This window comes from Polaromonas sp. CF318, from assembly GCF_000282655.1.
Lineage (GTDB): Bacteria > Pseudomonadota > Gammaproteobacteria > Burkholderiales > Burkholderiaceae_C > Polaromonas.
Genome location: NZ_AKIV01000008.1, coordinates 1 through 54,440, shown reverse-complemented (window position 1 = coordinate 54,440; position 54,440 = coordinate 1). Strand labels below are relative to the sequence as shown.

Below are 54,440 nucleotides of genomic sequence, written 5' to 3'. Positions count from 1 at the left end.
GCGCGCGAGTTCGCCGCGGTCGTAACCAGCCTCGGGCGTGAGCCGGTCCAGCGCGCTGCCGGGCACGCCGTCCACCAGGTCCTGCACATTGACGCGCAGGCCGGTGTGGGCCCAGTGCACGCGCGGAATCACGATGTAGGGCAGGGCCGCCATGTTGGCGGCGATGCGTTCAGCATGGCGGCATTCGGCGGCCAGGTCGAGTTCACGGCGCAGCGACTTCGCGAGCTCGCGCACCAGTTGCTTGAGGCGGTAGGGCTTGAGGGCGGGCAACTCGGCCTCGGCCAGCGCGGCCAGCCGTTCCATCAGGCGCAGGTCGGCTTCTATGACCTCGGTGATGCCCGGGCGGCGGATCTTGACGACGACCTGTGTGCCGTCATGGAGCTGCGCGCCGTGCACCTGGGCGATGGAGGCGGCGGCCAGCGGCGTGGTGTCGAAGCGGGCAAAGACGGTTTCGGGCTCGCCGCCCAGGTCTTCGCGCAGCTGGGGCAGCAGCAGCGCCAGGGGCACGGGCGGCACCTGGCTGTGCAGCTTTTCGAATTCGGTGATCCATTCGGGGCCGAAGAGGTCGGCGCGGCCGGCGAGCACCTGCCCGAGCTTGACGAAGGTGGGGCCCAGCTCTTCCATGGCCAGGCGCACCTGTTCGGGCGGGCCGATGCGGGCAAGGTCGGCCACATTGTTCCAGTGCAGCGCGTGGCCCGCGCGCTCCAGCTTGTCGGCCAGGCCCAGCCGCCGCACGCTGTCGCCAAAGCCGTGGCGGATCAGCACACCGGTGATTTCCGCCAGGCGCGCCATGTCGCGCGCGGCACCCAGGGTTTCGATGAACATCCGCGGATGATAGTCCCGGGTTTTCCGGCCCGGCTTGGGATTTGTCAAACGGGATGCGAATGACGGCCGGCCCTAGGCCGCCACCAGCCTCAGGGCGGTGATCTCCGACGGCGCCCCAAAGCGCTTGGGCGGCCCCCAATAACCCGTCCCCCGGCTCGTATAAACCCACAGGTTCTGCAGCTTGTGCAAACCCGCCGTAAATGGCTGCTGCAAGCGCACAAACAGGTTCCACGGGTAGAACTGCCCGCCATGCGTATGGCCCGAGAGCTGTAAATCAAAACCCGCCTTGGCCGCCGCAGCCGCGCTGCGCGGCTGGTGGGCCAGCAGCACGCGCACGGCATTCAGCGGTGCGCCTTGCAAGGCCGCTTCGGGGTCGCTGCGGTGGGCCGGGTCGAAGTGGCCGGCGCTGTAGTCCGTCACCCCGGCCAGCACCAGCGGCTTGCCGCTGCCTTCGCCAGGCCGGCGGATCACCACATGCTGGTTCAGCAACACCGTCAGGCCCAGGCGGCGCAGCTCGTCCACCCAGGCGTGCGCGCCCGAGTAGTACTCGTGGTTGCCGGTCACAAAGTAGGTGCCGTGGCGCGACTTCAGGTCGGCCAGCGGCGCGGTGTGGGCCGAGAGTTCGCTGACCTTGCCGTCCACCAGGTCGCCGGTGATCGCCACCACGTCGGCGTCCAGCGCATTGACCTTGTCGACGATGCGACGCAAATAGGCGTGCTTGATGGTCGGCCCGACGTGGATGTCGCTGATCTGCGCCAGGGTAAAGCCCTGCAGCGCGGGCGGCAGGCCCTTGATGGGCACGTCCACCTTCACCACGGCCGCGGTGCGCCGCGCATTCAGGAAACCCAGCACGGTGACCAGCACGCCCAGCAGCGGCACGGCTTCGGCCGAGGCGATGCGCAGCCAGGCCAGCGGCAACTGGCCGGGCGCCAGCAGGTCGGCCCCCCACAGCAGCAGCAAACCCGCATCGCGCGCCAGCGTCAACACAAACAGGGACGAGAACAAACCCATGAACAGCAGCCCCACCCAGGTCAGCACATCCGCCAGGGGCTGCCTGGCCACGCGCCCGGCCATCAGGCCCAGCGGCATTAGCAGCGCGGACAGTACCAGGCCGATGATGAGCAGCCACTGGACCAGGGGAAGGGCCTGCAGCCCGGGAACAAGGCGTGCGCCAATGTAAACATGGAGCAGCGCGGTTACAAGCGCCAGCGGCAGGAAGTTCATGAACAGGGTTCCGGTAATGAGCACAGCATATGGGTGTGAGCCGCATGCATTCAATGCCGGCGCGGCTTTTTGCGACGGACGGCCGGGGCGCACCAAGGCCGTGCACACGGCCGACAAGCGTTTCATGCGCTCACAAGTGCGACAAAGCGTGCGGCTGAATCCAGCACTTCGCGCGCTACCCTCGGCCATCTTTTCTTTTGCCGCTCCGCCAGCCGGCTTCCTCTGCCCATGCGCCTATGACCGTCGCCCTCCAGGCCACCACTCCCGCCACCTTTGAAATCAAAAGCGCCAACCTGCCCCTGGTGGCCTTGCTGCTCAAGTCCACCGACCTCGTCGCCCTGGCACGTGAACTCGAAGCGCGCTTCGGCGACATTCCCGACTTCTTCGACCAGGATGCGCTGATGGTCGACCTCTCGCCCTTGCCCGAAGCGGCCGGCGACATCGACTTTCCCGCCCTCATCAGCCTGCTGGGCAGCTACCAGCTGGTGCCCCTCACGGCCAAGGGCGGCAGCCCCGCGCAAATGGCCGCGGCGCTGCAGGCCGGCCTGTTGCCCGTGCCCGATGCGCACCTGGTGGCGCCCCGGCCCACGGTCACAACGCCGCCCGCGCCCGCACCTGTTGCCCCCGTTGCCCCGGTGCCCGCCCCATCACTGGGCGCCCTGGTCGTCGACAAGCCGCTGCGCTCCGGCCAGCAGGTCTATGCGCGCGGCCGCGACCTGGTGGTGCTGGCCATGGTCAACGCCGGCGCCGAAGTCATTGCCGACGGCCACATCCATGTCTATGCGCCACTGCGCGGCAAGGCCATGGCCGGCGCCCGCGGCAACACCGAGGCGCGCATCTTCTCGCTGGCGCTCGAGGCCGAACTGCTGTCGATTGCCGGCGTCTACCGCACCAGCGAACACCCGCTGCCGCCCGGCATGGCCGGCAAGCCAACCCAGGTGCGGCTGGTGCCTGGCGATGAAGGCGACAAGCTGGTCATGAACGTAATGGCTGCTTAGCCAAGCGCGTCAGTCCCTCTCCTTATTTCTCTCTTCTCCCGTTTCCAAGGAAATTCAAGCATGGCAAAAATCATTGTGGTCACCTCCGGCAAGGGCGGCGTGGGCAAAACCACCACCAGCGCCAGCTTTGCCACCGGCCTGGCGCTGCGCGGCCATAAAACCGCCGTCATCGACTTCGACGTCGGCCTGCGCAACCTGGACCTCATCATGGGCTGCGAACGCCGCGTGGTCTACGACCTCATCAACGTCATCCAGGGCGAAGCCACGCTGAACCAGGCCTTGATCAAAGACAAGCAATGCCACAACCTGTTCGTGCTGGCCGCCTCGCAAACCCGCGACAAGGACGCGCTGACCAAAAGCGGCGTCGAGAAGGTGCTCAAAGACCTGGGCGAGATGGACTTTGAATACATCGTCTGCGACTCCCCCGCCGGCATCGAGACCGGCGCCCTGATGGCCATGCATTTTGCCGACGAGGCCCTGGTGGTCACCAACCCCGAGGTGTCCTCAGTGCGCGACTCCGACCGCATCCTGGGCATGCTCTCCAGCAAGACCCAGCGCGCGATCGCCGGCGGCGACCCCATCAAGGAACACCTCTTGATCACCCGCTACAACCCCGGCCGCGTCGACCAGGGCCAGATGCTTTCACTGGAAGACATCCAGGATATTTTGCGCATCAAGCTCATAGGCGTGATCCCCGAGTCCGAGTCCGTGCTACAGGCCTCCAACCAGGGCGTGCCGGCCGTGCACATGAACGGAAGCGATGTTTCCGAAGCCTACAAGGACGTGGTCGACCGCTTCCTCGGCGACAAGGACAAGCCCATGCGTTTTATCGACGCGCAAAAGCCGGGGCTGTTCAAGCGCTGGTTCGGGGGGAAGTAAACGATGGCGTCCTTCCTGTCCTTCCTGCTCGGCGAAAAGAAAAAAACCGCGAGTGTCGCCAAGGAAAGGCTGCAGATCATCCTGGCGCATGAGCGCACCGGCCGCAGCCCCAAGCCCGACTACCTGCCGGCACTGCAACGCGACCTGATCGCGGTGATCGCCAAATACATTCCCATCAATCCGGACCACATCAAGCTGCATCTGGAGCGGCAAGACAACCTTGATGTGCTGGAGGTGAAGATCGAGTTGCCGGATAAGAAGTGAGGCCGGATTTTTTTATCCGCAGATTTACGCAGATTTCGCAGATGAATACCAATGAAAAGCATCCAGAACCAGCTGGATGGCCTGTGTATGGAGACAAGTGAATCAGGTACAGACGCGTCGTGCTCAAGCGGCACCTGTCTGAAATCTGCGTAAATCTGCGTAAATCTGCGGATAAATTCAAACCCAACTACAGCTTGAGCTGCGCCGGCAAATACTTCGCCATCAAGTCCTCGTAATAAGGCTTGAGCTCCGCCAGCACCGGCGGCCGCTCATTCTTCGAATAAAGGTCGTAGGGGTTGAACTTCTGCACCCACGCCAGGTGCGCCCTATCCTGGGCATCGGTCAAATGCCCATACTCCCCTTCCCGGTGCCACGCATAAAACGAGTGGTAGCGAATCATGTACAGCGCCGGCAGCGGCAGGTAGGGCTTCATCAGCTGGTACAGATATTCGTCATGGCCCCATGACATGTGCACCGCGTCCAGCCCGCAGCCGGGGGTGTAGATGCCGTTCTCGCTGTTGTAGCGCGCATCGGCGCTGTCGGGGTTCAGCGCGAAGTACTCCGGGTACACAATGCGTTCCGAAAAACGGCAGCCCACCGGGAAGGTGTCGCCCACCACCGCCCATTGCGGCTCGCCGAACAGGCACAGTACCTTGCCCAGGTCGTGGATAAAACCCGTCAGCACAAACCAGTCGGGGTGGCCGTCGGCGCGTATCGCTTCGGCCGTCTGCAGCAGGTGGCTGATCTGCGGCAGCTCGATGTCCGGGTCGGACTCGTCGACCAGGGTGTTCAAAAATTCCAGCGCCGCCCAGGGCGTCATCTCGCGCTGCGAAAAACCCAGCCACTGGGCTTTTTTGGCCCGCACAAAGTCCAGCGTCTGGTGCTGGTGGTTGTTGCGGTAAAAGTTGCGCACCCTGTCCATGCCGGGCTGGGCGTAGTCGCGGTAGGCGGCGCGTTCGGGCTCGCCGGCCAGCAGGGCGGCTTGTACGGAAGGGCTGGCGGCGCTTGAGTGGGGCATGGCGGGGTTCATCATCACGCCATTGTAGGAAGCGCCCTCACTGCGTGCAAACCCGGCTGGCGGGCCGCGCCGCAGCGGCTATATTGGGCACCCCCGTGCACTGAAAGCCCCATTCATGCCACGCAAAGCCCCCTTACACGCGCCCTTACGGGCCCTCGCCGCCGGCCTGTTGCTGGGCCTGTGCACCCTCCTGGCCGGCCGGCCGGCTTTGGCGCAAGGCGCGGCAGCGCCGCGTGTGGTCGACATCCCCACCCGCCCCGGCGTCACCCAGCGCTTTGTCTATATCGCCCCCTCATCGGGCGCGCCCAAGGCCTCCGTCATCCTGATGGCCGGCGGCCATGGCGGCCTGCAGATCAACGAGGCGGGCGGCTTCGGCGGGGGCGGCGGTAACTTCCTGGTGCGCACGCGCCAGCAGTTCGCCGATGCGGGCCTGGCCGTCGCCGTCATCGACGCGCCTTCCGACAAACAGTCGCCGCCCTACCTCTCCGGCAACCGGCAAACGCCGGAACACCGCGCCGACGTGCTGGCCCTTATCGCATGGCTGAAACAGCAATCCCCCGTGCCCGTATGGCTGGTCGGCACCAGCCGCGGCACCCAGTCGGCCGCCTACGTCGCCACCGAGGCCACACCGGCCCAGGGCGGCCCCGACGGCCTGGTGCTGACCTCCACCATCCTGACCGATCCCAAGGGCCGCGCCGTGCCCAAAATGCCGCTGGAAAAACTCGCCATCCCCGTGCTCGTGGTGCATCACGAACAAGACGGCTGCAAGGTCTGCGCTTTCAGCGACATGCCGATGTTGATGGAGAAGCTCGCCAAAACGCCCAAAGCCGAACTCATCAGCGTGAGCGGCGGCCAGAGCCGCGGCGACCCCTGCGAGGCCATGGCCTACCACGGCTTTAACGGGCTGGAGGCCGACGTGGTCGGCAAGATCACCCGCTGGGTGATCGCGGCAAAGCCTTAGGGGACCAAGGCAGCCTAGCTCTGCGCAGGCTTGCCCGGCGCTGCATCATCGGGGCTGCTGCCCACGGCCGCATGGTTGAGCGACAGGCTCACACCCGCGCGCTTCTCCGCTTTTTGCACCGTGTCCATCACATCCGGGTCCGGCGCCACACCCCAGGCCATGGCGGTGGTCAACACCACCAGCGAGGGGATGGCGCGCAAATAACGCGGGCGGAACAAAAAGTCGGCGATTTTCTTCATGGCTTGCCTCGGCAATAACTACAACAAGCCCTCGATGCTGCGCCGCGCAGCTTAGGCCTGTGCGTCCGCCAGGTTGCGCTATGTATCAAATTGCGCCAATCCCCATCCGGCGCGGCCCGGCGGCCGCCATCTTTACTTGCCGGCCTGGGGGCGGGCTAGGCCCTGCCGCGGCGCGACTGCAGCTGGTTGCTGCCGCCCACATGCGACTCCCGGTCGCTGCGGCTGTTGGCCGTGCGCTGGCCTTCGTTGCGCTGCGTGGGCTTTTGCTCGCCCACCTGGTTGAAGTCGTTCTCAACCTTGCCGCCGTGGCCCGAGGCTTTGGGATTCGTGGTGTTGTCTTGCACGCCGGCATCGCCGGCGGGGGTGGGCTGCTTGCTCGCGTTCTTGCCGGATCTTTTGGGCATGGAGGTCTCCTGGTCAGGTGGTTTGAAACAAGGTGAAGGTGTTGGCCCGGCACTTGTGCAAGCAGCCGGCCACCTCACCCGCGTAATCACCATTCTGGAAACCCCCAAACGCCGCGCGTGTCAGACAGCGCCCTGTACCCCCGCACGACAAGGCGACTCAGCCGGCTGAACCCCCGGCCGCCTCGTCCCAAAACATGGCCTCAATCTTGTGGCCATCCAGGTCGCGCACAAAGGCCCCGTAATACTGCGGCCCATACAGGTCACGCGGGCCAGGCGCGCCATCACCCTGGCCGCCCATCTCCAGCGCCTTGGCATAAAACGCATCGACCTGGGCCCTGGACACCGCCAGAAAACCAAAGTGCGAGCCATTGCCCACAACAGCCCTGCCCCCGTCATGCGGCACGCCCACCCAGAACTCCGGAAACGCCCGCCCAAAGGCCACAGCCCCCGGGTGCTCCATCATCACCTTGATCTCCAGCGTGGCCAGCACGGCCGTGTAGAAGGCCTTGGCGCGCTCGTAATCGTTGGTGCCCACGGAGACGTGGGACATGATGCTGGGGGGGAGATTGGGGGTGTCTGCCATTGCTTGTTCCTTGTTGATTGGAGGAAAAGCTTAGCGAGCCGGGTCACCACTGGCAACGAAAGCCCCGTATGAAAGAAAGATTATTGAAACGTCTAACCCTAACCTCTAATCAAAAACTGGGGTTGCGTCATTTGGCGTGGATTAACTAATATGCGAGCTTCCTCGTACGGAACCCCATTGGCATGTTGCACGCAAGTCGACCTGGGTGAGTACAGTGCTCTAAAACAAAGGTAAACGATATGCAAGCATTCGCCGTGGGCAAAGAGTACGCTCGTCAGCGATTGCTTGATTTTGTTGGTAGCCGCCAGGCCCAGTCAGGGGTGCTTTGGGGTCCAAAAGAACCAGGATGCATCATTTGCACATCGGGTGGACGGCATGGCAAGAAAGCCGGCTATTCCGATGAGTCTTTGCCCGACGGTAGCTGGTGGTACTTTGGCCAGGGCATGAATGGTGACCAGCAGCTGACGAATTCAGCCAACTCCAAGTTGGCCTCGCGACAGTTGTCTGTCTTGCTGTTTACCACTCGTGAGCCGACCGCCAAGGAAGTTGCGGCACAGGGGGGATACGGAAAGCTGTTTGGATATCGTGGCCTTTTCAACGTGGCGAATCACGAACCTTATATCCCTGCAACTGGAATAAGGGCCGGTAACCACCTCGTTCGTTTTCGTCTGGTGCCTGCCGAGGAAGGCGAAGAAGCAAGAGATGACGAGAACACCCTTCCACATGGGCTGGGCCCAAACGGACTGCAGGAGTGGTTAAGGGTGGCGACAAGCCAACCCGTACCTGTCGGGTTGGCCCTTGTTCAGTACTACCAGCGTTGTGCGCAGATCAGGCGCTATGCCAAGCTGCGTGCGCACGGAATCTGCGAAGGTTGCGGAACACAGGCCCCATTTACTGCTCAAGACGGGTCCCCGTTTTTAGAGGTCCATCACTTAGTTCGACTTGCTGACGACGGGCCCGATACGCCAGAAAATGTTGCGGCCCTGTGCCCAAACTGCCACCGTCGCGTACACCACGGTTCAGACCGCCTCGAGTTCAATGCTGGAATAGTCAGGTCAATCTTGGCAAAAGAGGATGGCCTACGCTGAAGCTTGCTCAAGCCCTGCGTATTTAGACATCAACGCCGACACCCCCGGCTTCGCACAACGCTGCAGCGCCAACAACACCCCATGATCAGGCCGCGCCACCCGATGCCGGCTACGCAAATCATCCTGGATCTGCCCCAGCAAGGAAGCCGCCATCTCCGCATCGGCCATGGCCCTGTGGGCGCGGCCAGCTTTGGGCAGGCGGTGGTAGTCAATCAGCACGCCTAACTTGTGGCTGGGGGCCTGGGGGTACAGCCTTCTGGCGACCAGCATGGTGCAGGCAAAGGGCTGGCTGACTGTCTTCTCCCCTGCTGCCAGGCTGAGTTCAGCTTCCCAGAAGCGGCGGTCAAAGGAGGCATTGTGGGCCACCATGGGGGCCTTGCCGACAAAGCGGCTCGCTTCGCGCATGACGGCCTCAGCCGCGGGCGCGGCGGCGACCATGGCGTTGCTGATGCCGGTGAGGCTCTCGATAAAGGACGGGATGTAGCGGCCCGCGTTCATGAGGCTCTGGAAGCGGTCGACGATGTTGCCGCTTTCCTGATCGACCAGCACGATGGCGATTTCGGTGGCGCGGTCGCCCATGGCCGGTGACAGGCCCGTGGTTTCAAAGTCGATGACGGCGATGCAACTCATGGTTGGCTGCTGATGCAAAGAAAAACACCATGACGTTCAGCACCTGCGAGAGGCTTGACGTTCATGGTGCGTGTTGCTTGCGGCCCGGTTTTCCCTGGGTGTTTGCCCGGGTCTGATTGCCGCTGCCGCTGCTGCTGCGGTTGGGCTATTTGTAAAACGACTCCACCTTGCCCTTGAGCTTGATCATCAGCGGGTTGCCCTTGCGGTCGACCTTGTTGCCGACGGGAACCTTGATCCAGCCTTCGCTGATGCAGTACTCGGCGACGTCAAAGCGCTCCTTGTCGTTAAAGCGTATGCCGACGTCGTGCTCAAAAATGGCCCTGACGAAATGCGGGCTGCGCTCGTCGGTAGAGAGGTGGTCGGGCAGCGCCGGGCGTTCACGGGTGGTCGCTGCTGCCGTGGTGGTTTCTTCAGTCATGGGTTTCAAAAGAGGCTGGTTGATCGTCGGCTTAAACGTCGATGTTGGCGGCGCGCAGCGCGTTCTGTTCAATGAACTCGCGGCGTGGCTCGACCTCGTCGCCCATCAGCATGGTGAAGACGCGGTCGGCTTCGATGGCGTCGTCGATCTGTACGCGCAGCAGGCGGCGCACGGTCGGGTCCATGGTGGTTTCCCAGAGCTGGGCGGGGTTCATCTCGCCCAGCCCTTTGTAGCGCTGGCGGGCGGTGGCGTTTTCAGCCTGACCTATCAACCAAGCCATGGCCTGGCGGAAGTCGCTGATTTTTTCTTCCTTCTGGCGCTCGCCTTCGCCGCGCATGACTTTGGCGCCTTCGCTGCTGATCAGGCCGCGGAAGGTGGCGGCCGCCTCGGCCAGGGTGGCGTAATCGGCGCCGTGCACAAAGTCCTGGGTGATGACGCTGCTCTTGACGTTGCCGTGGTGGCGGCGGCTGATGCGCAAAATGGGTTTGTCGTTGCGGGTGTCGAACTCGCCGGCCACTTCGGCGGGGGTGCCGGTGGTGTTGAGTTCGCGCAGCTTGGCCTGCAGGGCGATGGCTGAGACCTCAGCATCGGCCACCGTGTCGAGGTTGAGGCTCACGCCGTCGGCGATCGCGCGCAGGGCCTCGGCATCCATAAAGCCGCGCAGGCGGGCAATGACGGACTCGGCCAGCTGGTGCTTGCGCGCGAGCTCGGCCAGGGTGTCGCCGGTGAGGATGGATTTTTCGTCGGGGCCGACCTGGACGCTGGCATCTTTGAGCGCAATGCGCAGCAGGAAGCCGTCCAGGGCTGCCGTGTCCTTGAGGTACTGCTCTTCCTTGCCGGCCTTGACTTTGTAGAGCGGCGGCTGGGCGATGTAGATGTGGCCACGCTCGACGAGCTCGGGCATCTGGCGGTAAAAGAAGGTCAGCAGCAGGGTGCGGATGTGGGCGCCGTCAACGTCGGCGTCGGTCATGATGATGATGCGGTGGTAGCGCAGCTTGGCGACATTGAAGTCGTCGGTGCCGGCCGTGCCGCCGACGCCGCCGGCCTTGCCGATGCCGGTGCCCAGGGCGGTGATCAGCGTCAGGATTTCATTGCTGGTCAGCAGCTTTTCATAGCGGGCTTTCTCGACGTTGAGGATCTTGCCGCGCAGGGGCAGGATAGCCTGGAACTTGCGGTCACGGCCCTGTTTGGCGGAGCCGCCGGCGGAGTCACCCTCGACCAGGTAGATCTCGCACATGGCGGGGTCTTTTTCCTGGCAGTCGGCGAGCTTGCCGGGCAGGCCCATGCCGTCGAGCACGCCTTTGCGGCGGGTCATGTCGCGGGCCTTGCGGGCGGCTTCACGGGCGCGGGCGGCTTCGATGATCTTGCCAACGATGATCTTGGCATCGTTGGGGCGTTCCTGCAGGTAGTCGTGCAGCAAACGGCTGACGATGTCTTCGACCGGGCCGCGCACTTCGCTGGAAACGAGTTTGTCCTTGGTCTGGCTGCTGAACTTGGGCTCGGGCACCTTGACGCTGAGCACGCAGCACAGGCCTTCGCGCATGTCGTCGCCGGTGACTTCGACTTTCGCTTTTTTGGCGAGCTCGCTGTCGTCGATGTATTTGTTGATGACGCGGGTCATGGCGGCGCGCAGGCCTGTCAGGTGGGTGCCGCCGTCACGCTGGGGAATGTTGTTGGTGAAACACAGCACCTGTTCGCTGTAGCCGCTGTTCCACTGCATCGCGACTTCGACGCCGATGTTGGTGCCCTGGTCGCTCTGGCGGTCGCCCATGGCGGCAAACACATTGGGGTGCAGGACGGTCTTGCCCTTGTTGATGAACTCGACAAAACCCTTGACGCCGCCGGCGCCGGCGAAGTCGTCTTCCTTGCCGGTGCGCTCATCTTTCAGGCGAATGCGCACGCCGTTGTTCAGGAAGCTCAGCTCGCGCAGGCGCTTGCTGAGGATTTCGTAGTGGAAATCGTTGTTCTCTTTGAAGATCTCGGTGTCGGGCAGGAAGTGGACTTCGGTGCCGCGCTTGTCGGTATCGTCCATGACCTTCATGGGCGATACGTCGACGCCGTCGATGGTTTCCACAATGCGGTTCTGCACAAAGCCGCGCGAGAACTCCATGACATGGACCTTGCCGTCGCGGCGGATGGTCAGGCGCAGCATCTTGCTGAGCGCGTTGACGCAGCTCACGCCCACGCCGTGCAGGCCGCCGGAGACCTTGTAGCTGTTCTGGTTGAACTTGCCGCCGGCGTGCAGCTCGGTCAGGGCGATTTCGGCGGCCGAGCGTTTGGGCTCGTGCTTGTCGTCCATCTTGATGCCGGTGGGGATGCCGCGGCCGTTGTCGGTGACGCTGACGGAGTTGTCGGTGTGGATGGTGACGACGATGTCGTCGCAGTGGCCGGCCAGGGCTTCGTCGATGGAGTTGTCGACCACCTCGAAGACCAGGTGGTGCAGGCCAGTGCCGTCGGAGGTGTCGCCGATGTACATGCCGGGGCGTTTGCGCACGGCTTCCAGGCCTTCGAGGATCTGGATGGAGCCTTCACCATAGGCTTCGGACGCGCCGGCCTGGTTGGTGTCTATCTTGGGCTGGAAATTGGAGCTTTCCTCGGTGGCCGCGCCTTCGGACACATGCACCTGTTCGGCTTCGTTCACTTTGTTTTCTTCAGTCATATCCGGCTTCTTTTCCGATCTTTTTCTCGATCACTTCTCGAATAATCTTCGAATAACTTTCGAATCGTTTTCGAATTGCTTCGATTTCTTCAATCTCTTGAATGACCAAACCCGCGTGGGGCCGCGGGTCTGATGGGTGTTGGCGTCTGTTGGGCGCGCTAGATGCGCATGGGCATGACCACGTACTTGAAGGCCGAATCGTCGGGGATGGTCAGCAGCGCGGAGCTGTTGGAATCGGCCAGTTCGATCTTGACCATGTCCTGGTCCATATTGGCCAGCGCGTCGATCAGGTAGGTCACGTTGAAACCGATTTCGATGGCGTCGCCGCCATAGTCGATGTCGAGCTCGTCGACGGCTTCTTCCTGCTCGGCATTGTTGGAGGCCACGCGCAGGGTGCCGGGCTCGATGTTCAGGCGCACGCCCTTGAACTTCTCGCTGGTCAGGATGGCGGTGCGCTGCAGGCTGGCCAGCAGGGGCAGGCGGCCCAGGGTGATGATGTTTTTGTGGTTCTTGGGGATCACGCGGTTGTAGTCGGGGAACTTGCCCTCGACCAGCTTGGTGACGAACTCCATGCCTTCAAAGCTGAACTTGGCCTGGTTGCCTGCGAACTGCATCTCGATGGCGCCTTCTTTGTCGCTGAGCAGGCGCTGCATTTCGAGCACGGTCTTGCGCGGAAGGATGACTTCCTGCTTGGGCACTTCGACGTCGAGCATGGCCGAGGAGAAGGCCAGGCGGTGGCCGTCGGTGGCGACCAGGCTCAGCTGCTTGCCTTCGGCGACGAAGAGGATGCCGTTGAGGTAGTAGCGGATGTCGTGCACGGCCATGGCGAAGGAGACCTGGTTGAGCAGCTCCTTGAGCACTTTTTGCGGCACCGAGAACCCGGGGCCGAAGTTGGCGGCTTCCTGGACCAGGGGGAAGTCTTCGGCGGGCAGGGTTTGCAGCGTGAAGCGGCTTTTGCCACCCTTGAGGATCAGCTTGTTCTGCGAGGACTCGAGCGAGACGGTCTGGTCGCTGGGCATGGAACGCAGGATGTCGATGAGCTTGCGGGCACCCACGGTGGTGGTGAAGTTGCCGGTGTCGCCGTCGAGCTCGGCCGTGGTGCGGATCTGGATTTCAAGATCGCTGGTGGTCAGCTGCACCTGTGCGCCGGTTTTGCGGATCAGCACGTTGGCCAGAATCGGCAAGGTGTGCCTGCGCTCCACGATGCCGGCGACCGATTGCAGTACCGACAAAACTTTATCCTGGGTTGCTTTCAGAACGATCATGACTTCCTCTGTATATATCTTTAATTCTTTAATTCAAATTAGTAGTAGTAGATAAGGGGGACGCCCATCTGTGGATAGCGCCATTTTCCCCTTTTTGATCAACCACTTGGCGTTTGTTTAACCATGTGTCCAGATGCCGTGGAAGCCTGCTGCCGGATATGAACAACTTTCGATTGTCATCTGCTTCTGTGGATAAACCATGGGTTGTTCAAAAGTTGTCCCCAAACTTGTTGCGAAGGCCTTTCAGCCGGGGATTGGGCCTAAAAAACTGAGCGCTAAAGGATTCATTTCCCATATATATAGAGTGCTCTCAGCCTTTCAGGGTCTGTTCCAGCACATGCAGCTGCTGGTTGAGTTCGGTCATTTGCTGGCGCTCCGCGGACATCTTGCGCACGGCGTGCAGCACGGTGGTGTGGTCGCGCCCACCGAAGAGCTCGCCGATCTCGGGCAGGCTCTTCTGGGTCAGTTCCTTGGCCAGGTACATGGCGATCTGCCGCGGCCGGGCGATGCTGGCGGGCCGCTTCTTGGAATACATGTCGGCGACCTTGATCTTGTAATAGTCGGCGACGGTCTTCTGGATGTTCTCCACGCTGATCTGCCGGTTCTGGATGGACAGCAGGTCGCGCAAGGCCTCCCGGGCCAGCTGGATGGAGATTTCCTTGAGGTTGAAGCGCGAATAGGCCAGGATCTTGCGCAGCGCGCCTTCGAGCTCGCGCACGTTGGAGCGCACGTTCTTGGCGACGAAGAAGGCGACTTCCTCGGGCATGGAGGCGCCTTCGGCCTCGGCCTTGCGGATCAGGATGGCCACGCGCATTTCGAGCTCGGGCGGCTCGATGGCGACCGTGAGGCCGGAATCAAAGCGTGAGACCAGGCGTTCGTGGATGTCCGTCAAACCCTTGGGGTAAGTGTCGCTGGTCATCACGATGTGCGACTTTTTGGTCAGCAAGGCCTCGAAAGCGTTGAAAAACTCTTCCTGGGTGCGGTCCTTGTTGGCGAAGAACTGGACGTCGTCGATCAGCAGCAAATCCAGGGAGTGGTAGCGCTCCTTGAATTCATCAAAAGTCTTGCGCTGGTAAGCTTTAACCACATCTGAAACAAATTGTTCAGCGTGGATGTAGAGAACTTTGGCGGCGGGGTTGTCCACCAGCAGTTTGTTGCCGATGGCGTGCATCAAATGGGTCTTGCCCAGACCGACGCCGCCGTAGATAAAAAGCGGGTTGTAAAGCTGGCCCAGGCTGCTGGAGACATGCAGGGCGGCGGCCCGGCCCATGCGGTTGGCCGTGCCTTCAATCAGGGTGTCGAAGGTCAGTGCGCTGTTGAGCCGGTTTTTGAAAGGCGCACCGGCGGCTTCTTCGGGAACGCCCAGGCCGGCGGGCTCGGGGATATTCGAGCCCTCAAAGCTGCGAACCAGGGAATTCGATTTGACGGGAGCTTCACGAGGAGCAAGCGCTAACTCAAGCGCTATGGCCTGGCCGGAAATCTTCTCGAGCAGGGCCGAAATACGGCCGGCATACTGGGCGCGCACCCAGTCCAGCTTGAAGCGGTTGCCCACCAGAACGGTGACTTTGGAGAGGTCGGCCGCGACGTCAACCACCAGCGGACGGATCCAGGTGTTGAACTGCTGCTCGGGCAATTCCTGCGCCAAATGGTCGACGCAGCTTTGCCACAAGCCCTGGCTCAGGTTTTGGACGGATGCCTCACTCATGCTGGTTTTTGCCGGGTTGCCGGCCTGGCAGAAGGGGCCGGGCGGCGTGTCGCTGCTTGTGGATATTGTTAATTTTGAGCACCGGCAATTGTAGTCCGGGCGGGGAGTTATCCACAAAATAAATGCTCAGTGTTTCAACCTATTTTCGGGGCCGTTTCGGCGGGTATTGGCGGCCCCGCGGCGGCGCCTGGGAGGCAGCCGGGCGCTTCTCAGCCTTTACCGCCGATGAGTGGGCTAACTTGTTGCCAGCGTTGGGAAATCTGCGATAATCATGGGTTTCCCTGATTCGCAGCGGGTTTTATGCCTGTTTGCAGACTTGCAGAGTTGGTTGTGTTGTACGGCCACCAAGATCATTCGAATCGCCCAGGGGAAGAAGCTTTGTAGCTGACCGGCTAGCAAGCTAATAGGACCAGGACTCATCATGAAACGCACATACCAACCTTCCAAAGTCAAACGCGCCCGCACGCACGGCTTCCTGACGCGCATGAAAACGCGCGGCGGCCGCGCCGTGATCGCCGCGCGCCGCGCCAAGGGCCGCAAACGCCTGGCTGTCTAAGCCTCTCGTTTTTTGCTGGCCATCCGCAGTTTTCCGAACTGAGGCCTGGCGCTCGTGCAGCGGCTTCAAACCCGTTCCCAGTTCCAGGCAGTCCTTGCCGGCGCCATCGTTGCAAAAACAACGCACTTCGCATTGCACCGCAATGCGCTGGACGCCAGGCCGGTGCAAACCGAGTCCGGCGGCCCTGTTGACGCCCTTGCGGCGAGGTCGCTGTTCCCCATCCAGGACACCTGGCTTGGGGCCATGGTTCCCAAACGCTGGGCCAAACGGGCTGTCACGCGCAACGCCATCAAACGCCAGATCTACACCGTGAGCGCTGATTTTTCGCATCAGTACCCCCAGGCCGCTTATGTGGTCCGCTTGCGGCGTGATTTTTCGCGCACCGAATTTGTCAGCGCGAGCTCAGAGCCGCTCAAGCAGGCCGTGCGCGCCGAAGTCCAGGCCCTGATGCAGGCCGGAGCCAAAGCGCCATGAGCCCTGTGCCGGCCGCCATCGTCCGCTTGCCGCAAACGCTGTTGATAGGCCTGGTCAAAGGCTATCGCCTGCTGCTCAGCCCCTGGTTGGGCTCGGCCTGCCGCTTCGAGCCGACCTGTTCCGCATACTCTCTGGAGGCGCTGCAGCAGCACGGCGCCGCCGCCGGCAGCTACCTGACGCTGCGCCGCCTGGCCCGCTGCCACCCCTGGTGTGAGGGCGGGCACGATCCTGTACCGCCTGCCACGGCCGCCGCCGCGGGGCGGCCCTTCTCCCTCTTTTCCCGCCTGGCCACGCCTGTGGCCCCTACCCCTTCTAAAAAGACGCCGTCATGAACGACATCCGCCGCACCATCTTGTGGGTGATATTTGGTTTCTCCATGGTCCTCCTGTGGGACCAGTGGCAGGTTTTTAACGGCCACAAGGCGACCTTCTTCCCCTCCAGCACGCAGTCCGCCAAGGCGCCCGCCGCCGGAGCTTCCGCGCCGGCTGCCGGCGCCGCGGCTTCATCGGTGCCCGCGCCCCAGGCCGCGAATGCCGCCCCCGCCGCTCCGGGTACCGCGCCCACAGGCGCGCCGACGATCACGCCCGCAGCCGCAAAAGAGCGTGTGGTGGTGAATACCGACGTGCTCACGCTGACCTTTGACAGCGAAGGCGGCACCCTGGTGCACTCGGCTTTCGCCAAATACAAGGACGAAGCGCGCAAGGACAACGGCTTCGTGCTGCTCGATGAAAGCGCCAACCGCGTTTATGTGGCGCAGACCGGCCTGATCGGCAGCGGCAGCTTCCCCACGCACAAGACGCTGATGAAGGTCGTTCCCGGCGAGCGTTCGCTCAAGGACGGCCTCAATGAACTCGAAGTCAAGTTCGAGTCGGCCGACGTCGGTGGCGTCAAGCTGGTCAAGACCTATACCCTGAAGCGCGGCGCTTACGACATCGCGGTGCGCCATGACATCGTCAACACCGGCACGGCCGCCATTTCACCGCAGCTGTACATGCAGCTGGTGCGCGACGGCAACAAGCCGCCCGGAGAGTCTTCCTTCTATTCCACCTTCACCGGCCCGGCAATCTACACCGAAGCCAAGAAGTACCAGAAGGTCGAATTCAAGGACATTGAAAACAACAAGGTCGACGTCGAGAAGCAGGCGACCAACGGCTACGCCGCCATGGTGCAGCACTACTTTGCCTCGGCCTGGATCCTGGGCGACGGCATCAAGCGTGACCTGTTCTTCCGCAAGGTGGACACCAACCTCTACGCCGTCGGCATGATCACCTCGCTGGACAGCATCGCGCCCGGCGCGACCAAATCCATCGACTCGAAATTCTTCGTCGGCCCGCAGGAAGAAAAAACCCTGGAAGCCATCGCCCCCGGCCTGGAGCTGGTCAAGGACTACGGCTGGCTCACCATCCTGGCCAAGCCGCTGTACTGGCTGCTCGACAAGCTGCACGGCTTCATCCACAACTGGGGCTGGTCCATCGTGGCGCTGGTGCTGCTGCTGAAGGTCGCGTTCTATTGGCTCAATGCCAAGGCCTACGCCAGCATGGCCAAGATGAAGGCCATCAATCCCAAGATCATGGAGATGCGTGAGCGCCTGAAGGACAAGCCGCAGGAAATGCAGCAGGCGATGATGAAGATCTACCGCGAGGAAAAGGTCAATCCCATGGGCGGCTGCTTCCCCATCATGATCCAGATCCCGGTGTTCATCGCGCTGTACTGGGTGCTGCTGTCCAGCGTCGAAATGCGCAACGCGCCCTGGATAGGCTGGATCCACGATCTCTCGGCGCCGGACCCCTTCTTCATCCTGCCCATCGTGATGACGCTGACGACCATGCTGCAGACGGCGCTCAACCCCGCGCCGCCGGACCCGATGCAGGCCAAGCTGATGTGGTTCATGCCGCTGATCTTCAGCGTGATGTTCTTCTTCTTCCCGGCCGGCCTGGTGTTGTACTGGATCACCAACAACATCCTGTCCATCGCCCAGCAGTGGGTGATCAACACCCGCATGGGCGTGCCGCCGCAATTCAACCTGCCTAAATTCAACTAAGGCGGGGCGAAAAACAAAAATTGGGCCGCTTCGCGGCCCTTTTTCTTTGGAAGCTCACGAAGGCCTTGCCGCCGCGACCCAGCCAGGCCCGCCCATTGATTGCCGCTTAATATCTAGCACCATGCTGGCCCGACACCACGACCCCATAGTTGCCATCGCCACCGCGCCCGGCCGCGGTGCCGTGGGCATCGTGCGCGTTTCGGGCAAGCAGATTGCGCCGGTGATTGAAGCACTGTGCGGCCGTCCGCTGCAGCCGCGCCAGGCGACCTACCTGCCCTTTCGCGATGCGCAGGGCGCTGCCATAGACCAGGGACTGGCCCTGCATTTCCCCGCGCCCCATTCCTATACCGGCGAAGACGTGCTGGAGCTGCAGGCCCATGGCGGGCCCGTGGTGCTGCAGCTGCTGCTGGCCCGCTGCCTCGAGGCCGGCGCCGCGCTGGACCCCATCACCGGCCAGGCCGCACTGCCCCGGCTGCGTGTGGCGCAGCCCGGCGAATTCACCGAGCGCGCCTTCCTCAACGACAAGATAGACCTGGCGCAGGCCGAAGCCATCGCCGACCTGATTGACGCCAGCACCGAAACCGCGGCGCGCTCGGCCGCGCGCTCGATGTCGGGTGAGTTCTCCCTCGCGGTCAACACGCTGCTCGAGCAGCTGATCCACCTGCGCATGCTGGTGGAAGCCACGTTGGACTTCCCGGAAGAAGACATCGACTTCCTGCAAAAGGCCGATGCGCAAGGCCAGCTGGCGCGGCTGCAAACGACGCTGGCCGCCGTGATGCAGCGCGCCGTGCAGGGCGCGCTGCTGCGCGAAGGCATCAAGGTGGTGATCGCGGGCCAGCCCAATGCCGGCAAGAGCTCATTGCTCAACGCGCTGGCCGGCGCCGAACTCGCCATCGTCACGCCGATTGCCGGCACCACGCGCGACAAGGTGTCGCAGCTGATCCAGATCGAGGGCGTGCCCCTGCATGTGGTGGACACCGCCGGCCTGCGCGATGCGCTCGACGAGGTGGAAAAAATCGGCGTGGAACGCGCATGGGCCGAAATCGCCAGCGCCGACGCCGTGCTCTTCCTGCATGACCTGACCCGCCACACTGCTGACTACCTGGCCGCCGACGCGCACATCGCGCAGGTGCTGGGCCGCGAGCTGCCGCGCAACACGCCCGTCATCGATGTCTGGAACAAGTGCGATGCGGCCAGTGCGCAGGTGCTGGGCTCCATCAAGGGCGGCGTGCTGATCTCCGCCAAAACCGGTGCCGGTTTGCAGGACTTGCGCAGCCAGCTGCTGCAGGTCGCGGGCTGGCAGGCCGTGCCCGAAGGGGTGTTCATGGCGCGTGAACGCCATGTGCGCGCGCTGCGCCAGGTTGAAGAGCAGCTTGTGAAAGCCGGCATGCAACTTCAAGCGGCGCAGCCGGCGCTGGACCTGCTGGCCGAAGACTTGCGGCAGGCCCAGCTGCACCTGGGCGAGATCACCGGCGTGTTCACGCCGGACGACCTGTTGGGCGAAATTTTCTCGAGATTCTGTATTGGAAAGTAGTAAACAGGCGGCCGGCGAACGATGGGCGGGCGCTGTGCGCGGACCAGCGGTCGCAAACCCGCTCAAAGGGTTAAAAATGGCCTGTTCTCGAGGGGAAATTACAAATCGGACCACCCCTGTATCAGGTGTAAGTGGGCGTTAAGAGCCCTTGCTGCTGTTGTAGTGCGAAGGTATCTTCCGTTGCACTATGAACGCTCCACTCCCCGCCGCCATCCGTTTTGACATCCAGGGCCTGGCCCAGGCCATCCTGCATTGCCACGCCAGCGATGCCTTGCGCTGTCAATTCAACCAGCCGCATTGGGACATCCTGGCCAGCTACCTGCAGCCGTTTGCGCTGAACAGCGGCCAGGTGCTGATGGAGCAAGGCGCGCTGGACCGCACGCTGTACTTTGTGGAAAGCGGCACGCTCAGCGTTCACTACGAAGATGAAAAAGCACGTGTGCGCATGGCCCTGGTCGGCGCCGGCACCGTGCTCGGCGAAGGCGCATTCTTCTCGCACATGCCGCGCAGCGCCACGGTGCATGCCTCCACCCCATGCAAGCTCTGGTGCCTCACTCCCATGCGTTTCCTTGAACTGGCCAATCGCCACAGCCCCATCGCACTGGAGCTGACCATGGCCATGGGTTCTGTGATGGCCAAGCGCCTGTACAACCGGCCCAAACGCGTCGCGGTGACCTGAGGCGACATGTGGGTGCGCCACGGCGCGCACAGCAGTCATCAGACAAGGCTTCTTGTGAACTAAAGGTTTGCATGTACTGGCGACAAACCGGCAATGCTCGTGATTTTTTACCGTGCGGTGATGCGGGCGATTCGATAAAGTGATCGTTAAAGCTGCCGCCAAACAACAGCGGTCGTGGTTTGTGGGGATTGCTTACAGACTTCACACGCTGCATTGACGGAAAATTGCCTCATCCATTACAAGAACGCCGAACATGTCTTTTCTAAACTGGTTTTCCAGCAAGCCACAGGTCAAACCTTCCGCCTCTGTGGAAGAGCACAAGCGCGCCGCCGCAGCGCGTGACAAATCACCTCTCTCCGTCCCGGGCCGGTTGCCTGTTGAAGCCGCAACGCCCGGTGACGGCGCCAAGCTCAAGCGTCACGCGCGCCGCGAGCAGCTGTATGTCGCGATCCGCGAGTCCATGACGCGCTCCGGGGTGCTGTCCGCCAGCTACAAATTCAAGGTGCTTTCACTGGACCAGCGCGGCAATGAGTTCCTCGTCATGATGGACCTCGCCAAGGCCTTCGGCCGGCCCACGGAGCAGCTCGGAGAAATCGAGACGCTGATCATCCAGAATGCCAAGGCACGCTTCGAAATCACGGTGCCCGCGGTCTATTGGCGCATCGACGAAACGGCGGTGGTGGTCAAGCCAAAGCCCAGCACCCAGGACGCGCCACAAAGCGTGGCAGCTCCCGCTGCTGCCGTTGTTCCCGCGGCTCCCGAGGCGGCGGCCAAGCCCGCCAAGCCGGCTCACCGCTACGAACCCATACAGGCCGACGAAGTGGCCGCGTTCAAGCAGGCCTTGCTGGCTGCGTCCGCCCAGGGGCCGGCCGCCGCGCCCGAGAAGGGTGTCAAAGACACCAAAGACGTCAAGGATGCCAAGGACGCGGCCAAAGCCAAAGGCGGCCCGCGCTCCTACGCCTTGCTGACCGGCTTTGAGGACACGGAGATGCCGGATTCGCCGTCCTCGCCGGCGCTCAGCAGCACCCAGTACGGCGACCTGATCTAGGCGCCTGACTGCGCCGGGCGGCGCTCAGTGCCCGGCGAAATCAATCAGCGTGAACAAGGGCAGGCCCGCGGCCTGCAGCTTCACCGATCCGCCCAGTTCGGGCAAATCCACAATCGCCGCGCCCTCGGTCACGGTCGCGCCCAGCTTCTCGAGCAGCTTCTTGCCGGCCATCATGGTGCCGCCCGTGGCGATCAGGTCGTCGATCAGCAAGACCCTGTCGCCCTGCTTGACGGCGTCGGTATGCAGCTCCACGGTGGCGCTGCCGTACTCCAGCTCATAGGTTTCCTGCACCGTGGTGAAGGGCAGCTTGCCCTTTTTGCGGATAGGCACAAAGCCGACGTTGAGCTCATAGGCCACCACCGCGCCCAGGATGAAGCCGCGCGCGTCGAGGCCGGCCACCACGTCGGGGCGCAAGGCCGGGTCCATGTAGCGGTGCACGAACGCGTCGATGAGAACGCGAAAGACCTTGGGGTTTTGCAGCAGCGGCGTGATGTCGCGAAACTGCACGCCCGGCGCGGGCCAGTCCGGCACGGTGCGGATATGGTTACGCAAATACTGGCTGATGGACTGGTGCTGGAGGCTATGAAGGTCTGGCATGGTGCGTCGTGCAGATAGGGTGCGCGGGTGGGGTGCGCGTATTGTGCGCCCGGCAGGCGCAAAACGCGTCAGCCCGGCGCGCCGGCGGGACTGGTGGGGTTGGGTTTGGCCGGCCGGCCGCGCAGCAGTTTTTCTTCGGCCATGGCCAGCGCTTCGGGCTTGCCCGAGAGCACCAGCGTGTCGCCGCCTTCCAGCAGGGTTTCCGCCTGCGCGGCCACGGCCTTGCCGTTGCCGCGGCGCAGGCTCACCACGCGCACGCCGCCGGCTTCCAGGGCCATGGCGCCCAGGGGCTTGCCCAGGGACTTGATGCCCAGCGGCAGCGTGACGTTGGACAGCCGCTCCTGCTCCAGCTCGTTGACCGTGTCGTCGTCGGCGCCGCGAAAGTAACCGCGCAGCAGGTTGTAGCGCGCGTCGCGCTGGTCCTGCACCACGCGGATCACGCGGCGCATGGGCACGCCCACCAGTGCGAGCGCGTGGCTGGCGAGCATCAGGCTGCCTTCTATGGCTTCGGGCACGACCTCGGTGGCGCCGGCCGCCTGCAGCTTTTCCAGGTCGTGGTCGTCCACGGTGCGCACGATGACCGGCACCGTGGGCGCATGGGCGCGCGTATTGGCCAGCACCTTGAGGGCGCTGGCCGTGTCCAGGTATGTAATGACGACCGCGCTGGCGCGCGCCAGGCCCGCGGCCATCAGGGCCTGCAGGCGCACTGCATCACCGAACACCACGGAGTCGCCCGCGGCGGCGGCCTGCCGCACGCGGTCGGGGTCCAGGTCCAGCGCCATGTACTGGATGCCTTCGCGCTCCAGCATGTGGCCCAGGTTCTGGCCGCAGCGGCCGTAGCCGCAGATGATCACGTGTTTGTTGGCGTTGATGGATTTGCGCGCGATGGTGGTCATCTGCAGCGACTGCTGCAGCCATTCGCTGGACACCAGCTTCATCACGATGCGGTTGCTGTACATGATGATGAAGGGCGTGGCGAGCATGGACAGCACCATGCTGGCCAGGATGGGGTTCAGCAGGGCTGGCGGCACCAGGCGGTTCTGCTGGGCCAGCGTGAGCAGCACAAAACCGAACTCGCCGGCCTGCGCCAGGTACAGGCCCGTGCGCAGCGACACGCCGGCGGTCGCGCCCAGCGAACGGGCCAGCGCCGTGACCAGCACCAGCTTGAAAAAGACGGGCAGCGTCATCAGCAGCAGCACCAGGGGCCAGCGCTCCAGCACCAGGCGCCAGTCCAGCAGCATGCCTATGCTGATGAAGAACAGGCCCAGCAGCACGTCGTGGAAAGGCCGGATGTCGGTCTCGACCTGGTGCTTGTATTCGGTTTCCGAGATCAGCATGCCGGCGATGAAGGCGCCCAGCGCCAGGCTCAGCCCTGCCCGTTCGGTCAGCCATGCCAGCGCCAGCGTGACCAGCAGCAGGTTCAGGACGAACAATTCTTCGCTCTTGCGCCGCGCCACGATGGTGAGCCACCAGCGCATGATGCGTTGCCCGCCCGTCAGCAGCAGGCCCACCAGGGCGGCCGCCTTGAGCGCGGCGATGGCCAGTGCCATGAGCAGCGCGTCGGCGGGCGCGCCCAGCGCCGGGATCAGCACCAGCAGCGGCACCACGGCCAGATCCTGGAACAGCAGCACGCCCATGATGCGCTTGCCGTGCTCGGACTCCAGCTCGAGCCGCTCCGACAGCAGCTTGACGACGATGGCGGTGCTGCTCATGGCGATCGCGCCGGACAGCGCCAGCGCGGTCTGCCAGCCCATGGTCCACAGGCTGGGCGCCATGCTGGCCAGGAACAGCGAACCCACCGTGGCCAGCACGATGGTGAGCGCCACCTGCAGCAGCCCCAGGCCGAACACGTGGCGCCGCATGGAGCGCAGCTTGGGCAGGTTGAATTCGAGCCCGATCACGAACATCAGGAAGACCACGCCGAACTCGCCCAGGTGCCGAACGCCGTCCGAATTTTGCGCCAGCGCCAGCGCGTTGGGGCCAATGATCACGCCCACCGCGAGGTAGCCCAGCATGGGCGGCAGCTTGAGCGAGCGGCACGCGACCACACCCAGCACCGCGGCCAGCAGGTACAGCAGGGTCAGTTCAAGCGCGCTCATGCTTCGATGGTAGCCGAGGAAGCCGCGCCGGCATGAGCCTTTGTGCGCCTCTATAGAATGCAGCCATGAGTGCAGACCCCGTGAAATTTGATGCCGAGCAGGTGCTGAGCCTGGCCCGCAAGACCTTTGAGATAGAAGCCGCCGCCGTACTGGGCCTGGCGCAGCGCCTGAACGGCGAGTTTGCCCGGGCGGTGGAGCTGATGCTGGCCTGCCGGGGCCGTGTGGTGGTGATGGGCATGGGCAAAAGCGGCCACATAGGCCGCAAGATCGCGGCCACGCTGGCCTCCACCGGTACCCCTGCCATGTTTGTGCACCCGGCCGAAGCCAGCCATGGCGACCTGGGCATGATCACCGGCCAGGACGTCGTGCTGGCGATTTCCAACAGCGGCGAAAGCGAAGAACTCACGGTGATCCTGCCGGTGCTGAGCCGCCAGGGTGTGCCCCTGATCGCCATCACCGGCGGCGCCCAGTCCGCGCTGGCGCGCCATGCGCGTGTCACGCTCGACAGCAGTGTCGCGCTGGAGGCCTGCCCACTCAACCTGGCACCGACCGCCAGCACCACCGCGCAGCTTGCCATGGGGGACGCGCTGGCCGTCGCGCTGCTCGACGTGCGCGGCTTCCGGGAAGAAGACTTTGCCCGCTCGCACCCCGGCGGCGCGCTGGGCCGCAAGCTGCTCACGCATGTCAGCGACGTGATGCGCAGCGGCGACGCCGTGCCGCAGGTGCGGGCCGACACAGGTTTTAGCGACCTCATGCGCGAGATGAGCGCCAAGGGGCTGGGCGCTTCCGCGGTGGTCGACGATGCGCGGCGCGTACTCGGGATTTTTACCGACGGCGATTTGCGCCGCCTGGTCGAAAAAGGCGTGGACCTGCGCAGCAGCAAGGCCGGCGACGTGATGCACGCCAACCCACGCACCGTGCGGGCGGATTCGCTGGCGGTGGAAGCGGCCGCGCTGATGGAGCAATACCGCATCACCAGCGTGCTGGTGGTCGACGAGGCCGGTGTGCTGTGCGGCGCGCTCAATTCCAACGATTTGATGCGTGCAAAAGTCATCTGATTGTTTCTTCATCCCCCTTTGACCCCACACATGCAACAAGCTGCCCCCGCCCTGAACTTCGCCCCTGAACTGTTGCTGCGCGCCCAGGGAGTCAAGGTGGTGTTTTTCGACGTGGACGGTGTGCTGACCGACGGCGGCTTGTATTTTTCCGAATATCCCGAGGGCCATGCCCTGGCCCAGGCCAGCGGCGGCTACCGCGCCTCAGGCGAAATCATCAAACGTTTCAATACCCTGGACGGCCACGGCCTGAAGCTGCTGCAGCGCGCCGGCATCACCCCCGTGGTGATCACCGGGCGGGACAGCGACGTGCTGCGCGCGCGCCTGCAGGCGCTGGGCGTCACGCATGCGCATTTCGGCACGGAAGACAAACGCCCCGCGGCTGAGATTACCCTGCAGGCGCTGGGCCTGGACTGGTCCGCGGCCGCCGCCATGGGCGACGACTGGCCGGACCTGCCGGTGATGTCCCGGGTGGCGGTCAGCTGCGCGCCTTCCAATGCGCACCTCGAAGTCCGGGCGCAGGCCCACCATGTCACGCAGGCGCCGGGCGGCCACGGCGCGGCGCGCGAGTTTTGCGACCTGCTGCTGGTCGCCTGCGGGCGCTATGCGGAGTTGCTGCGGGAATACCGCCAATGACGACCGCGACACAGGGCCAGGACACCGGCCGCGCCGGCGCGCGCTCCCCGCTCAGGAGGGCATGGCGCGGCTTTTTGCGTGTGTGGGACAGCATGTCCATCTACATGCCCTTGCTGATGATGGGCGCGCTGGCGCTGGGCACCTACTGGCTGGTGCGCAATACACCCATCTTCAGCACATCCGAAGCGACCCGGGAAACAAGCCACGACATCGACTATTTCATGCGCAAGTTCACCGTCAAGACCTTTGACGAAAACGGGCAGCTCAAGAGCGAGATCTACGGCATTGAGGCCCGGCATTTCCCCGACACCGATATTCTCGAGATCGACCAGGCGCGGATTCGCAGCATCCGCCCCGACGGCCGTGTGACCACCGCCACGGCGAATCGGGCTTACTCCAACGGCGATGGCTCGGAAGTGCAGCTGACCGGCAACGCGCGGGTGATCAGGGATGCCAGCAAGGACGCCAGCGGCAAGGAAACGCCGCGCATGGAGTTCCGCGGTGAGTTCCTGCATGCCTTCCTGAACGATGAGCGCGTGAAATCCCACAAGCCCGTACTGCTGATTCGCGGCACCGACCAGTTTGTCGGCGACACCTTCGCTTATGACAACCTGGACCAGGTGGCCGACCTCAAAGGCCGCGTCCACGGCATTCTGGTGCCCCGCTCTGCCGCCAGCGCCGCCGGCCTTCCCACATTGACCTTGCCGGCGGCACCGGCGCCGGCAAGCCCCGCCAAACCGGTCACGCCTTAGCGACCGACTTTTTCAACGGCCGCCCATGTCCCGACTCGTATTCATTACCGGCGCGTCCAGCGGCATAGGCCAGGCGCTGGCCATGCGCTTTTATTCGGCGGGCTACCGGCTGGCGCTGGCCGCGCGCCGCACGGCCGAGGTCCAGGCCTGGGCCGAGGCCAACAGCCTCAGCGCGGGCCGCTACCAGGTCTATGGCGCCGACGTGGCCGATACCGACAGCATCGTCGCGGCCGGCCAGGCCTGTGTCGCGGCGCAGGGCGTGCCCGACGTCGTGATCGCCAACGCAGGCATCAGCATAGGCATGGACACCGCCGTGCGGTCGGACCTGGACGTGATGGCACAGACCTTTGCCACCAACAACACCGGCGTGGCCGCCACCTTCCATCCCTTCATCGCCGGCATGGTGACGCGCGGCACCGGCACCCTGGTGGGCATAGGCAGCGTGGCCGGCATACGCGGCCTGCCCGGCCATGGCGCTTACTGCGCCAGCAAGGCGGCGGTCATCGCGTATTGCGAAAGCCTGCGCGGCGAGTTGCGTCCCAGCGGTGTGAAAGTGGTGACCATCTGCCCCGGCTACATCGATACGCCGCTGACCCGCGAAAACCGATACCCCATGCCTTTTTTGATGAAGGTGGATGCGTTTGCCGACAAGGCGTTCTCGACCATTCATGCCGGGCACAGCTATCGCGTGATTCCCTGGCAGATGGGTGTGGTGGCCAAGCTGCTGCGCGTGTTGCCCAATGTGCTGTTTGACAAGGCCGTGTCCGGGCGCGCGCGCAAGCATCGCCAGGGTGAGCGCTGACACCTCGCTTTTTTCGGGGTCGAAAAGCAAAAAGGCTTCAAAACCGAAGTCTTGAAGCCTTTTTAGCGCTCTTCAGCCGGGGCTGAAGAGAGGGGGTTCACAGGGCTTAGTAGCCGCCGCGTCCGCCACCACCGCCGCCGCCGGAACGGCCACCGCCGCTACCGCCGCCGCCGTAGGGGCTACGGAAACCGCCGTCGCTGCCGCCGCCGCCGGAGCGGCCACCGCCGCCGTAACCGCCGCCGCCACCACCACCGTAGCCGCCACCACCACCGCCGCCGAAGCCGCCGCTACGTGGGGGACGTGCTTCCATCGGACGTGCTTCGTTCACGACAACGCTGCGGCCGCCCAGAGGCTGGCCGTTCATGCCGTTGATGGCTGCCTGGGCTTCTGCATCGCTGCCCATTTCGACAAAGCCAAAGCCTTTGGAGCGACCGGTGTCGCGTTCCATCATGACTTTAGCGCTGGTGACAGCGCCGAATTGGCCAAAAGATTGTTGCAGGTCTTCGTCACGCACCGAGTAAGGCAGGTTGCCGACGTATAGTTTGTTGCCCATGAAGGGACTCCTCTAAAACACAAAAACAAAAGCGATGGGGTCCCGAAAGCACAACAAATCTTGATACGTACCGCTGTAGCGCGCGAAACTGACCGATCACCTAACGTGTGCGAATGCTGACACTCGCACCGGCATATTATGCTTCACTAATCCAAAACACAATCCACTAGCGTTACTACCTAGGCCCCGGCAGCCCGCATGAACAGGGGCTTTCAAGGCTCGTGGGCAAGCGGCTGGCGCAAAGCATTCCCCCGTCATGAGGTGCGGCAATGGCAAACGCGCCAGCGAAAAAATGAAGCATAAAGACTACCGCCCTTCGCGCGTCACCCAAAAAAACGATTTCCGCATTTCAGATTGAAAAATCAATCTTTAACTGATTTACAAGATAAGTTAGTGCCTACATTGAAAATATGGGTGTAATAAAAACCAGTAGCAGCCTGGTTTTTGATGTGCCTGCGCTCGCCGCGGCTTGTGGCCGCGGCGCAGCTCGCCTGAGCCGCGCCTGGGATGCGTAGCGCCAGCGCACCTTGTTCCAACTCCATGGAAATAGTTACACAAAATTGCATTCAGAAAGCGCGCATTTCCTGCAGTTTGCATGCTGCGCGGGTTCGAGGCGGGCGTACCAAACGCGGCCTCGGGGCCTTATTTCGATGAATTGTCTTCCGCTGGTCCTGTCCCGCCCTGCTCGGCGCCGCCGTAATGGCGCCAGCGTTTCATCGCGGCGCGCATGGTGAGGACCTGATTTTCAAACTTTGGGCAGGCGTCACAGGCCAGAAGGTGCAGCTTGAGCGCGACATGGTCGGGCAAATTGAGCGCGCGGTCTTCCCGCGCAATCAGCAACGCGGCAGCCTCACGGCAAGTGCGTCTTAACAGGGCAATGTTGGGTTTCACGTGAGGACGGGCGTATCAAGCGCTTTGTTTGCCAAACCAGTGGATATTCAGGCACTCCTGTAGCCGCAACCGCGCACGGTGCAGCTGCACATACAGGTTGGTCGGCGTCAACGAGAGTTCCTTACAGACTTCCTGTGAAGACAGCTCCAGCCATTCGCGCATCAGGAACAGCCGGCCCAGCGCCGGCGGCAGGCGCTCCATGCAGGCGTCCAGCACCTGGAAGAACTGCGCTTGCTGCAGAGTCTGGTCGGGGCTGCCCCAGTCATTGGGCGCTTCCATGAAGTGGCCGTCGGCCTTGAAGGACAGCCGGTCGAGCTCGTCACCCTCCTCGTCGGCCTGCGCATCGGGCACGGCCACCAGGCGGGCATTGCTGCGGATCAGGTCGATGACCTTGTGCTTGAGGATGCCGACCAGCCAGGTCTTGAGCTGCGAACGGTTGCCGAAAGACTGCGGCTTGGACAGGGCCGCCAGCAGGGTTTCCGAGACCGCGTCCTCCGCCCATTCGTCATTGCGCAGCTGAAGCCGCGCAAAGCGCAGGAGGTAAAGCCGGTGCTCGACCAGCTGCTCTTCAAAAGTAGGCATGGCCAGGAGTCTAGCGGCATGCCGCCGCGCCGCAATAAAAATTTCGAGGAAATGCGTAAGGACTGAGGCCGGATTGCGACTACTGCCAAATACATCACTACCGAGGACATCATCATGGGCCCCACTGAATACACACCGGTACAGCAAACCGCTTGCCATCGACCCAACGCGTTTTATCGGCGGGCCCTGTTGCTGTCGTGCGCTGCCTTGATGTTCATGGCATCGGCCTCCGCACAAACCGCGGCCGCACCTGCGGCGGCGCCTGTCACTACGCCGCAAATCGAGGGCAAAACAATTGATGGAGCGTCCTTCAAGCTGTCTTCCCTCAAAGGCAAGGTGGTGCTGGTGATGTTCTGGTCAACCGGCTGCGCGGTGTGCCGCGACAAGATGCCGGAGCTGCGAAACAACTATGAGGGCTGGGCCGGCAAGCCCTTTGAGCTGGTCGCCGTCAACACCGACACGCGCATGCAGGACCTCATGGAGTATGAGCGCATCATTTCCCGCACGGTCCCCTTGAAGCAGCGCTTCGTGCAGCTCTGGACGGGAGACGGCGGCTACAAGGACAACGTCGGCAAGTCTGCGCAGTTGCCGGCCGCATTCCTCGTCGACAAGAGCGGAAAGGTGGTCGAGCGTTATGTGGGCCGCATTCCCCCTGAAGCCTGGGACCGCATCGCCGACTTGCTGTAGTAAGGCAAGCGTGGACACGGCTCCCGGTCACGCGCGCAAAAAAATTTGAAAGCTGCGTAAGAAAAACGAAGCGCCCCAGACTAATTCGCAACCACACAGAAAAACCTCTGCGGTGGTTGTTATTCAACTTTCACAACCCACGAATCAACAGGAGTCTTCACCATGAACCAACGCGCCATGATTGCCGCAGCTGCAGCTTCCCTGCTGTCCACCATGCTGGTCGCCACGCCCGCTGTCGCCCAGGAAAAAGAAAAATGCTACGGCATCACCACCGCCGGCCAGAACGACTGCGCCAACCTGAGCGGCACGCACTCCTGCGCAGGCCAGTCCAAGGTCAGCGCCGATGCCAACGAATGGAAGTATGTGGCCAAGGGCACGTGCGCCAGCATGAAGGGCATGACCGCGGAACAGGCCAAGATGAAGGCCATGGAAAAGAAGAGCTGAGCGCGCACCTTTCCATAGAGCTTAAACAAGGTGGGACGCGCCGGGAGGCCGCCCCACCTTCCTGAAAACTTCAACACCACGCCCGTCACGCTACTCGCCGCATCCATCATGTCCCTCTCACACCACGCGGATCACGCTCCCTGCGGCATTGGCTGGCGGCATCCCCATTACGGCGAATTGCTGGAGTCATTGCCGGGCCTTGATTTCATCGAGGTCCATTCCGAGAATTTTTTTGCCGAAGGCGGTGCCGGGCTGGCCGTTCTGGGCCAGGCACGCGAACATTATCCCGTCAGCCTGCACGGCGTGGGACTGGGGCTGGGTTCGGCCTGCGGCATCGACACCTGGCACCTGGACCAGCTGGCCCGCCTTGTCGAACGCATCGAGCCGGTTCGTGTCTCCGACCATGCCTGCTTTGCGCGAGGCACGGCGGCTGGCCGCCAGATCCACGCGGCGGACCTGCTGCCCATCGCTTTCAACAGCGTCACACTGGATGTGATGTGCGCCAACGTGCAGCGCGTCCAGGACAGGCTGAAGCGGCAACTGCTGGTGGAGAACCTGTCGGCCTACCTTTGCTTCAACAGTTCAGACCGCGACGAAACCACATTCCTGCGCGAACTCGTGCAGCGCACGGGCTGCGGCTTGCTGGTCGATGTAAACAACATCTATGTCAACGCGCTCAACGCACGCCTTGCCGGCAGCATGGCCGATCCGCGGGTCGCCTGCCTTGAATGGCTGGACCGGATTGCACAGGGCAGCGTGGGCGAACTTCACCTGGCCGGCCACCGCGACAACGGGGATATCGTGATTGACGACCATGGCAGCCGTGTGTGTGCCGACGTCTGGGAGATCTACCGCCACGCGCAGAAGCGCTTTGGCGGCGTAGCGGCACTGGTGGAATGGGACACAGACATTCCGCCGTTGGCCGTTTTGCACGAGGAAGCCACCCGTGCGCGAAATATCGCGATCCCTGTTCCCCAGGCGGTGGCCGCATGAGCGCCGCCGCGATGCTGGCGCAGGAACAGCAAGCGCTGCTATACGCCCTGACCAGCGGGCACGACGACAGCGATCTCTGGCCCCGCCTGCAATTTGCCGGCGGGCAGGCGACCATCGCGCGCCGCGGCCTGCAGGCTTATCAGGCCAACGGGCTCGCGCTGGCGGAGCGTGCGCTGGGCGCCGCCTATCCTGTGCTGGCGCAGCTGATCGGTGACGAAAGCTTTGCCCCGCTCGCACGGTATTTCTGGCGGCACCATCCGCCTTGCCGCGGGGACATCGCGCAGTGGGGAGAGGGCCTTGCCGCTTTCCTGGAAGCATCACCGCAGCTTGCGGACGATCCTTACCTGGGCGATGTCGCCCGCATTGAATGGGCGCTGCACCAGGCCGCCACGGCGGCTGATGTACAGCCGGATCCGCACTCTTTTGCCCTGCTTTCAACAGGCGACCCCGCGCAAGTCACGCTGACGCTGGGCGCCGCGGTTTTTTTGCTGGCAAGCCTCCATCCGGCGGCCAGCATCGTCAATGCCCACCTGCGAGGTGAGCCCTCGCTGGCCGATGCGGCCGCCTTGCTGCGCGACGGCATGGCGGAACATGCGCTGGTCTGGCGGCAAGGCTTCAGACCGCGCGTGCGCGCCATCACGGCTGCCGAGCATGCGTTTCTGGCCGCGCTGCAGAACGCAAACTCACTGGACGATGCGCTAGTGCGAGCTGCGGAATGCGCGAGCTGCGATACACCTGAATCGGCAGCCGCATTCAGTTTCGACCAATGGCTGGGGCGGGCTGCCCAGGACGGCCTTGTCACCGGCGCGCGCCTGTTGAACGCCGCAGCCTTTGAGGCGGCACCTGCGGCCGAACCCAACGCTTCCAACCTTCACGATCACCCGGAGAAACACCCATGAACACCATCCATACCGTACACGCAAATCCGCCGGGGCTCTGGCAACGCGGCCATGACCTTTGGTGCCTGCTGACCCGCTCGCTGGATTCGCTTCAGCCTCTGGCTGCTCTGCTCGCCCGGCTTTACATTGCCCAGGTGTTCTTCCTCTCGGGCTTGACCAAGCTGCGCGACTGGGAGACCACCGTGGCCCTTTTCACCGACGAATACAAGGTGCCCTTGTTGCCTCCCGCCCTGGCTGCGGCGATGGGCACTGCCGGCGAGATCGCCTTGCCGGTGCTGCTGGTGCTGGGCCTGGGCGGGCGCTTCTCGCCCCTGGGCCTCTTTGTGGTGAACACCGTGGCGGTCATTTCGCTCGGCGAGATTGCGCCGGCGGCCTTGCAGCAGCACATATTCTGGGGATCACTGCTCGCGGGGCTGGCCATCTACGGCCTGGGCCCGTGGTCGCTGGACCGCTGGCTGGCGCCGCGCCTGCGGCGGCTTTTCTAACACCTACCAGTTGACCTCTCGGTCCGGCGTCGCGCCAATGCGGTGGACGGACAGGTCCGCGCCTTCAAATTCTTCTTCCTGACTCAGGCGCAAGCCCATGGCGGCCTTGAGGGTGCTGTAAACCGCAAAGCCCGCCAGCAGCGCCCAGGCCACGCCCATGGCGCTGCCTATGAACTGCGCACCCAGGCTCACGCCGCCCAAGCCACCCAGTGCCTGGCTGCCGAAAATGCCGGCCGCGATGCCGCCCCACAGGCCGCACAGGCCGTGCAGCGGCCATACGCCCAGCACGTCGTCGACCTTCCATTTGTTCTGCGTCAGCGTGAACATCACGACAAAGACGCCGCCGGCCACACCCCCTGTCACCAGCGCGCCCAGCGGATGCATCAGATCCGAGCCCGCGCACACCGCCACCAGCCCGGCCAGCGGGCCGTTGTGCACAAAGCCTGGGTCGTTCTTGCCGAAAGCCAGCGCCGCCAACGTGCCGCCCACCATGGCCATTAGCGAATTGACGGCGACCAGGCCGGAGATCTTGTCGATGGTCTGCGCGCTCATCACGTTGAAGCCGAACCAGCCCACGGTCAAAATCCAGGCGCCCAGCGCCAGGAAGGGAATGTTGGACGGCGGGTGCGCCGACACCGCGCCGTCTTTGCGGTAACGGTTGCTGCGCGCGCCCAGCAAAATCACCGCCGGCAGTGCCAGCCAGCCGCCCACCGCGTGAACGACGATGGAGCCCGCGAAGTCATGGAACTCCGCGCCGGTCAGGGATTTGATCCAGGCCTGCACGCCGAAGTGCTGGTTCCAGACGATGCCTTCGAAGAAGGGGTAGACAAAGCCCACGATGACGGCCGTGGCGATCAGCTGGGGGTAAAAGCGCGCGCGCTCGGCTATGCCGCCCGAAATAATCGCCGGGATCGCCGCGGCAAAGGTCAGCAGGAAAAAGAACTTGACCAGTTCATAGCCGTTTTTGGCGGCCAGCTGCTCCGCACCGACGAAAAAATGCGTGCCGTAGGCCACGCCGTAGCCCACCACAAAATACACCACAGTGGACACCGAGAAGTCCACCAGGATTTTGACCAGCGCATTGACCTGGTTCTTTTTGCGAACCGTGCCCAGTTCGAGAAAGGCAAAACCGGCATGCATGGCCAGCACCATGATGCCGCCCAGCAGAATGAACAAGGCGTCCGAGCCCTGTTTTAGTGCTTCCATAGGTCCCTCTTGAGATGAAATGTGATTTATTGGTGCGAAATTCCGCAAATTTCAGGAATCGCACCAAATACAAGCAAGAAATGCGCCGCAAACGTGCGGGCGGCACTTGTATGCACCAATTTCTGCATTCAAGAGGGGGATTGGGGGGTGCCGGCTACAATGCAGGCTGTCATTGGGGAGTAGCCAGCCTTTCAATCCTGAAAGGGGCTTGCGTCAACAGACTTGTCCTGGAAAGCAATTCTTTCGGACATGGCGCAAGCGGTCTTCGGGCCACGCGAGACCTTTGACTGCACAGCCTCCGCTTCAGGCCGGGGATGCCGTGCAGTCATGGGTTTCCTCCGGCCGGAGTCTTTTTACATGGAAGCTTTCCTCGTCTCCACGGGCATCGTCGCCCTCGCCGAAATGGGCGACAAGACGCAACTCCTCGCGCTCATCCTCGCCGCCCGCTTCAAAAAGCCCTGGCCCATCGTCGCCGGCATCCTGGTCGCGACCCTGTTCAATCACACCCTGGCCGGCGCGGCCGGTGCCTGGGTGAGCACGCTGCTCGGGCCGCAAATACTGCGCTGGATCCTGGGCGCCTCCTTTCTCGCCATGGCGGCGTGGATGCTGGTGCCTGACAAAATTGAGGCGAACGGGGACGGGAAACCGCCGCGCTTCGGCGTCTTTTTCACCACCGTGCTGGTGTTTTTCCTGGCCGAAATGGGCGACAAGACGCAGATCGCCACCGTGATGCTGGCCGCGCGCTACGAGGCCATTGTGGGTGTCGTGGCCGGAACCACGCTGGGCATGATGCTGGCCAATGCGCCCGTGGTCTGGCTCGGCGAGCGCGTCACGCGCCTGCTGCCGCTGCGCGCCGTGCACATCGTGTCGGCGCTGATCTTTGCCGGGTTGGGGCTGGCCGCGCTCTTGATGTGACCCCGGCTTGGTATACTGCCACCAGCGCCGATTTGCTCAGCTTGCGGGCGCTTAAAAAGTACAGCTAAAGACGACCTCCAGGAACCCGGACTCGCTTTAGCGACGCCGGGTTTTTTGTTTTCTGCAGGTGATTTTTTGACACTGATTGCCACCCCGCTCAGCATGCATTTTGTCGAGGCCCTGCCGCTGCAGAGCGGCGCCTCGATACGCGCCTACGACCTGAGCTATGAAACCTACGGCGAGCTCAACGCCGACAAGTCCAACGCCGTGCTGATCTGCCACGCGCTCAACGCCTCCCACCATGTGGCGGGCGTCTACCTCGATGCGCAGGGCCGGCCCATAGACAAATCCGAAGGCTGGTGGGACACCATGATTGGCCCCGGCAAGCCGGTCGACACCGACCGCTTTTTTGTGATCGGCGTCAACAACCTGGGCTCCTGCTTCGGCTCCACCGGCCCCATGCAGCCGAACCCCGACACGCAAGAGCTTTACGGCGCAGACTTCCCCGTCGTCACGGTGCAGGACTGGGTCAGCGCGCAAGCCCGCCTGCTGGACCGCCTGGGCATACACACCCTGGCCGCCGTGATGGGCGGCAGCCTGGGCGGCATGCAGGCCCTGGCCTGGACGCTGCAATACCCGGATCGCGTGCGCCACGCTGTGGTGGTGGCCAGCGCGCCCAACCTCACGGCCGAAAACATCGCCTTCAATGAAGTGGCCCGGCGCGCCATCGTGACCGATCCCGACTTCCACGGCGGCCATTTTTACCGCCATGGCGTGCTGCCCAAGCGCGGCCTGCGCATCGCCCGCATGATCGGCCACATCACCTATTTGAGCGACGACGTGATGAACGAAAAATTCGGCCGCCAGCTGCGCCAGGCGGTCGCGGAAACCGCGAGCGCCGACGCGCCCTACAAATACACCACGCAGGACATCGAGTTTGAAATCGAAAGCTATCTGCGCTACCAGGGCGACAAGTTCAGCGAGTACTTCGATGCCAACACCTATTTGCTGATCACGCGCGCGCTCGACTACTTCGATCCGGCACGCGCCTACGGCGGCAGCCTCACCCAGGCGCTGGCCCAGGTCAAGGCCAAATTCCTGCTGGTGAGCTTCACCACCGACTGGCGCTTTTCCCCGGCGCGCAGCCGCGAGATCGTCAAGGCCCTGCTCGACAACCAGCGCGACGTGAGCTACGCCGAGATCGACGCGCCACACGGCCACGATGCCTTTTTGCTGGAGGACGAGCGCTACCTCGGTGTCGTGCGTTCCTATTTCCAGAGCAAGGTGGCCGCATGAACCCGATCGTCGACCTCAATGTGCCGCCTTCGGCCGACCTGCTGTCCATCGCCCGCCTGGTGCCGCCAGGCTCCCGTGTGCTCGACCTGGGCTGCGGCACCGGCGAATTGCTGGACTACCTGATCCGCGAGCGTGGATGCTCGGGCTACGGCGTCGAGATCAACGACGCCAACGTGCAGGCCTGCGTGGCGCGCGGCGTCAATGTGATCCAGCTCAACCTTGAGGAAGGCCTGGCGCTGTTCGGCGACAGCTCGTTCGACGTGGTGCTGCAGATAGATACCCTGCAACACCTGCGCAACGCCGAAACCATGCTGCGCGAAACCGCGCGCGTGGGCCGCGCCGGCATTGTCGTGTTTCCCAACTTCGGCCATTGGCCGAACCGCCTGGCCGTCGCGCGCGGCCGCATGCCGGTGACCAAGGTGCTGCCTTATCAGTGGTACGACACGCCCAACATCCGTGTCGGCACGCTGCAGGACTTTGAAGCGCTGGCGCTGCAGAACCAGCTGGAGATCCTCGACGCCTTCGGCCTGCAGGACGGCCGCGAAGTGCGCTTCTGGCCGAATGCCCGCGCGAGCCGGGCGGTGTTCAAGTTCCGGCACGGCTAGAACTTGCTTGCAGGTTCCTGGCGGTGCTAGTATTCGCCTATCGGGATTTCAGCCTCCCGACTCTTCACGAGAATAGACGGTGTCCCGTCCAAGCGCTGGCAACTCATTGGAGTACTCCGTGGACACCTCTACCTTTTCCGTTCCCCATATCTCCCCCGAGGATCTGGCCGCCCGCATGGGCCGCGCCGATGCACCTCTGCTGCTCGACGTGCGGCGCGAGGCCAAATTCCGCGAAAGCCCACACCTGCTGGCCGGCGCTCGTTACTGTGCGCCTGAAGACGTGGCCGCGTTCGCGGCCTCACAGCCGCCGCGCGAGGTGGTGGCCTATTGTGTCTATGGGCACAACGTCAGCGCCGATGCCGTGGCCACGCTGCGGGCCGCGGGCTGGAACGCCTATGCGCTGGCCGGCGGCATCGTGGGCGGCGAAGACGGCGTCGATACGCCGCAGGACATCGCCCAATGGCGCGCGCAACGCCCACCCATGATGGCCAAACGGCTCGACTGGGGCGTCACCGGCGAGCAGGCCTCGCGCTGGATCACGCGCGAGCGGCCCAAGATAGACCGCATCGCCTGCCCTTGGCTGGTGCGCCGCTTCATAGACCCGCGCGCCGAGTTTTTTTATGTGCCTACCCCGCAGGTGCTGGCCGAGGCCAGGCGCCTGGGCGCCGTGGCCTACGACATCCCGGGCGCCCCGGTCTCGCACGAGGGCGAGTTGTGCAGCTTCGACACCCTGCTCAAGGCCTTCGGCCTGGAGGATCCCGCGCTCAAGGTGCTGGCGCGCATCGTGCGCGGCGCCGACACCGACCGCCTGGACCTCGCCCCGCAATCGGCCGGCCTGATGGCCTTTTCGCTGGGCCTGTCGCGCCTGCACGCCGGGGACGACCACGCCATGCTGGAAGCCGCCATGCCGCTGTATGACGCGCTGTATGCCTGGTGCCGCGAGGCGCAAGGCGAACCGCACAGCTGGAAGCCTGAAACCATGACCGGAGCCGCGAAGTGACGACCGCCTTGCCCTCATCCCTTCCCTTGCCGCACGAACGGCCGGCGGCCGTCTCTTTTGCCGACGCGCTGAAGTTCTGGACCAAGCTGGGCTTTATCAGCTTTGGCGGGCCGGCCGGGCAGATCGCCATCATGCACCGCGAACTGGTCGAGCAAAAACGCTGGATCAGCGAGCGGCGCTTTCTGCACGCGCTCAATTACTGCATGCTGCTGCCCGGCCCCGAGGCGCAGCAGCTGGCCACCTACATCGGCTGGCTGATGCACCGGACCTGGGGCGGCGTGGTGGCCGGCGGGCTGTTTGTGCTGCCTTCGCTGTTCATCCTGGTCGCGCTGAGTTGGGTCTATGTGGCCTTTGGCCATGTGCCGCTGGTCGCGGGCCTGTTTTACGGCATCAAGCCGGCGGTGGCCGCCATCGTGCTGCAGGCGGTGCATCGCATAGGCTCGCGCTCGCTCAAGACGCCCTCGCAAGCACCCATCCTGTGGGCCATCGCCCTCGGCAGCTTTGTCGCGATCTATGTGTTGAACGCGCCGTTTCCGCTCATCGTGCTGGGCGCGGCCGTGCTGGGCTGGCTGGGCGCGCGTTTTGCGCCTTCGCAGTTTGCCGGTGGGGCCGGGCATGGCGCCGCGCAAAAAGGCTACGGGCCGGCGCTGATCGATGACGATACGCCGACGCCGGCGCATGCCCGCTTCAAGCCTTCGCGCCTGGCTGCGGTGCTGGGCGTGGGCGCGGTGCTGTGGCTGCTGCCCATGGGTGTACTTGTGGCCATGCAGGGCTGGAGCGCCACCCTCACACAAATGGGATGGTTTTTCACCAAGGCCGCGCTGCTCACCTTCGGCGGCGCTTACGCGGTCCTGCCTTATGTCTACCAGGGCGCGGTCGAGCAGTTCCACTGGTTGAGCGGCCCGCAGATGATTGACGGGCTGGCGCTGGGCGAAACCACGCCCGGCCCGCTGATCATGGTCGTGGCCTTTGTCGGCTTTATGGGCGGCTGGGCCAAGCAGGTACTGGGGCCGGACGCGCTGTTCCTCGGGGCGGCGCTGGCGGCCACGGTGGTGACCTGGTTCACCTTCCTGCCCTCCTTCCTCTTCATCCTGGCCGGCGGGCCGCTGGTGGAGTCCACGCACGGCAAGCTGCATTTCACCGCGCCGCTGACCGCCATCACGGCCGCGGTGGTCGGCGTGATCGCCAGCCTGGCGTTGTTCTTTCTCGCGCACATTGCCTTGCGAGCGGACACGGGCGGCCCCTGGCTGGCCCGGGTGGACTTTTACGCGCTGGCCATCACGCTGGGCGCGGCCGTGGCCCTGCTGCGCTACAAGCGCGGCGTGATCCCGGTGATCGCGGCCTCGGCCCTGGCCGGCTTGCTGCTGCGTTTGGTCGGCCTGGCCTGATCGGCGGGGGCGGCCGGCGCGCTGGGCGCGGTATGCTCAAGCCTTCGTGATGGAACCCTTAGCCGCCCACGCACCCCGGTCATCAATTCCGCTCCTGGAGCGCCTGTTCGGCGACTGGGTGCGCGAAGTGTCGCCCGCCAGTGTGCGCGCCGACGCGATGGCCGGCCTGCTGGGCGCGGTGCTGGTGCTGCCGCAAGGCATCGCCTTCGCGACGCTGGCCGGCTTGCCGCCGGCCTACGGCCTTTACACCGCCGTCATTCCCTGCATCATCGCCGCGCTGTTCGGCTCCAGCCGGCATGTGATGTCGGGACCGACCAACGCCAACTCGCTGGCGCTGTTCGCCATGCTCTCGCCGCTGGCCGTGGCCTTCAGCCCGCAGTACATCCAGCTTGCGCTGGCCGTCACCGTGATGGTGGGCGTCATGCAGTGGCTGATAGGCGCGCTGCGCCTGGGCGTGCTGGCCAACTTCATCTCGCCGGCCGTGCTCTTCGGTTTTACCTCGGGCGCCGCGCTGCTGATTGCCGTGCATGCGCTGCCCGATTTGCTGGGCCTGGCAGCCGCGCCCGAACACAGCGCGGCCGCCGTGCTGGGGCATGTGCTCACGAACCTCACTTCCGCCCAGCCGCTGGCGCTGGGCGTCGCGGCCGTCACGCTGGCCGTGGCCCTGCTGCTGCGCCGCCTGCGCCGCAACTGGCCTTACATGCTGATCGGCCTGGTGGTGGCCACCGCGCTGGCCTGGGTATGGAGCGGCTGGCTGCATCCCGATGCTGTGCCGTCGGCCTCGCTGCGCACCGTGGGCCAGATCCCCGTGCCCTGGCCGCGCTTTGAAGTGCCGCGCATCAGCTGGGCGCAGGCCGCCGACCTTGTCGGCCTCGCGTTCGCGCTGACCATCGTCGCGCTCGGCCAGGCGATCTCGATCGCCAAGACGGTGGCGTTGCGATCCGGCCAGCGCATAGACGCCAACCGCGAGTTCCGCGGCCAGGGCCTGTCCAACATCGTGGGCGGGTTTTTCTCGAGTTATGTGTCCTGCGGCTCCATGAACCGCTCCATGCCCAACCTGGAAGCCGGCGCGCGCACGCCGCTGGCCTCGGTGTTTTCCGCCTTGCTGCTGCTCGCGCTGGTGGCTCTCAGCGCGCCGCTGCTCGCGCAGATACCGATGGCCGCGCTGGCGGCGCTGCTGGTGCTGGTGGCTTTCGCGCTACTCGACGCCGCGCGCTGGCGCCAGCTGTTCACCCTGAGCCGCAGCGATTTCGGCGTGGCCCTGGCCACCATGGTGGCGACCGTGACCCTACGGCTGGAAATCGCCATCCTGCTGGGCATGATTTTGTCGCTGATGTCCTTCCTCTACCGCACCTCAAAGCCCGCGATGCGCACCATGGGCTTTGACAGCCGCGGCCTGGACCGCCAGTTCGTGGTGATAGACAACTCACCCGATGCGGGGCTGGAAGCAAAAAAATCGTCGGGCCCTGACGGGCCCGACGAAGCACCCCGCCAGGTGCTGCCGGAGTGCCCGCAGCTCAAGCTGCTGCGCATGGAGGGCGAGGTCTATTTCGGCGCAACCCAGCATGTGGCCGACATCCTGCACGCATTGCGCAGCCAGCCGCAGCCGCAAAAGCACCTGCTGGTCATGGGAAAAAGCATGAACTTCATCGACCTGGCCGGCGCAGAACTCTGGGAGGCCGAACTTGCCGCACGCCGCGCCATGGGCGGCGACCTGTACTTCCACCGGCCCCGGCCCGAAGTGATACGCATGTGGCGCAAAACCGGCTTTACCAGCGTGCTGGGCCCCGAACACCAGTTTCCCGACAAGTTCACCGCCATCTCCACCATCTTCACCAAGCTGGACCCGGAAATTTGCCGGCGCTGCACGGCGCGGATATTCTGGGAATGCAAAACTGCGCCCGGTCCCGACACACCTGCCGCCTGAAGCCCATGCCCCGATTCGCCGCCAACCTCAGCTGGATGTACACCGAGCTTCCCATGGCCGAACGCTTTGCCGCCGCCGCGCGCGACGGCTTCACGGCCGTGGAAATCCTCTCGCCCTATGTCTGGGAGCCGCAGGAACTCAAGGCCATCCTGCAGCGCCACGGCCAGCAGCTGGTGCTGTTCAATGCGCCGCCGGGCGGCGTGGACCCGGCCGGCATCGAAAAAGCCTGGGCCTCCTCGCAAAAAGGCACGGCCTGCCTGCCCGGCCATGAGGCCGAGTTCCGCGCCGGCATCGCGATTGCGCTGGAGTACGCGCAGGCCCTGACCTGCCCGCGCATCCACGTGATGGCCGGCATATTGCCCGCGGGCATGGAGCGAGAGGCGGTACAGCCCACCTATGTGAACAACCTGCGCGAGGCGGCCGCGCTGGCTGCCAGGGTGGGCGTGGACCTGCTGATAGAGCCCATCAACACCCGCGACATCCCCCGCTTCTTTTTGAACCGGCAAGACCATGCGCATGAAATCATTCGTGAAGTGGGGGCGGCCAACGTCAAGGTGCAGATGGACCTCTACCACTGCCAGGTTGTTGAGGGAGACCTGGCCATGAAGCTGCGCAAATACCTGCCCACCGGCCACATCGGCCACTTGCAAATTGCCGGCGCGCCCGGCCGCAACGAGCCCGACGTCGGCGAGATCAACTACCCCTATCTGTTTGCGCTGCTCGATGAGCTCGGCTACGACGGCTGGGTGGGTTGCGAATACAAGCCGCTGCGCGGCGCCCAGTCCAATGCCACAAGCGACGGGCTGGGCTGGCTGGAAAAATTTCGCGAACGCGCCTGAGCGCGTTCGAACCCTTTCAACACGTGCTCAGCGCGCGCGGCGAAACGTCAAATTGATGCGCTGCCTGCCCAGGCGCGCATGCTCACCCTCAGCCAGCGGCGCCACGCCATGGTAGGCCAGCCGCGACGGGCCACCCCACACCGCCACGTCGCCATGCAGCAGGCGGTAACGCGCGGGCCTGTCGCCGCGGTTCAGGCCACCGAACAGGAACACCGCAGGCAGGCCCAGCGACACCGACACAATGGGCGCGTCCAGATGGCCTTCGTCCTTGTCCTGGTGCAGCGAAAGCCGCGCACCGGGTTCATAGCGGTTGATCAGGCAGGCGTCCGGGCGGAAGTTGCCGAAACCGGCTTCCGCAGCGGCCCTTAAAGCGAGCTCGGAAAAGCAAGCTGGCATGGGCGGCCAGGGCTTGCCCGACAGCGGGTCCCTGGCGTCATAGCGGTAACCGCTGCGGTCCGACACCCAGCCCAGCTCGCCGCAGTTGCTCATCGCGACCGACATGGTGTAGCCGCCCGGCGTGACCAGGTGGCGCAACGGCGCAGCCGCCGTGATGCGGTCCACGGCTTGCAGCAAGGCTTCATCGACCTCCAGGGCAAAGCCGGGCAACAGCGCAGCGCCCGGCGCGATGGCTTCGGGCGCGGCATAGGGCTGCGGCGCGTCATCAAAAAGGCCCAGAGTCACACCATCTCCTTGATTGCTTTGCGGCGCGAGCGGCAATCACTCAGCGTCGTGAAAAATAATCCCCAGCGTATGCCGATGCCCACTGCGCACCGTACTCACACCGTGCCGCATGTTGACGCGGTAAAAACCGCGGCTGCCTTGCACCGGCCGGTGGTGCACGGCGAACACCACGGCGTCGCCCTGCTGCAAGGGCACCACCTCGGGCCGAGATTGCATGCGCGGGCGCTGCTCGGTCAGCACAAATTCGCCGCCGGTGAAATCCTCGCCCGGGCGCGACAGCAGCACCGCGACCTGGATCGGGAACACATGCTCGCCATACAGGTCCTGGTGCAGGCAGTTGTAGTCGCCGGGCCCGTATTGCAAGAGCAGCGGCGTGGGCCGCTGTTGGCCGGCTTGGTGGCAGCGCGCGAGGAAGTCGGCATGAGAGGCCGGATAGCGCACATCCATACCCATGGCTTCATTCCAGGCATTGGCTACGTCGACCAGCCTGGGATAAAGCGTGGCGCGCAGCCGCGCCACGATGTCCGGCAGCGGATAGCTGAAGTACCGGTATTCGCCCTGGCCGAAGCCGTGGCGCTGCATCAGCACGCGGCTGCGGAAATGGCGCGCGTCGGCATACAAGCCGGCCACGGTTTGACATTCGCGCGCGCTCAACAGTTGCGCAAGCACGGCGTTTCCGTGGAGATCCAGCGCGGCGGTGGTGGCTGCCCAGTCGTCCGTGTCGGCGGGCAGCAGGGAAAGTGTTCCGGAAAGGGGTGGCATGCGGTGGTCCGTGAGGTGATGGAAATGCCATCTACACCCTCAGGATAAATCCGCCGGCTCGCATGTGCTCGCCGGATCCGGACATTTCATTCAGGCCGCTAATTCGGTCAGGATGGGACAGTCAGGCCGGCTGTTGCCCTGGCAGCAATGCGCCAGGTGGCCCAGGGTCTGCTTCATCGCTTCCATCTCGGCAATGCGGCGCTCCAGGTCGGCCACATGGGCCATTGCGATACGCTTGACGTCGGCGCTGGCGCGGCGCTTGTTCTGCCACAGCTTGAGCAGCTCGGCGATCTCGGCCATGCTGAAACCCAGCGCGCGGGCGCGGCGTATGAAGCGCAGGGTGTGCACCTCTTTTTCGCCGTACTGGCGGTAGCCCGCGTCGCTGCGGTGCACCGCGGGCAGCAGGCCCAGCGATTCATAGTGGCGGACCATCTTGGCCGATACGCCGGAGCGTGCGGCGGCCTGGCCGATGTTGAGCGGACCTGTGCTATCAATGGTTTCAGTCATGGGTGTTTCCTTTCCAGCGGCGCAGCAGCAAGGCATTCATCACCACGCTGGCGCTGCTCAGCGCCATGGCGGCGCCGGCGATCACGGGACTCAAAAAGCCCAGCGCGGCCAGCGGGATGCCGACCACGTTGTAGACAAAGGCCCAGAACAGGTTCTGGCGAATCTTGGCGTAGGTGCGGCGCGAAATGTCGACGGCGCCGGCCACCAGCGCCGGGTCACCGCGCATCAGCGTGATGCCGGCGGCGTGCATGGCCACGTCGGTGCCGGTGGACATGGCAATGCCCACGTCGGCCGCGGCCAGGGCCGGCGCATCGTTGATGCCGTCGCCCACCATGGCCACGCGCCCGCCCTGTGCCTGCACCCCGGCCTTGAGCTGGACCATGATGGCCGCCTTGTCTTCGGGCAGCACCTGGCTGTGCACCAGGTCTATGCCCAGCTGCCGCGCCACGGCGTCGGCGCTGCCGCGGTTGTCGCCGGTCACCAGGGCGGTCTGTATGCCCAGCGCGTGCAGGCGGGCCATGGCCGGCGCCGCGCTGTTTTTAAGCGTGTCGCCAAAGGCCAGCAGCCCCAGCAGCTGGGGCGTGCCTGCGACGTCGGCGAGCCAGGACACCGTGCGGCCCTGGGCTTCAAGCTCCTTGGCACGCGCATCCAGGGCCGCGAAGCTGCCGAGGTCCAGGCCCAGCTCCTGCATAAAGCGCGGGCTGCCAAGCCGCAGTTCACGGCCGGCCACCACGGCAGCCATGCCGCGCCCGGCGACGGCGCGCAACTGGCTCGCCGCGGGAATCTCAAGCGCTTGCTCCATCGCGCGCCGCATGACCGCGCGGGCCAGCGGGTGTTCGCTGCCCGACTGGATAGCGGCAGCCCAGGCCAGCAGTTCACGCTCTGCGATGCCATGCGGCTGTAGTGCCACCAGTTCGGGCTTGCCCTCGGTCAAGGTACCGGTTTTGTCGAAGGCCACGACCTTGACACTGTGCGCGACTTCCAGCGCCTCGGCGTCCTTGATCAGGATGCCCTGGCGGGCGGCTGCCCCGGTGCCTACCATGATGGCCGTGGGCGTGGCCAGGCCCAGCGCGCAGGGGCAGGCGATCACCAGCACGGCGACGGCATTGAGGATGGCGGCTTCCCAGTCCTGCGTCGCCAGGCCCCAACCCAGCAGCGTGACCAGGGCAATGCCTATGACCACCGGCACGAAGACCGCGCTGACCTGGTCCACCAGGCGTTGAATCGGCGCTTTTTTGGCCTGGGCCGACTCCACCATGCGCACAATGCGCGCCAACGTGGACTCTGCGCCTATGGCGGTGGTGCGCACCACGATCAGGCCTTCGGCATTGACCGCGCCGCCGGTCACACGCTCGCCCGCGTGTTTGGCCACGGGCAGGCTTTCGCCGGTGATCAGGGACTCGTCCACCTGCGTGGAACCTTCGACGATCTCGCCGTCCACCGCGATGCGTTCGCCGGGCCGCACCACCACCAGGTCGCCGAGCTGGATGTCCTGCAGGGCCACATCCTCGTCTTTGCCGCCCTGGCGGCGGCGCGCGGTGTCGGGCCGCAGTGCCTGCAGCGCGCGGATGGCGGCGGTGGTCTGGTGCTTGGCGCGCGCCTCCATCCATTTGCCCAGCAGCACCAGCGTGATGACCACGGCCGAGGCCTCGAAATACAGGTGGGCCATGCCGTGGCCGCCGTGGCGCAGCAGCTGGTAAACGCTCAGGCCGTAGGCGGCCGAGGTGCCCAGGGCCACCAGCAGGTCCATATTGCCGGTGCCGGCGCGCAAGGCCTTCCAGCCTGCGCGGTAAAAACGCGCGCCCAGCCAGAACTGCACCGGTGTGGCGATCAGCCACTGCAGCCAGCCGCCCAGCATCCACTCCCGGCCGAACAGTGCACCCACCATGGGCAGTGCCAGCGGCGCCGATAGGGCGGCGGCCAGCGCGACAGGCCACCAGGCTACGGCGGGTGGGTTCGCGGGGCTTTCTCCGGCAGCGGGAATTTCGCGCGCCTGGTAGCCGGCGTTGGCCACAGCCGCCATCAGCGCGGGCAGCATGGCGGCACTGCCGGCCACGCTGACTTCGGCGGTTTCGGTCGCAAGGTTGACGCTGGCTGAGAGCACGCCGGGCACCTGTTTGAGCGCTTTTTCCACGCGCGAGACGCAGGAGGCGCAACTCATGCCCTCTATCCTGAGCCTCAAGGTTTGTTCGGCCACGCTGTAGCCGGCTTTCGCGACGGCGGCCTTCAAGGTGTCCATGCCGACGTCGCCGCGTGCCTTGACGCTGGCCTGCTCGGTCGCAAAATTGACGCTGACGTCCTGCACGCCGGGAACGTCGGCCAGCGAGCGTTCCACGCGCGTCACGCAGGACGCGCAGCTCATGCCCTGGACGGGAAACTGCCACTCGGCCAGCGCTGCCGCGGCGGGCGGGATTTTCAGGGAGGAGGAGGTGTTCATGTCAGGCAGTCTGAACCTTACCATCATGGGAGGGTCAAGCCCGCAGGACAATAGCCACAGTCGCGGGGAGGGCTTGGCTGCCCTGGCTGGACTTTGCCCCCATGGGAAGGTTCAGACTCCTGCCAACCCTTTTCACCACTCTCAAGAGGCTTTATGGAATTCAACATCCCCGCCATGAGCTGCGGCCACTGCGCCGGCGCCATCACCAAGGCCGTCAAGGCACTGGACCCGGCCGCACAGGTCAATGTGGACCTGGCGTCCAAAAAAGTCGTGGTCCAGACCGCGCAGGACCGGCAGGCCGTGGCCGCGGCGCTTGCGCAGGCGGGTTATCCCGCACAGTAAGACGGCGCTGCGCGGCGGCAAGGCCTTGGGGCGTCGATAGAATGGCCCTTCCTCCACCCTTCAAGCCGCCTAGTGTCCGATCGATTCGCCGTCCTTCCCCAATACCTGTTTCCCAAACAGGCACTGACTTCCTTTGCCGGTTTTGTGGCTTCGCGCGAACGCGGCTGGGTCACGACGGAAATCATCCGCCGCTTTGTCGCCAAGTACCGGGTCAATATGGACGAGGCGCTGAACCCCGACATCGCCAGCTACCCGACCTTCAACGACTTTTTCACGCGCGCGCTCAAGCCCGGCGCGCGGCCGCTCGCCGCGGCCGAGCTGGTGTCGCCGGTGGACGGTGCGATCAGCCAGTTCGGCGCCATCGAGAAAGACCAGATCTTCCAGGCCAAGGGCCACCGCTATTCCACCACCGCGCTGGTGGGCGGCGATGCGGCGCTGGCGGCGCACTACCAGGACGGCCACTTCGCCACGCTCTACCTGAGCCCCAGGGACTACCACCGCATCCACATGCCTTGCGACGGCCGGCTGGTGCGCATGGTCTATGTGCCCGGGGAGCTGTTTTCGGTCAACCCCGTCACCGCGCGCGGTGTGCCGGGCCTGTTCGCGCGCAATGAGCGTGTGGTCTGCGTCTTTGAGTCGGCGCGGGGGCCTTTTGTGCTGGTGCTGGTCGGCGCGACCATCGTCGGCAGCATGGCCACGGTGTGGCACGGCGTGGTCAACCCGCCGCGCAGCAAGGAAGTGCGGCAGTGGGATTACCCCGACGAGCCGACCTCGGCGATACGCCTGAAGCAAGGCGAGGAAATGGGCCGCTTCCTGCTGGGCTCCACCGTCGTCATGCTGTTTCCCAAGGGGCCGCTGCGCTTTAACCCCGAGTGGGCGCCGGGCCGCGAGATACGGCTGGGCGAGGCCATGGCTTCTTACCCCTGAGTCGGGGACGTGAAGCCCAGGCGCTTTAAAAACGCCATCGCCGCGGCAGGCGCCCTTTCCTTGGCACCGTTGATGAAATACACAAATACATCGCGCGGTTTTCCCTGCGCCGGGGCTTCTTCCAGCGTTGGCAGGTCCCCGGGTGCACCGCCTGCGGCCCATTGCCTTGCACGTTCAGTCCAGGCGTCGAGCGCACCCTCCTCGTAGCCGGTTTCCAGCTGGGCCTCGCTCATCATCAAGCGGGCATAGGCGAAGTCGCCCGTGAGATCGGCAAAGGACGGGAATTTGTCGGCGTCGGTAAATACGGTGGCGACCCTGTAACGGCGCGCCAGCGCGAGGTAATCGGGCGACATAAAACTTTCATGGCGCACGTCGACCACGTGGCGCAGCGCCCGGCCATCCACCTGTTTCGGCAGCAGTGCCAGAAAAGCTTCGAAATCCCCGGCCTCGAACACCTTGCCGGGCATGAACTGCCACACGATGGGCCCCAGTTTGTCGCCCAGCTCGCTGATGCCGCTTTCGGTGAAACGCCGGATGGACTCGCCCGCCTCGGCCAGCACGCGGCGATTGGTCGCGTAGCGCGAGGCCTTGAGGGAAAACATGAAGTTCTCCGGCGTCTCGTCGTGCCACTTCTTGAAGCTGGCCGGCTTGAGCGTGCCGTAGTAGGTGCCATTGACCTCGATGGCGCTCAATTGGCGGCTGGCGTATTCAAGCTCGCGGCTGTGCGGCAGACCGGGCGGAAAAAAGCTGCCGCGCCAGGGTTCAAAAGTCCAGCCGCCCACACCCGCGCGTATGCGGGCATCGGCTGTGGAAGGCGTGGTGGAAGACGGCGCTTGCGCGCGGCTGGCTGGTGTCATGGCGGCTCCGTGGCGTACTTGTCTGCTCTCTCGTCCAAATAGGGGAGGCACAGGGGCGAAATGGAGGAGATATCTTTGCTCCCGCCGGCCGCGGGCCCTGTAGGTTGAATTCTCCAATTGCGGGTCTTCCATTAGAGCCTGTCTACGATCTAAGAGGCGCTTGCGCGGCCCCTTTTAGATCGTAGACAGGCTCTATGTGGCGTGGTCTGTGCCGGAAGCGTACAGTAGCAGCTGCCGCAGCAAAACGCTGTCCTAAAAAGCCCACATTTTTCTCCCGGAGCCTTTCCCATGAACGCCCCACTGCACCGCGAAATCCCCGCCAGCATCCTCAACGCAGCCCAGGCCCTGTCCCAGGTCACGGCCCAGTGGGACGGCGACATCGTCAAACAGATCACCGACTACATCTCCATTCCCGCCAAGTCCCCCACTTTCGACAGCGACTGGGCGCAGCACGGCTACATCGACACCGTGATGCGCAATGCCGCGGCCTGGGTCGAAGCGCAGAAGGTCGAAGGTCTCAAGCTGGAGATCGTGCGCCTCGAAGGACGCACCCCGGTGCTGTTCTTTGAGATCCCGGCCACACGTGCCGATTCCACGCAGACCGTGCTGATGTACGGCCACCTCGACAAGCAGCCCGAATTCACCGGCTGGCGCAACGACCTGAGCCCCTGGACCGCCAAGTATGAGGACGGCAAGCTCTACGGCCGCGGTGCCGCCGATGACGGCTATGCCGTCTACGCGAGCATCGCCGCGGTGCAGGCGCTTAAAAGTCAGAACGTGCCGCACCCGCGCATCGTCGGCCTGATCGAAACCTGCGAGGAAAGCGGCTCCTACGATTTGCTGCCCTACGTGAATGCGCTGCGCGAACGCCTCGGTGATGTCGCGCTGGTCGTGTGCCTGGATTCCGGCGCGGGCAACTACGACCAGCTGTGGCTGACCACCAGCCTGCGCGGCAACGCGGCCGGCGTGCTCAAGGTGGAAATCCTCACCGAAGGCGTGCACTCCGGCGATGCCAGCGGCCTGGTGCCCTCGAGCTTTCGCATCATGCGCCAGGTGCTGGACCGCCTCGAGGACAGCAAGACCGGCCGCCTGCTGCCCCAGAGCTTTCATTGCGAAATCCCGGCCGACCGCCTGGCCCAGGCGCAGGCCACCGCCAAAATCCTCGGCGACGAAATCTACAAACGCTTTCCGTGGGCGCATTACGACTGCGAAGGCTCCAGCACCTTTGCCTTGCCCACTACCACCGACCCGGTCGAAGCCCTGCTCAATCGCACCTGGCGCCCCACGCTCAGCGTGACCGGCGCCGAGGGTTTCCCGGCGCTCAAGGACGCGGGCAATGTGCTGCGGCCCTACACCGCCTTTAAGCTGTCGCTGCGTTTCCCGCCGCTGATCGACGCCGGCGCGGCGGTGCAGGAGCTCAAGACGCTGCTCGAAGACAACGCGCCCTACCAGGCCAAGGTCACCTTCGAAAGCAACGGCGGCGCGACAGGCTGGAATGCGCCCGGCACCGTGCCCTGGTTCGAGAACGCGCTCAACGACGCGTCGCAGAGCTTTTTCGGTGCGCCCTGCGGCACCATCGGCCAGGGCGGCACCATTCCGCTGATGAACATGCTGAGCAAGGGCTTTCCCAAGGCGCAGATGATGGTTTGCGGTGTGCTGGGCCCCAAGAGCAATGCCCACGGTCCCAACGAATTCCTGAACGTGCCCTACGCGAAGAAGCTGACCGCCGCGGTCGCGCACGTCATGGCCCGCGTCCCCGGTTGATTCGGGTGCGCCACACTTCTTTCCTGCATCGCGACTGCCGGGCGCGCTTGCCCCAGGCCAGGCTTTAGCCGCCGCATGCATTCAACGGTCCTGGCACCCTTCACCGCCCGCGACGGCGAGAACCTGGCCCTGTACGAGTGGCCGCTGGACGCCTGGGCCGACGAAATGGGCCAGTATGCGCCGCCGCCGCGCGCCGTCGTGCTGCTGGTGCACGGCCTGGGCGAGCATGCCATCCGCTACGACCATGTGGCGCGCCAGTTGATGGACTGGGGTTTTGCCGTGCGCGCCTACGACCAGCGCGGCCACGGCGAGTCCGGCGGCGCGCGCGGCGTGCTGCCCGGCGACAGCACCTTGCTCGAGGACCTGGCCGAGGTGGTCGACGACACGCGGCTGCGCTGCATGCGCCTGCTGCGGGAATCCCCTTCGCACCATGCGTCCGCCGAGCCCGACCAGATCCCGCTGGTCCTGCTGGGCCATAGCCTGGGCGGCCTGGTGGTGAGCCGTTTTGTTTCGCTGGGCATACGTCCTGTCGAGGGCCTGGTGATGTCTTCGCCGGCGCTGGATGCCGGCCTCAATCCCCTGCAGAAACTGCTGCTGGCCTTCATGCCCAGGCTGGCCCCCGACTTTTGCGTGGGCAACGGCCTGGACCCGCATTACCTCTCGCACGACCCGGAGGTGGCCAGGAAATACCTGGCGGACCGGCAGGTGCACAACAGGATTTCGTCCCGCCTGGGCAAGTTCATCGCCACGGCCGGCCCCGCCACGATAGCGGCCGCCGCCCAGTGGCGCACGCCCACGCTGCTGATGTATGCGGGCGCGGATCGCTTGGTCAACCCGGCGGGCAGCCGCGCTTTCGCGGAAACCGCCGCGAACTCACGCGGCGTCATGCCCGGCACGGTGACCGCGCGCTGTTTTGAGGGCCTGTACCACGAGATCTTCAACGAAACCGACTCGGTGCCGGTGTTTGACACGCTCAAATCCTGGCTGGACGCGCGCTTTTAGCGGGCACAAGCCTCTTCAGGCGCCGGCGGCGTCGCTGCCCTTGCGCCGGCCCAGTGCAAGCCAGGCCAGCAACGCGCCGGTCAGGCCCAGCGGCAGCAGCGAGCCGAGGTTGAGCAAGTCCCAGCCTTGGGTCGTGACAAGCACGCCGGAGGCCAGCGAGGAAACCGCCAGCACGGCAAAAATGCAGAAATTGAGCGCGCCCTGCGCCTTGTCTTTTTCTTCGGGGCGGTAGGCGGTGAGCGCCAGCGTGGTGGCACCGGTGAACAGGAAATTCCAGCCCAGCCCAAGCAGGAAAAGCGCCCCCAGGAACTGCTTGAGGTCCACGCCCGAGAGCGCGATCAGCACGCACAGCACGTTGAGCAGCAGGCCCGCCGCCATGATGGGCAAGGTGCCAAAGCGGCGTATCAGGTGGCCGGTGAAAAAGCCCGGCGCGAACATGCCGATCACGTGCCACTCCAGCACCAGCGCGACGCTGGAAAACGGCAGGCCGCAGACCTGCATGGCGATCGGCGTGGCGGCCATCAGCAGATTCATCACGCCAAAACCCAGGGCGCCGGCGGCCGCGGCCACGACAAAGACCGGCTGGCGCATGATTTCAGAAAGCGGTCGCCCTCCCCGGGCCGCATGCGCTTCGGGCGGCGGCGGAAATTGAATGAAGGCCAGCAAGGCCATGGACAGCAGCGCCACGCCGGCCAGCGCCAGGTAGGCGCCGGCAAAAGGCACGGCGGTCAGCTCCCGCGTGTGGGCCGCAAGGTTGGGCCCGGCGACGGCGCCCAGCAGGCCGCCGGCCATGACCAGCGAAATGGCTTTTTCGCGAAAGGCCGGCAGGGCCAGCTCGGCAGCGGCGAAGCGGTAGAGCTGCGCGTTGGCACTGTAGTAGCCGGCCACCACCGTGGCCGTCACCAGCAGCCAGAAGTTGCGGCTGTAGGCCGCATAGCAGCACAGCAGGGCCGAGGCCACGGCCACCAACAGGCCGAGCTGGAAAGAAGTCTTGCGCCCGAAGCGCGATTGCGTGCGCGCCACCACCGCGGTCGACAGTGCCCCGCCCACCACATAGCCCATGACGGGCAGGGTGGCCATCCAGCCCAGCGGTGCCAGGTTCAGGCCGACCAGGCCGTTGATGGCGATGAAGGTGACGTTGTTGGTGAGGAACAGGCCCTGGCAGATGGCCAACAGCCAGAGGTTGCGGTTCATGCGGCCGCGCCCAACGTCAGCAGGGACAAGCAGGCCAGCGGCGCGGTTTCGGCCCGCAGCACGCGCGGACCCAGCGTGACGGGACTGAAACCGGCGGCGATGGCCGCGGCTTCCTCGGTGGGGCTCAGGCCGCCTTCGGGGCCGCTTAAAAACGTCAGCGCGCCGCTGCCCGGCACCGCCTGGGCCAGCGGGAGGCTGCCCTCGCGCAGCGACAGCAGCAGGCGGCTTCCCTCTGCGGCGGCGTTCACGGTGCCTTTGAGCCAGTCGGCCAGGCTGGCGACGTCGTGGATCAGCGGGACGCGGCTGCGGCCGCATTGTTCGCAGGCGGCGACGGCCACGCCGCGCCAGTGCGCGATTTTTTTGTCGGCGCGCTCGCCCTTGAGGCGCAGCACGCTGCGCTCGCTCATCAGGGGCTGGATGCTGGCCGCGCCCAGTTCGGCCGCTTTTTCCACCAGCCAGTCCATGCGCTCGTTGGCCGGCATGACGACCGCCAGGTGGATGGCGCGGCCGGCCTCGCGCGCCGTGGGGGTGTAAGCGCCGATGGTGACCTCGACCTCGCTGCGGCCCATGCGCGCGACCGTGGCCTCGAACTCCCCTTCGCTGCCGGGCAGGCCATCGCCCCGGCCGTTGAACAGCGAGAGGGCGTCCCCGGGCTGCAGCCGCAGGACCTGCACGTGGCGGGCAGCGTCCGGCGGCAGCTGGACCGTCGTGCCCGGCACCAGTGCAATGTCGGCATGGAAACGGGCATTCATGGCATGGCCTTAAAACGTGTAGCCCACGCGGGTCTCATTGCCTTCGATCTCGTCAAGCAGCACCATCAGCGGCCCGAGCTGGCGGTAGCGCGCGGCGGTGTTGCGGGCATATTTGATGAAGCGGGGGGTGTCGGCCAGGTATTTGGGCTTGCCATCGCGCAGCGTGAGCCGTGCGAAGATGCCCAGAATCTTGAGGTGGCGCTGCAGGCCCATCCATTCGACGGCGCGGTAGAACTCGCCGAAGTCATCGCCGACGGGAAGGCCCGCTTTGCGGGCTTTCTGCCAATAGCGCACGGTGATGTCGAGCACAAAATCCTCTTCCCAGCTCAGGAAGGCATCGCGCATCAGGCTGGCGATGTCATAGGTGATCGGGCCGTAGACCGCGTCCTGGAAGTCCAGAACCCCGAGCGGCGGCGTACCCGTGGGCGCAGTTGATGCGCCATCTGGAATCATCAGATTGCGCGGCATGAAGTCGCGGTGCACAAACACCCGCGCGCCGTCGAGCGAATTCAGATTGCTGGCCTTGATCTGTTCGAAGATGACGTTCAGCTTCTCCGGAAGGCCGGTGTTCAGTGCGATCCCGCGGTGCTTGGCGACATACCAATCGGGAAAGAGCGAGAGCTCGCGCGACAGCAGCGCGTCGTCATAGGGGGGCAGCACACCGGGTTGCGATGCGAGCTGCCAGCGGATCAGGGTCTCCGCCGCATCCACATACAAGTCGTAGTGCGCAGGCGTCGGGCTGGCAATGGTGTCAACCGCGGCGGGCGGCGCGATCACTTCCATCATGGTCCGCGCGCCCAGGTCGCTCAGCAGCATGAAGCCCAGAGGCTCGTCCCATGCCAGCACGCGCGGCGCGTTCAGGCCTGCGCCCGCCATCAGGCCGGCGACCTTGACAAAGGGTTTGCAGTCCTCCTGCGCGGGCGGCGCATCCATGATGATGCAGCTGCCCCCACCCGATGCGGCGTCCACCCGGAAGTAACGGCGAAAGCTCGCATCGGCGGAAGCCGGCCTCAGCGTGCCGGCTTGCAGGTGGTGCTGGCGGGCTGTGGCGGCCAGCCAGTGCTCGAAGGCG

57 protein-coding genes and 1 riboswitch (1 of these 58 running past the window's edge) are annotated in these 54,440 nt (G+C 64.5%); of the genes, 32 read left to right on the top strand and 25 right to left on the bottom strand.

Annotation, left to right across the window (positions count from 1 at the left end; genetic code table 11):
• Both PMI15_RS01105 and PMI15_RS01100 read right to left on the bottom strand, forming a co-directional pair.
• On the bottom strand, window positions 1-825 hold the 5' end (the start) of the coding sequence (locus PMI15_RS01105; protein ID WP_007862731.1) for an AarF/ABC1/UbiB kinase family protein. Its footprint begins 882 nt before the window's first position; the window shows 825 of its 1,707 coding nt (coding positions 1-825); its start codon is at window positions 823-825; its stop codon lies off the left edge, out of view.
• 72 nt (window positions 826-897) lie between these two features.
• Window positions 898-2,049: a metallophosphoesterase gene (locus PMI15_RS01100; RefSeq protein ID WP_007862730.1), complete on the bottom strand. Its 1,152-nt coding sequence runs from the start codon at window positions 2,047-2,049 to the stop codon at window positions 898-900.
• Window positions 2,050-2,285: 236 nt separating this feature from the next.
• Here PMI15_RS01100 and minC point away from each other — a divergent pair, with 236 nt between their 5' ends.
• The 3 genes from minC to minE are packed head-to-tail and all read left to right on the top strand — an operon-like array spanning window position 2,286 to window position 4,190.
• Window positions 2,286-3,047, top strand: a complete 762-nt coding sequence (gene minC, locus PMI15_RS01095) for a septum site-determining protein MinC (protein ID WP_007862729.1) — start codon at window positions 2,286-2,288, stop codon at window positions 3,045-3,047.
• A 60-nt stretch (window positions 3,048-3,107) separates the two neighbouring features.
• On the top strand, window positions 3,108-3,926 hold the full coding sequence (gene minD / locus PMI15_RS01090; protein ID WP_007862728.1) for a septum site-determining protein MinD: 819 nt from the start codon (window positions 3,108-3,110) through the stop codon (window positions 3,924-3,926).
• Between the two features lie 3 nt (window positions 3,927-3,929).
• Window positions 3,930-4,190, top strand: coding sequence for a cell division topological specificity factor MinE (gene minE / locus PMI15_RS01085; RefSeq protein WP_007862727.1), 261 nt, complete (start codon window positions 3,930-3,932; stop codon window positions 4,188-4,190).
• Window positions 4,191-4,377: 187 nt separating this feature from the next.
• Here minE and PMI15_RS01080 read toward each other — a convergent pair whose 3' ends face one another.
• Window positions 4,378-5,208, bottom strand: coding sequence for an inositol oxygenase (locus PMI15_RS01080; protein WP_202948878.1), 831 nt, complete (start codon window positions 5,206-5,208; stop codon window positions 4,378-4,380).
• A gap of 115 nt (window positions 5,209-5,323) precedes the next feature.
• On the opposite strand from PMI15_RS01080, the gene PMI15_RS01075 reads away from it, so the two are divergent.
• Entirely contained in the window at window positions 5,324-6,169 is an 846-nt protein-coding gene (locus tag PMI15_RS01075; RefSeq protein ID WP_007862723.1) for an alpha/beta hydrolase, read from the top strand.
• A 14-nt stretch (window positions 6,170-6,183) separates the two neighbouring features.
• Here the strand turns inward: PMI15_RS01075 and PMI15_RS01070 are convergent, their stop codons facing one another.
• The 3 genes from PMI15_RS01070 to PMI15_RS01060 all read right to left on the bottom strand — a co-directional run bounded on the left by PMI15_RS01070 (window position 6,184) and on the right by PMI15_RS01060 (window position 7,395).
• Window positions 6,184-6,408: a hypothetical protein gene (locus PMI15_RS01070; protein WP_007862721.1), complete on the bottom strand. Its 225-nt coding sequence runs from the start codon at window positions 6,406-6,408 to the stop codon at window positions 6,184-6,186.
• 155 nt (window positions 6,409-6,563) lie between these two features.
• The gene (locus PMI15_RS01065) at window positions 6,564-6,812 is read right to left on the bottom strand and encodes a hypothetical protein (protein ID WP_007862720.1); all 249 of its coding nucleotides are present in this window, start codon (window positions 6,810-6,812) and stop codon (window positions 6,564-6,566) included.
• A gap of 157 nt (window positions 6,813-6,969) precedes the next feature.
• Window positions 6,970-7,395 (bottom strand): VOC family protein, encoded by a 426-nt coding sequence (locus PMI15_RS01060; RefSeq protein WP_007862719.1) that lies wholly within the window; start codon window positions 7,393-7,395, stop codon window positions 6,970-6,972.
• A gap of 239 nt (window positions 7,396-7,634) precedes the next feature.
• Between PMI15_RS01060 and PMI15_RS24220 the strand changes: the two genes are divergently transcribed.
• Entirely contained in the window at window positions 7,635-8,483 is an 849-nt protein-coding gene (locus tag PMI15_RS24220; protein WP_007862718.1) for an HNH endonuclease signature motif containing protein, read from the top strand.
• Here PMI15_RS24220 and PMI15_RS01050 read toward each other — a convergent pair.
• The 5 genes from PMI15_RS01050 to dnaA form a co-directional block, all read right to left on the bottom strand.
• The gene (locus PMI15_RS01050) at window positions 8,475-9,113 is read right to left on the bottom strand and encodes a PolC-type DNA polymerase III (RefSeq protein WP_007862717.1); all 639 of its coding nucleotides are present in this window, start codon (window positions 9,111-9,113) and stop codon (window positions 8,475-8,477) included. The two genes, PMI15_RS24220 and PMI15_RS01050, sit on opposite strands and share 9 nt — an antisense overlap.
• Before the next feature lie 145 nt (window positions 9,114-9,258).
• Window positions 9,259-9,531 carry a DUF3297 family protein gene (locus tag PMI15_RS01045; RefSeq protein ID WP_007862716.1) on the bottom strand — a complete coding sequence of 91 codons (273 nt, stop codon included), beginning with the start codon at window positions 9,529-9,531 and terminating at the stop codon, window positions 9,259-9,261.
• Window positions 9,532-9,562: 31 nt separating this feature from the next.
• Entirely contained in the window at window positions 9,563-12,190 is a 2,628-nt protein-coding gene (gene gyrB / locus PMI15_RS01040) for a DNA topoisomerase (ATP-hydrolyzing) subunit B (RefSeq protein ID WP_007862715.1), read from the bottom strand.
• A gap of 158 nt (window positions 12,191-12,348) precedes the next feature.
• On the bottom strand, window positions 12,349-13,455 hold the full coding sequence (dnaN, locus tag PMI15_RS01035) for a DNA polymerase III subunit beta (RefSeq protein WP_007862711.1): 1,107 nt from the start codon (window positions 13,453-13,455) through the stop codon (window positions 12,349-12,351).
• A gap of 310 nt (window positions 13,456-13,765) precedes the next feature.
• Window positions 13,766-15,160 (bottom strand): chromosomal replication initiator protein DnaA, encoded by a 1,395-nt coding sequence (gene dnaA, locus PMI15_RS01030; protein ID WP_051001884.1) that lies wholly within the window; start codon window positions 15,158-15,160, stop codon window positions 13,766-13,768.
• A gap of 421 nt (window positions 15,161-15,581) precedes the next feature.
• Here dnaA and rpmH point away from each other — a divergent pair, with 421 nt between their 5' ends.
• The 7 genes from rpmH (at window position 15,582) to PMI15_RS00995 (ending at window position 21,492) form a co-directional block, all read left to right on the top strand.
• On the top strand, window positions 15,582-15,716 hold the full coding sequence (rpmH, locus tag PMI15_RS01025) for a 50S ribosomal protein L34 (RefSeq protein WP_007862708.1): 135 nt from the start codon (window positions 15,582-15,584) through the stop codon (window positions 15,714-15,716).
• 54 nt (window positions 15,717-15,770) lie between these two features.
• Window positions 15,771-16,190, top strand: coding sequence for a ribonuclease P protein component (locus PMI15_RS01020; RefSeq protein WP_007862702.1), 420 nt, complete (start codon window positions 15,771-15,773; stop codon window positions 16,188-16,190).
• On the top strand, window positions 16,187-16,522 hold the full coding sequence (gene yidD / locus PMI15_RS01015) for a membrane protein insertion efficiency factor YidD (protein WP_007862700.1): 336 nt from the start codon (window positions 16,187-16,189) through the stop codon (window positions 16,520-16,522). Before PMI15_RS01020 ends, yidD begins: the two co-directional genes overlap by 4 nt.
• Complete coding sequence (gene yidC / locus PMI15_RS01010; protein WP_007862697.1) at window positions 16,519-18,231, top strand: membrane protein insertase YidC; 1,713 nt, start codon at window positions 16,519-16,521, stop codon at window positions 18,229-18,231. Before yidD ends, yidC begins: the two co-directional genes overlap by 4 nt.
• Before the next feature lie 121 nt (window positions 18,232-18,352).
• Window positions 18,353-19,765 carry a tRNA uridine-5-carboxymethylaminomethyl(34) synthesis GTPase MnmE gene (gene mnmE / locus PMI15_RS01005; RefSeq protein WP_007862695.1) on the top strand — a complete coding sequence of 471 codons (1,413 nt, stop codon included), beginning with the start codon at window positions 18,353-18,355 and terminating at the stop codon, window positions 19,763-19,765.
• A gap of 187 nt (window positions 19,766-19,952) precedes the next feature.
• A complete protein-coding gene (locus PMI15_RS01000) occupies window positions 19,953-20,444 on the top strand; it encodes a Crp/Fnr family transcriptional regulator (RefSeq protein ID WP_007862691.1) in 492 nt (163 codons plus the stop codon).
• Window positions 20,445-20,697: 253 nt separating this feature from the next.
• Entirely contained in the window at window positions 20,698-21,492 is a 795-nt protein-coding gene (locus PMI15_RS00995) for a hypothetical protein (RefSeq protein ID WP_007862688.1), read from the top strand.
• Between the two features lie 24 nt (window positions 21,493-21,516).
• Here PMI15_RS00995 and PMI15_RS00990 read toward each other — a convergent pair whose 3' ends face one another.
• A complete protein-coding gene (locus tag PMI15_RS00990) occupies window positions 21,517-22,089 on the bottom strand; it encodes an adenine phosphoribosyltransferase (protein WP_007862686.1) in 573 nt (190 codons plus the stop codon).
• A gap of 68 nt (window positions 22,090-22,157) precedes the next feature.
• Window positions 22,158-24,188, bottom strand: a complete 2,031-nt coding sequence (locus PMI15_RS00985; RefSeq protein WP_007862685.1) for a monovalent cation:proton antiporter family protein — start codon at window positions 24,186-24,188, stop codon at window positions 22,158-22,160.
• A gap of 65 nt (window positions 24,189-24,253) precedes the next feature.
• Between PMI15_RS00985 and PMI15_RS00980 the strand changes: the two genes are divergently transcribed.
• From PMI15_RS00980 to PMI15_RS00965, 4 genes are read left to right on the top strand one after another with little or no spacing between them, the layout of a single operon-like run.
• On the top strand, window positions 24,254-25,246 hold the full coding sequence (locus PMI15_RS00980) for an SIS domain-containing protein (RefSeq protein ID WP_007862684.1): 993 nt from the start codon (window positions 24,254-24,256) through the stop codon (window positions 25,244-25,246).
• A 30-nt stretch (window positions 25,247-25,276) separates the two neighbouring features.
• Window positions 25,277-25,879 carry an HAD family hydrolase gene (locus PMI15_RS00975; protein ID WP_007862683.1) on the top strand — a complete coding sequence of 201 codons (603 nt, stop codon included), beginning with the start codon at window positions 25,277-25,279 and terminating at the stop codon, window positions 25,877-25,879.
• A complete protein-coding gene (lptC, locus tag PMI15_RS00970; RefSeq protein WP_007862682.1) occupies window positions 25,876-26,631 on the top strand; it encodes an LPS export ABC transporter periplasmic protein LptC in 756 nt (251 codons plus the stop codon). Before PMI15_RS00975 ends, lptC begins: the two co-directional genes overlap by 4 nt.
• A 25-nt stretch (window positions 26,632-26,656) precedes the next feature.
• Window positions 26,657-27,433, top strand: coding sequence for an SDR family oxidoreductase (locus tag PMI15_RS00965; protein ID WP_007862679.1), 777 nt, complete (start codon window positions 26,657-26,659; stop codon window positions 27,431-27,433).
• A 106-nt stretch (window positions 27,434-27,539) separates the two neighbouring features.
• Here the strand turns inward: PMI15_RS00965 and PMI15_RS00960 are convergent, their stop codons facing one another.
• The 3 genes from PMI15_RS00960 to PMI15_RS00950 form a co-directional block, all read right to left on the bottom strand.
• A complete protein-coding gene (locus PMI15_RS00960; RefSeq protein WP_007862676.1) occupies window positions 27,540-27,986 on the bottom strand; it encodes an RNA-binding protein in 447 nt (148 codons plus the stop codon).
• A gap of 642 nt (window positions 27,987-28,628) precedes the next feature.
• On the bottom strand, window positions 28,629-28,877 hold the full coding sequence (locus tag PMI15_RS00955; protein ID WP_051001883.1) for a zf-HC2 domain-containing protein: 249 nt from the start codon (window positions 28,875-28,877) through the stop codon (window positions 28,629-28,631).
• A 15-nt stretch (window positions 28,878-28,892) separates the two neighbouring features.
• A complete protein-coding gene (locus tag PMI15_RS00950; RefSeq protein WP_007862675.1) occupies window positions 28,893-29,459 on the bottom strand; it encodes a sigma-70 family RNA polymerase sigma factor in 567 nt (188 codons plus the stop codon).
• Between the two features lie 114 nt (window positions 29,460-29,573).
• Between PMI15_RS00950 and PMI15_RS00945 the strand changes: the two genes are divergently transcribed.
• The 5 genes from PMI15_RS00945 (at window position 29,574) to PMI15_RS00925 (ending at window position 32,967) form a co-directional block, all read left to right on the top strand.
• Window positions 29,574-30,146 (top strand): peroxiredoxin, encoded by a 573-nt coding sequence (locus PMI15_RS00945; protein WP_007862674.1) that lies wholly within the window; start codon window positions 29,574-29,576, stop codon window positions 30,144-30,146.
• Between the two features lie 162 nt (window positions 30,147-30,308).
• On the top strand, window positions 30,309-30,590 hold the full coding sequence (locus tag PMI15_RS00940; RefSeq protein WP_007862672.1) for a DUF2282 domain-containing protein: 282 nt from the start codon (window positions 30,309-30,311) through the stop codon (window positions 30,588-30,590).
• A 108-nt stretch (window positions 30,591-30,698) separates the two neighbouring features.
• Window positions 30,699-31,583 carry a DUF692 domain-containing protein gene (locus PMI15_RS00935; RefSeq protein ID WP_007862671.1) on the top strand — a complete coding sequence of 295 codons (885 nt, stop codon included), beginning with the start codon at window positions 30,699-30,701 and terminating at the stop codon, window positions 31,581-31,583.
• On the top strand, window positions 31,580-32,482 hold the full coding sequence (locus tag PMI15_RS23860) for a DNA-binding domain-containing protein (RefSeq protein ID WP_007862666.1): 903 nt from the start codon (window positions 31,580-31,582) through the stop codon (window positions 32,480-32,482). The genes PMI15_RS00935 and PMI15_RS23860 overlap by 4 nt, the downstream gene beginning before the upstream one ends.
• Window positions 32,479-32,967, top strand: a complete 489-nt coding sequence (locus PMI15_RS00925) for a DoxX family protein (RefSeq protein ID WP_007862664.1) — start codon at window positions 32,479-32,481, stop codon at window positions 32,965-32,967. The genes PMI15_RS23860 and PMI15_RS00925 overlap by 4 nt, the downstream gene beginning before the upstream one ends.
• A gap of 3 nt (window positions 32,968-32,970) precedes the next feature.
• Here the strand turns inward: PMI15_RS00925 and PMI15_RS00920 are convergent, their stop codons facing one another.
• Complete coding sequence (locus tag PMI15_RS00920; RefSeq protein ID WP_007862662.1) at window positions 32,971-34,173, bottom strand: ammonium transporter; 1,203 nt, start codon at window positions 34,171-34,173, stop codon at window positions 32,971-32,973.
• Between the two features lie 162 nt (window positions 34,174-34,335).
• Window positions 34,336-34,524: riboswitch (yybP-ykoY riboswitch) on the top strand.
• Window positions 34,525-34,530: 6 nt separating this feature from the next.
• Here PMI15_RS00920 and PMI15_RS00915 point away from each other — a divergent pair.
• The 7 genes from PMI15_RS00915 to otnI all read left to right on the top strand — a co-directional run bounded on the left by PMI15_RS00915 (window position 34,531) and on the right by otnI (window position 42,143).
• Window positions 34,531-35,088 carry a TMEM165/GDT1 family protein gene (locus PMI15_RS00915; RefSeq protein ID WP_007862660.1) on the top strand — a complete coding sequence of 186 codons (558 nt, stop codon included), beginning with the start codon at window positions 34,531-34,533 and terminating at the stop codon, window positions 35,086-35,088.
• Window positions 35,089-35,223: 135 nt separating this feature from the next.
• Window positions 35,224-36,384 (top strand): homoserine O-acetyltransferase, encoded by a 1,161-nt coding sequence (locus PMI15_RS00910; RefSeq protein WP_036837023.1) that lies wholly within the window; start codon window positions 35,224-35,226, stop codon window positions 36,382-36,384.
• Window positions 36,381-36,989 carry a methionine biosynthesis protein MetW gene (metW, locus tag PMI15_RS00905; RefSeq protein WP_007862656.1) on the top strand — a complete coding sequence of 203 codons (609 nt, stop codon included), beginning with the start codon at window positions 36,381-36,383 and terminating at the stop codon, window positions 36,987-36,989. Before PMI15_RS00910 ends, metW begins: the two co-directional genes overlap by 4 nt.
• A 118-nt stretch (window positions 36,990-37,107) precedes the next feature.
• The gene (locus PMI15_RS00900; RefSeq protein WP_007862653.1) at window positions 37,108-37,989 is read left to right on the top strand and encodes a chromate resistance protein ChrB domain-containing protein; all 882 of its coding nucleotides are present in this window, start codon (window positions 37,108-37,110) and stop codon (window positions 37,987-37,989) included.
• A complete protein-coding gene (gene chrA / locus PMI15_RS00895) occupies window positions 37,986-39,377 on the top strand; it encodes a chromate efflux transporter (RefSeq protein WP_007862651.1) in 1,392 nt (463 codons plus the stop codon). Before PMI15_RS00900 ends, chrA begins: the two co-directional genes overlap by 4 nt.
• A 49-nt stretch (window positions 39,378-39,426) precedes the next feature.
• Window positions 39,427-41,304, top strand: a complete 1,878-nt coding sequence (locus PMI15_RS00890) for a SulP family inorganic anion transporter (RefSeq protein ID WP_007862649.1) — start codon at window positions 39,427-39,429, stop codon at window positions 41,302-41,304.
• Between the two features lie 5 nt (window positions 41,305-41,309).
• Complete coding sequence (gene otnI, locus PMI15_RS00885; protein WP_007862647.1) at window positions 41,310-42,143, top strand: 2-oxo-tetronate isomerase; 834 nt, start codon at window positions 41,310-41,312, stop codon at window positions 42,141-42,143.
• Between the two features lie 27 nt (window positions 42,144-42,170).
• On the opposite strand, the gene alkB is transcribed toward otnI, so the two are convergent.
• The 4 genes from alkB to PMI15_RS00865 all read right to left on the bottom strand — a co-directional run bounded on the left by alkB (window position 42,171) and on the right by PMI15_RS00865 (window position 46,530).
• The gene (gene alkB, locus PMI15_RS00880; RefSeq protein ID WP_007862645.1) at window positions 42,171-42,824 is read right to left on the bottom strand and encodes a DNA oxidative demethylase AlkB; all 654 of its coding nucleotides are present in this window, start codon (window positions 42,822-42,824) and stop codon (window positions 42,171-42,173) included.
• 36 nt (window positions 42,825-42,860) lie between these two features.
• Window positions 42,861-43,586 (bottom strand): 2OG-Fe(II) oxygenase, encoded by a 726-nt coding sequence (locus tag PMI15_RS00875; protein WP_007862644.1) that lies wholly within the window; start codon window positions 43,584-43,586, stop codon window positions 42,861-42,863.
• 90 nt (window positions 43,587-43,676) lie between these two features.
• A complete protein-coding gene (gene cueR / locus PMI15_RS00870; RefSeq protein WP_007862643.1) occupies window positions 43,677-44,093 on the bottom strand; it encodes a Cu(I)-responsive transcriptional regulator in 417 nt (138 codons plus the stop codon).
• Window positions 44,086-46,530, bottom strand: a complete 2,445-nt coding sequence (locus PMI15_RS00865; protein WP_036837003.1) for a heavy metal translocating P-type ATPase — start codon at window positions 46,528-46,530, stop codon at window positions 44,086-44,088. Before PMI15_RS00865 ends, cueR begins: the two co-directional genes overlap by 8 nt.
• 153 nt (window positions 46,531-46,683) lie before the next feature.
• On the opposite strand from PMI15_RS00865, the gene PMI15_RS00860 reads away from it, so the two are divergent.
• Together PMI15_RS00860 and asd are read left to right on the top strand one after the other, a co-directional pair.
• Window positions 46,684-46,872, top strand: coding sequence for a heavy-metal-associated domain-containing protein (locus PMI15_RS00860; RefSeq protein ID WP_007862640.1), 189 nt, complete (start codon window positions 46,684-46,686; stop codon window positions 46,870-46,872).
• A 72-nt stretch (window positions 46,873-46,944) separates the two neighbouring features.
• Window positions 46,945-47,799 carry an archaetidylserine decarboxylase gene (gene asd, locus PMI15_RS00855; RefSeq protein WP_007862639.1) on the top strand — a complete coding sequence of 285 codons (855 nt, stop codon included), beginning with the start codon at window positions 46,945-46,947 and terminating at the stop codon, window positions 47,797-47,799.
• Here the strand turns inward: asd and PMI15_RS00850 are convergent.
• Window positions 47,790-48,656: a DUF72 domain-containing protein gene (locus PMI15_RS00850; protein ID WP_007862638.1), complete on the bottom strand. Its 867-nt coding sequence runs from the start codon at window positions 48,654-48,656 to the stop codon at window positions 47,790-47,792. The genes asd and PMI15_RS00850 overlap by 10 nt on opposite strands.
• Before the next feature lie 288 nt (window positions 48,657-48,944).
• On the opposite strand from PMI15_RS00850, the gene PMI15_RS00845 reads away from it, so the two are divergent.
• Window positions 48,945-50,420 (top strand): M20 family metallopeptidase, encoded by a 1,476-nt coding sequence (locus tag PMI15_RS00845; protein ID WP_007862637.1) that lies wholly within the window; start codon window positions 48,945-48,947, stop codon window positions 50,418-50,420.
• Window positions 50,421-50,495: 75 nt separating this feature from the next.
• On the top strand, window positions 50,496-51,422 hold the full coding sequence (locus tag PMI15_RS00840; protein ID WP_007862636.1) for an alpha/beta hydrolase: 927 nt from the start codon (window positions 50,496-50,498) through the stop codon (window positions 51,420-51,422).
• A 15-nt stretch (window positions 51,423-51,437) separates the two neighbouring features.
• Here the strand turns inward: PMI15_RS00840 and PMI15_RS00835 are convergent, their stop codons facing one another.
• From PMI15_RS00835 to PMI15_RS00825, 3 genes are all read right to left on the bottom strand, one after another.
• Window positions 51,438-52,616, bottom strand: a complete 1,179-nt coding sequence (locus PMI15_RS00835; RefSeq protein ID WP_007862635.1) for an MFS transporter — start codon at window positions 52,614-52,616, stop codon at window positions 51,438-51,440.
• A complete protein-coding gene (locus tag PMI15_RS00830; protein WP_007862634.1) occupies window positions 52,613-53,368 on the bottom strand; it encodes a 16S rRNA (uracil(1498)-N(3))-methyltransferase in 756 nt (251 codons plus the stop codon). The genes PMI15_RS00835 and PMI15_RS00830 overlap by 4 nt, the downstream gene beginning before the upstream one ends.
• 9 nt (window positions 53,369-53,377) lie before the next feature.
• Window positions 53,378-54,440 (bottom strand): aminoglycoside phosphotransferase family protein (locus PMI15_RS00825; RefSeq protein WP_007862632.1); only part of this gene is annotated, 1,063 nt, incomplete at its 5' end.

Excerpts from the sequence above, each read along its gene's own strand:
- PMI15_RS01100 (WP_007862730.1), bottom strand. The coding sequence starts at position 2,049 with ATGAACTTCCTGCCGCTGGCGCTTGTAACCGCGCTGCTCCATGTTTAC.
- minC (WP_007862729.1), top strand. The coding sequence starts at position 2,286 with ATGACCGTCGCCCTCCAGGCCACCACTCCCGCCACCTTTGAAATCAAA.
- minD (WP_007862728.1), top strand. The coding sequence starts at position 3,108 with ATGGCAAAAATCATTGTGGTCACCTCCGGCAAGGGCGGCGTGGGCAAA.
- minE (WP_007862727.1), top strand. The coding sequence starts at position 3,930 with ATGGCGTCCTTCCTGTCCTTCCTGCTCGGCGAAAAGAAAAAAACCGCG.
- PMI15_RS01080 (WP_202948878.1), bottom strand. The coding sequence starts at position 5,208 with ATGCCCCACTCAAGCGCCGCCAGCCCTTCCGTACAAGCCGCCCTGCTG.
- PMI15_RS01075 (WP_007862723.1), top strand. The coding sequence starts at position 5,324 with ATGCCACGCAAAGCCCCCTTACACGCGCCCTTACGGGCCCTCGCCGCC.
- PMI15_RS01070 (WP_007862721.1), bottom strand. The coding sequence starts at position 6,408 with ATGAAGAAAATCGCCGACTTTTTGTTCCGCCCGCGTTATTTGCGCGCC.
- PMI15_RS01065 (WP_007862720.1), bottom strand. The coding sequence starts at position 6,812 with ATGCCCAAAAGATCCGGCAAGAACGCGAGCAAGCAGCCCACCCCCGCC.
- PMI15_RS01060 (WP_007862719.1), bottom strand. The coding sequence starts at position 7,395 with ATGGCAGACACCCCCAATCTCCCCCCCAGCATCATGTCCCACGTCTCC.
- PMI15_RS24220 (WP_007862718.1), top strand. The coding sequence starts at position 7,635 with ATGCAAGCATTCGCCGTGGGCAAAGAGTACGCTCGTCAGCGATTGCTT.
- PMI15_RS01050 (WP_007862717.1), bottom strand. The coding sequence starts at position 9,113 with ATGAGTTGCATCGCCGTCATCGACTTTGAAACCACGGGCCTGTCACCG.
- PMI15_RS01045 (WP_007862716.1), bottom strand. The coding sequence starts at position 9,531 with ATGACTGAAGAAACCACCACGGCAGCAGCGACCACCCGTGAACGCCCG.
- gyrB (WP_007862715.1), bottom strand. The coding sequence starts at position 12,190 with ATGACTGAAGAAAACAAAGTGAACGAAGCCGAACAGGTGCATGTGTCC.
- dnaN (WP_007862711.1), bottom strand. The coding sequence starts at position 13,455 with ATGATCGTTCTGAAAGCAACCCAGGATAAAGTTTTGTCGGTACTGCAA.
- dnaA (WP_051001884.1), bottom strand. The coding sequence starts at position 15,160 with ATGAGTGAGGCATCCGTCCAAAACCTGAGCCAGGGCTTGTGGCAAAGC.
- rpmH (WP_007862708.1), top strand. The coding sequence starts at position 15,582 with ATGAAACGCACATACCAACCTTCCAAAGTCAAACGCGCCCGCACGCAC.
- yidD (WP_007862700.1), top strand. The coding sequence starts at position 16,187 with ATGAGCCCTGTGCCGGCCGCCATCGTCCGCTTGCCGCAAACGCTGTTG.
- yidC (WP_007862697.1), top strand. The coding sequence starts at position 16,519 with ATGAACGACATCCGCCGCACCATCTTGTGGGTGATATTTGGTTTCTCC.
- mnmE (WP_007862695.1), top strand. The coding sequence starts at position 18,353 with ATGCTGGCCCGACACCACGACCCCATAGTTGCCATCGCCACCGCGCCC.
- PMI15_RS01000 (WP_007862691.1), top strand. The coding sequence starts at position 19,953 with ATGAACGCTCCACTCCCCGCCGCCATCCGTTTTGACATCCAGGGCCTG.
- PMI15_RS00995 (WP_007862688.1), top strand. The coding sequence starts at position 20,698 with ATGTCTTTTCTAAACTGGTTTTCCAGCAAGCCACAGGTCAAACCTTCC.
- PMI15_RS00990 (WP_007862686.1), bottom strand. The coding sequence starts at position 22,089 with ATGCCAGACCTTCATAGCCTCCAGCACCAGTCCATCAGCCAGTATTTG.
- PMI15_RS00985 (WP_007862685.1), bottom strand. The coding sequence starts at position 24,188 with ATGAGCGCGCTTGAACTGACCCTGCTGTACCTGCTGGCCGCGGTGCTG.
- PMI15_RS00980 (WP_007862684.1), top strand. The coding sequence starts at position 24,254 with ATGAGTGCAGACCCCGTGAAATTTGATGCCGAGCAGGTGCTGAGCCTG.
- PMI15_RS00975 (WP_007862683.1), top strand. The coding sequence starts at position 25,277 with ATGCAACAAGCTGCCCCCGCCCTGAACTTCGCCCCTGAACTGTTGCTG.
- lptC (WP_007862682.1), top strand. The coding sequence starts at position 25,876 with ATGACGACCGCGACACAGGGCCAGGACACCGGCCGCGCCGGCGCGCGC.
- PMI15_RS00965 (WP_007862679.1), top strand. The coding sequence starts at position 26,657 with ATGTCCCGACTCGTATTCATTACCGGCGCGTCCAGCGGCATAGGCCAG.
- PMI15_RS00960 (WP_007862676.1), bottom strand. The coding sequence starts at position 27,986 with ATGGGCAACAAACTATACGTCGGCAACCTGCCTTACTCGGTGCGTGAC.
- PMI15_RS00950 (WP_007862675.1), bottom strand. The coding sequence starts at position 29,459 with ATGCCTACTTTTGAAGAGCAGCTGGTCGAGCACCGGCTTTACCTCCTG.
- PMI15_RS00945 (WP_007862674.1), top strand. The coding sequence starts at position 29,574 with ATGGGCCCCACTGAATACACACCGGTACAGCAAACCGCTTGCCATCGA.
- PMI15_RS00940 (WP_007862672.1), top strand. The coding sequence starts at position 30,309 with ATGAACCAACGCGCCATGATTGCCGCAGCTGCAGCTTCCCTGCTGTCC.
- PMI15_RS00935 (WP_007862671.1), top strand. The coding sequence starts at position 30,699 with ATGTCCCTCTCACACCACGCGGATCACGCTCCCTGCGGCATTGGCTGG.
- PMI15_RS23860 (WP_007862666.1), top strand. The coding sequence starts at position 31,580 with ATGAGCGCCGCCGCGATGCTGGCGCAGGAACAGCAAGCGCTGCTATAC.
- PMI15_RS00925 (WP_007862664.1), top strand. The coding sequence starts at position 32,479 with ATGAACACCATCCATACCGTACACGCAAATCCGCCGGGGCTCTGGCAA.
- PMI15_RS00920 (WP_007862662.1), bottom strand. The coding sequence starts at position 34,173 with ATGGAAGCACTAAAACAGGGCTCGGACGCCTTGTTCATTCTGCTGGGC.
- PMI15_RS00915 (WP_007862660.1), top strand. The coding sequence starts at position 34,531 with ATGGAAGCTTTCCTCGTCTCCACGGGCATCGTCGCCCTCGCCGAAATG.
- metW (WP_007862656.1), top strand. The coding sequence starts at position 36,381 with ATGAACCCGATCGTCGACCTCAATGTGCCGCCTTCGGCCGACCTGCTG.
- PMI15_RS00890 (WP_007862649.1), top strand. The coding sequence starts at position 39,427 with ATGGAACCCTTAGCCGCCCACGCACCCCGGTCATCAATTCCGCTCCTG.
- otnI (WP_007862647.1), top strand. The coding sequence starts at position 41,310 with ATGCCCCGATTCGCCGCCAACCTCAGCTGGATGTACACCGAGCTTCCC.
- PMI15_RS00875 (WP_007862644.1), bottom strand. The coding sequence starts at position 43,586 with ATGCCACCCCTTTCCGGAACACTTTCCCTGCTGCCCGCCGACACGGAC.
- cueR (WP_007862643.1), bottom strand. The coding sequence starts at position 44,093 with ATGACTGAAACCATTGATAGCACAGGTCCGCTCAACATCGGCCAGGCC.
- PMI15_RS00865 (WP_036837003.1), bottom strand. The coding sequence starts at position 46,530 with ATGAACACCTCCTCCTCCCTGAAAATCCCGCCCGCCGCGGCAGCGCTG.
- PMI15_RS00860 (WP_007862640.1), top strand. The coding sequence starts at position 46,684 with ATGGAATTCAACATCCCCGCCATGAGCTGCGGCCACTGCGCCGGCGCC.
- PMI15_RS00850 (WP_007862638.1), bottom strand. The coding sequence starts at position 48,656 with ATGACACCAGCCAGCCGCGCGCAAGCGCCGTCTTCCACCACGCCTTCC.
- PMI15_RS00845 (WP_007862637.1), top strand. The coding sequence starts at position 48,945 with ATGAACGCCCCACTGCACCGCGAAATCCCCGCCAGCATCCTCAACGCA.
- PMI15_RS00840 (WP_007862636.1), top strand. The coding sequence starts at position 50,496 with ATGCATTCAACGGTCCTGGCACCCTTCACCGCCCGCGACGGCGAGAAC.
- PMI15_RS00835 (WP_007862635.1), bottom strand. The coding sequence starts at position 52,616 with ATGAACCGCAACCTCTGGCTGTTGGCCATCTGCCAGGGCCTGTTCCTC.
- PMI15_RS00830 (WP_007862634.1), bottom strand. The coding sequence starts at position 53,368 with ATGAATGCCCGTTTCCATGCCGACATTGCACTGGTGCCGGGCACGACG.